Here is a 56,694-nt window from a genome sequence, read left to right on the forward strand (position 1 = left end):
GCCAGCCGGCGAACGCGATCGTGAAGGCCTGCGCGAAGGAAGGCATCGCGCCGGCCGACCTCGACCTGATCGAGATCAACGAGGCGTTCGCGGCGTCGAGCCCGCCGGCGCTCCGCTGGGCGGTGGCGGCGGCCAGCACGCGGTCGGCCCGGCGGCCCGGGTCGATGGTCAGCGCCGCCGCCCGCTCCAGGAATGTGCCGGCCGCGAAGAACCCGCCACGGGCCCGGGCGCGCTGCGCGGACCGTTCGAGCTCGGCGGCGACGTCCTCGTCGGGCGCCATGGTCGCCTGCGCCCGGTGCCACGCCCGGCGATCGGGGTCGGTCCCGGGATCGGTGACGTCGGCGAGGGCCCGATGAACGGCCAGCCGCTGCTGCGGTGTCGCCATCCGGTACGCCGCGGAGCGCACGAGCGGATGCCGGAACCGGATCTGCCGGCCGAAGGTGATCAGCCCGGACTCGATCGCGCCGGCCGCCGGGTCGGCGCCGAGCCCGAGCCGCTCGGCCGCCTGCCACAGCAGGGTCGGGTCGCCCAGCGGTTCCGCGGCTGCGGTGAGCAGGAGCAGCCGGGTGCCGGGCTCGAGGACTTCGAGGCGCCGGACGAAACTGTCCTCGATCCGGCCGGCCAGGCTGCCCCTGGTCAGACCGCCGGCCAGCTCCGCGGCGGTCCAGGCACGCGGGAGTTCGAGCAGGGCGAGCGGGTTGCCGTGGGTCTCGGCGACGATCCGGTCGCGGACCCGCGGGTCGATCGGCCCCGGCAGCACGGATTCGAGCAGTGCTCGCGCCTCGGTCTCGTCGAGGCCGCGGACCGCCAGCTCGGTCAGGCCGGTGAACGCGTGGTCGTTGCCGTCGCGGACCGCGAAGACCATCACCACGGATTCGGCCGCGAGCCTGCGGGCGACGAAGGCGAGGATGCGCGCGGACATCAGGTCCAGCCACTGCGCATCGTCGACCACGCACAGCACGGGCCGGTCGCCGGCGGCGTCGCAGAGCAGGTTCAGGACCGCGAGACCGATCAGGAACTTGTCCGGCGTCGGGCCGCTCACCAGGCCGAACGCCGTACCGAGCGCCTCGCGCTGCGGTGCCGGCAGTCGCTCGAGATGTTCCAGGAACGGCTGGAGGAGCTGGTGCAGGCCCGCGTACGCGAGCTCCATCTCGGACTCGACCCCGGCGGTTCGGGTGATCCGGCAGCCGTCGGCACCGGCGATCAGGGTGTCCAGCAAGGCCGACTTGCCGACACCGGCCTCGCCTGTCAGCAGCAGCACCTGGCTGCGGCCGGCCCTCGCCTCGCTGACGAGCCCTCTCAGTACTTCGGTCTCCCGCTGCCGGCCCCTCAGCTCTCGATGCTCGCGATCTGCCATCCCCACGCCGGTCAGCCTAGCCGGGCCGGCCCGGGTCCACTGGTCAGACCAGTATTACTGGACCGCGCGCGAGCCGGGCGACTGTCGCGTTGCCGGTCTGCTGAAGCCAGGTCCGGTCGGCTGTCAGGACGGTCAGGGCCGCGGCAGCGGACTCGGCCAGCACGGCGCTCGCGACGGTGCCGGTGACCGCGCTCCGCCGTATGTCGACCTCCGGGTACGCCGTCTGCCACGCGGTGACGTCGGCCGGACCGGTGTGCAGGATGGTCAGACCAGTGCCCCGCCGCCGCGCCGCGCCGAACGCGAACCCCAGCGCATCCGACCGGTCGTGACCGTCGACGGCGACGACCACACGCCCCGTGGACGGTCCGGCCGCGTGGTCCGCGGTCAGCCCGACGACTGCCAGCGACCCCGTCGTACGGCGGGCCAACCGCCGGGCCAGGCTCCGCTCGAAGCTGCGACCGTGCCCGATCACCACGAGTGCGCCGGTGCTCTCGCGGGCCTCGTTCAGCAGTGCGGTGGCCGGGCGGCCGGGGAAGACCGTGGTGGAGATCCGCAGGCTCGGGAAGATCTGCCGGACGTGGCCGGCCGCCTCGTCGACGACCTCCTCGGCTGCCTTCAGGTCCCGCTCGTCGACGGTCAGCTCACCGAGCGGGTCGAGCAGGTGGGGCCAGCGGAACGCGTGCACGATGCGCAGCTCGGCGCTCCGGGCCGCGGCTTCGGCCGCAGCCCACTCCAGCGTGTCCTGGCTGTCGAGTAGGACGACCACTGGGCCGTAGTACTGCTTCATCGGGGTGCCTCCCTGGACGCTCTTCGGTGTGAAACCACCGTCTCGTCGCAGGCAGGTGCATCACACCAGGGAGAACCACGGGCCTGTACCCCTGGGGATCATGGCGGCTGTCGTCTCAGGCGTCGAGCAGTTGGAGCGCCTCCGTGATCGAAGCGGCGACCGGGGCGCCCGTCGAGTGCAGGGCTTGCGGGGTCATCGCGCCAGTGGTGACGAGCACGCAGCGGGCGCCGGCCGCCTGGGCCGCCTCGGCGTCGTCGACGACGTCCCCGATCAGGACGACATCGGCCGGATCGAGCTGCTGCGCCTCCAGATGCCGGACCAGGCTGTCGGCCTTCGAGCCGCCGCCGACCTCGCCGGGCAGCCCGTCGATCCGGGTGAAGTAGGTCGTCAGCCCGTAGTGCTCGACCGTGGGCGTGAGCCGCGAGTGGAACCACATCGACAGCAACGACTGCGTCCGCCCGCTCGCCGTGCAGGACCGCAGCACCTCGTGCGTCCCGGCGGCCAGCTCACAGGTGTGCAGCAGCGCGTCGTACCGATCGTGGTAGAGCTTGTCGACCTGCTCCCACTCCGCCTCGTCCAGAGTGCGCCGCAGGATCTGCTCGTACGACAGCCGCATCGGCCGCGCGTAGGCCGCCTGCCACTCGCCCCAGCTCAGCTCCGCCCGCCCGAACCCGGCACAAACTTCGTTGACGGCAGCCAGGACGGCGTGATTGTCATTGAGCAGCGTTCCGTTCCAGTCCCACACCACATGTCGCACCGGGCAACTGTAAACGGGCAGATCGAACCGAAAGGCGGCCCAGTGGGTTCCAAGGCTGAGTTCAGGCCGGCGGCTGAGGTCGCGGAAAGGTTTCACTCCGAGGTGGTCGCGCCGCTGGTGGGGGACATCGGCTACGCGGCCGGGCTGCTCGGGTGGGGGTCGGACGTGCTCGGATACGACACCGCGCGGTCGATGGACCACGGCTGGGGGCCGCGGCTCGCCGTACTGGTGGACGCGGCCGAGGTCGAGCGGGTGCGGAAGGCGGTCGACGACGGGCTGCCCGACGAGTACGACGGGTATCCGGTGCGCTTCGGTTGGGACAGCTTGGCGCCGCGGCACCACGTGACCGTCGCGACGCTGGGGGACTGGTTGCGGGGGCAGCTCGGGTTCGACGCGTCACAGGGCATCGGGATCGACGACTGGCTGGTGACTCCGCAGCAGCAGCTCCTCGGTGTGGTGGCCGGCCGGGTGTACGCGGACGACGGACGGCTGGCCCGGGTTCGTGAGGCGCTGGCCTGGTACCCGGACCAGATCTGGCGGTGGACCCTGGCCTGCCAGTGGTCCCGTGTTGCCCAGGAGGAGGCGTTCGTCCAGCGCACGCACGAGGTAGGTGACGAGCTCGGGTCGCGGGTCGTGGCTGCCCGGCTGGTGCGGGATCTCATGCGCCTGGCCCTGTTGCAGGCCAAGGCCTACGCGCCGTACAGCAAGTGGCTCGGTACGGCGTTCGCGCGGCTCGATCACCCGGACGGGCTCGACGTCGCGCTGGCCGACGCGGTCGCGGCCACGTCGTACGCCGAGCGCGAGCGGGCGCTCGTCACGGCGTACGAGCTGGTCGCCCGGCGGCACAAGGCGCTCGGGATCACCGACGAGCTCGACCCGGCCCCGCGGCCGTACTTCGACCGGCCCGCGATGGTGCTCGGTGCGGACCGGTTCGTGCAGGCGTGCCTGGCGACCGTGACCGACGAAGCGGTGGCGCGGCACGGGCTGATCGGGTCGATCGACCAGTTCGCGGACAACACCGACGTGCTCAGCAATCCGGCGGCGTTCCGACGGCTGGTCTCTGTCTATCGTTGACCGATGACCCTCGCCAGGCACGTCATCAGCTCGGTCACGACCACCGAGATCCGCTACGACTACCTCCGCACGATCGGCCGCAACTCGTTCCTCGGGAGCCACGGGAGCGGCGGCAGCACCACGGCGTACGTGGTGGAGACCGACCGCGGCGCGACGGGCTGGGGGCTGCCGCTGCACGACGCGGACCCCGGCTCGCTCGTCGGACGGAACCTCGCAGAACTGATCGACCCGGACCGCGGGGTGATCGACCCGGCGGCCGAGTTCCTCGACTACCCGCTGCACGATCTCGCGGCGCGGGTCCTCGACGTGCCGGTGTACGCGATGCTCGGCGGCGCCGGGTCGCCCCGGGTGCGCTGCTACAGCGGCGGGATCTACCTCGACGACCTCGACGGCGGGCTGGACGCGATCCGGGCGAACCTCGCCCAGGATCACGAGTTCGGGTTCCGCGACTTCAAGCTGAAGATCGGCCGCGGGCATCGCTGGATGGACTCCCACGGCGGTCTGCAGCGGGACATCGAGGTGACCCGGCTGACCCGCGAGCTGTACCCCGACGCCGGGATCCTTGTCGACGGCAACGACGGCTTCAGCGTGAACACCCTGTTCGAGTACCTGGACGGTGTCGCGGACTGCGACCTGTACTGGATCGAGGAGCCGTTCGCAGAACGCCGCCCCGATCTGGAGGCGCTCCACGCGTACCTGCAGAAGCTGCCGGTCCGCCCCAAGGTCGCCGACGGCGAGTACGACCCGAACGTGGAGCACGTCCTCCAGCTGGCCCGCGACGGTCTCGTGGACGTGGCCCTGATGGACGTCACCGGCCACGGCCTCACCGCCTGGCGCCGCACCATGCCCGAGCTGTCCGCCGAAGCCTCACCGCACGCTTGGGGCCAGCCACTCAAGACCCTGTACGCCGCTCACCTGGCCGCCGGCCTCGGCAACATCCCGATCGTCGAAGGCGTCCCCGGCCCCGGCTTCTACACGCTGGAGGACGGCCACATCACCCTCACCGACCAGCCCGGCTTCGGCCTGAAGCTGCCGTAGCGCGGCGTCCGCTACATATCCAAGATGAGGTCGGTCGCCGGGCGGGAGCAGCAGAGGAGCGCCTGCCCGCTCGGCGGCGGTTCCAGTGGGGTGGGGGAGTACGTGAGGTCGCCGGACAGCACCGGGGTGATGCAGTTGTGGCAGACGCCGGTGCGGCAGCTCCACCGCGCCGGCACGTCACAGGCTTCGGCCAGCTCGAGCAGGGTGCCGTCGCGCATGGCTGTCGAGATGCCGCTGCGGGCAAACGTCACCAGCGGCCCATTGCCGGCGGCACCGTCCGGCTGATGCGGCGGCCTGAGGGTCTGGCCGACGACACCGGGATTCAGCGATGCCAGCGCGCCGAACAGCTCCGTACGGACCCGAGTGACCCCTACTGCGGTCAGTGCTGCCTGCATGTCCGCCATGAAGCTCTCAGGACCGCAGACGTACGCCGTGGCATCTGGCGGTAGGCCCAGCTCGAGCAGCCTGTCCTCGGTCAGCCGCCCCTCGACGGAGCTGTAGTAGATGTGCTCGTGAGCGTTCGGGAGCTGGGCGAGCAGGTCGTGTGCCTCCGCGGCGAACGCGTGCTCCGTCTGTCCGCGCGCCGCATGGATCCACCACACCTCGCGACTACTGCCTGCCAGGCTGTGAAGCATCGCGAGGACAGGCGTCACTCCGATTCCCGCGGAGATCAGCAGCACCGGTCCGGTGCCGTCCTCGAGCAAGAACTCACCGCGTGCTGCCGCGACTTCCAGCAGACTGCCGGACGACAGCTGAGCCATGTAGGCGCTGCCGATCCCGTGCGGCTCCTGCTTGACGCTCACACGGTAGCCGGGCGAGGTGGACAGCGAATAGCTGCGCACAGCCTCCGGCAGCCGGAACGTCAGGTACTGACCCGCCTGAGCCGCCGGCAGCTCACCGCCGTCGGGTGCAGCGAGCTTGATGGAGAACACGTCCTTGGCCTCAGCGACGACATCGGTGACGCGCAGCTGCCGGAAGCCGTCCCACGCCGGCCCTGGTGCGTTCTCCTTGTCCAGAAGCTCGTGGAACGATCCTTGCCACCCCGGGCTCATCGCCGGGATGCGTACGGCGATCCGCAGCTTCTCGATGTCGCGGTCGGGTAGGTACAGCAGAGCATCCGTGTCGGAGACGCTCAGGGCGCCCGGGCCGGTAGCCGTCTTGACGATCGGATCACCGGCCGCGATCTCGCCTTCGGTGATCACCCGGCAGTAGAACCCCGGCCGGTGGTGGCTGACGAGCAGCGCCGGCAGCTCCGGCTCACCCATCCGCAGTCCGACCCGGTAGCAGGTCACGCGCGGCTGCGTGACCTCCAGCTCGGCGCCGCCGATCCGGTAGCGGTCACCGATGCAGACCTCGTCGTCCGGCAGCCCGTCGACCGTCAGGTTCTCGCCGAACTGTCCGTAGCCGAAGTCGTCCCGCCCGAAGTGCTGCGCCCAGTAGCGGTAGGAATCCAGCTGGTACACCAGCACCGCACGCTGCTCGCCACCGTGGCCGGCCAAGTCGCCCTGGCCGTCGCCGTCCAGGTTCAGCCGACGGACCATCACCGGCCCGTCGACCGGCCCCTTCCACACGCCGGTGTAGACGGTCTTCCCGTTCCACTCGACGTCCTTCGGCAGACCGACGTTCACCGACACCACAGTCGCTTCACTCATCCGGACAGCTCCTCCACCGAGAGGTCACCGCCGACATCATCTCGCGCCCCCGTAGCCCGGGCACTCCCCGGGCTGACTCTCATTCGCCGAAGAGACGGTCGATCGGGAGGAACCAGCGGAAGTCGACCGGGTCGCCGAAGGTGGCCGGGACCTTGCCGCGCGGCAGGATGATCGTGGCCGGTCCATTGGCGTGCCCAACGGCGTACAGGTAGCCCGTGCCGGCCGCCTTGTCGATTCCGAGCAGCAGTGTGCCGTAGCTGCCGCAGCTGGTCGCGACCAGTGACTCGAAGCCCTGCCAGGTCGCGCGCCGGACGAGCTTCACGACTGGTTTCATCGGTGTGCCGGTCGGGATGTGGATCGTGTACAGCGCACCGCCGTGAGTGGTGGCCAGGAAGGTGTCGTAGGTCCGCGTCTTGCTGATCAGCGCCATCGCCTTGACCGCCGCGAACCCCGGGTACGACGTCTTGCCGCGCCAGACGCCGTTCGGGTCGACGGTCCACCGGAACAGGACGCCGTCGGAACGCAGCCCGTAGGTGTTCATCCGCCAGGGAGCGTCCTCGGAGGACACGGACTGCTCGACGGCGACAAAGTCCCGCCAGCCGCCGCCGATCCGGGTCAGCTGCGCGTGGTGGACCTCGGCGGTCAAGCCGGCCTGGTAGCGGGTGAGGTACAGCCCTGAGCCGATCACGACATAGCCGGACACGTGAGAACCGCCTGGGTCCGGTTCGGCACGCAGGGAGGTGCTGAGCCCGACCAGACCCGGCGCGAACACCTCCAGCGCGACCTTAGAGTCTCTCGTCAGCGTGGGCGGCACAGTGCTTGTGACGACCTGGGCGCGGTGGTCACCGTTGCTCGTCACCGAGCCAGCCGTGACCGAACAGGTCACCGTCGCGCGGTTCGGCGCCGCATCGGCCGGCCAGCCGAGCAGGCTGCCGGCCAGTCCGATCGCCGCCATCAGCGCAGTGGTGCGGCTTCTCATCTCGGCCCCCTATTCACCGAAGGGCGGCGGTTCGGGTTGCGTGATCCATCGGAAGTACACGGCGGAGCCGAACGATCCGGGGACCTTGCCACGCGGCTCGATGACGGTCGAGGTTCCGACGGCGTGCCCGACGGCGTACAGGTATCCGGCGTGGGTGTCGGTGTCGATCCCGATCACGAGCGTTCCGTAGATGCCGCACTTCTGCGCGAGCATCGCCTCGAAACCTTGCCAGCCTGACCGGCGGACGAGTTTGACGACCGGCTTCATGGGCGACGTCACTGGAATGTGGATCGTGTACAGCGCACCGCCCCGGGTGTTGGCCAGGAAGGTGTCGTACGTCGCGGTCGCACTGATCAGTGCCATCGACTTGACCGCGGAGAATCCCGGGTACGACGTCTTCTGGCCCCAGTTGGCGGCGTTCCACCGGAACAGCACGCCGTCGCGACGCAGCCCGTAGACCGTGTTGCGCGGCAACGTGCCCGGCGCCGAGTAGGACGAACGGTGGAGAGCGACGTAGCTGCTCCAGCCGCCACCGATCCGCACGAGCGCTCGGGCCATGATCTCCCCGTCCTCGTGGACGAGGGAGTAGGTGTTGTACAACGTGTCGCCCAGTACGACGTAACCGCTGACGTCGTAGTCGCCCTCCCCGTTCTTCGAGGAAGCAATCGCGCTGCTCAGCCGAACTGGGGCGGGATACGGCTTGTTCACGAAGAGTCCGGACGACCAAGTCGGCGGCATGGTCGCCAAGACGGCACTGCCGGACTCGCCGCTACCAGTGACTGCACCGACTCCCACCGAGCACACGGCCGATGCCGTGGCCGACGCCGGCTGGGTTGTCACGGCTCCGCATGCCAGACTCGCCGCGGCGAGCGCTCCGAGAAATTGCACTGTTCTCGACATGTTCCCCCACCACCCCCTGGTTGCCCCTGGGTCAACCGTCCTGGACCAGAACGGGGGTGTAGAGGGCCGAAGGTCCCGAGTCAGTGGGACCTGTTGGTCTCCGGGTCCTGTTCCACGCGTTGCCTGTGCTCGGCTGCATGCTCCAGTGACCTCTCGTCCGCCCACGACCACTTCGGTGCCGGGGTCGACGGGCCGTCGTACGGCAGGTCGGCATAGTGCCTTTGGAGTTCTGCCAGTTCGGCGGTCAGCGCAGCGCGGGTCTCGGCGAACGCCGGGTCCTCGGCGACGTTGATCAGCTCCTCCGGATCCTTCTGCAGGTCGTACAGCTCCCACTCGGATTCGAACAGTCGCTCCGACGAGCCCGGCACCCCTAGGCCGGCGCCGTAGTAGTGGATGAGCTTGAAGTCCTTCGTGCGGATCCCGTAGTGCGCGGGGGCGTGGTGGTACGGGTCGTCGTGCTCCCAGTACCGGTAGTAGATCGCCGTCGGCCAATCCGGGACCTGCTCACCACGCAGTAGCGGCAGGAAGCTGCGGCCTTGGGACGTGGGCAGCTCCAGCCCCGCCATGTCGAGGAAGGTCGCTGCGAAGTCCACGTTGGTGACCATCGCGTCGCAGGTGCCGCCGGCCGGGATCACCGACGGCCAGCGGATCATCATCGGCATCTGCAGCGACTCGTCGAACATCAGCCGCTTGTCGAACCAGCCGTGGTCGCCGAGGAAGAACCCCTGGTCGGACGTGTAGACGACGGCCGTGTTGTCGCTGACGCCCTCCTCGTCGAGGACGTCGAGCAGCCGCCCGACGTTGTCGTCGATGGACTGGACGCACTGCAAGTAGTCGCGCAGGTAGCGCTGGTACTTCCAGCGCATCCGCGCCTCCCGGTTCTCCGGGCCGCGCAGCTCGTCCGGCAGCTCTTCGCCGAGCTCGTCCGCGCCCAGGTCGTCCGCGACGGACATGCGCACGCCGCGAACCGCCTGGCTGCGCGTGCTGTGGTCGTCGAACAGCGTGCTCGGCTCCGGGATTGAACCGACCGGGTAGAGGTGCTTGTGCTTCTCGTCCGGCACCCATGGCCGATGCGGCGCCTTGTGGTGCACGAGCAGCAGGAACGGGCGGTCCGGGTCCCGCCAGCGGATCCAGTCGATGCTCTGGTCCGTGACGATGTCCGTCGCGTACCCGGGCACGGTCGCCGCGCCGTCCGGCCCGATCATCAGTGGGTCGACGTAGTCGCCCTGGCCGGGGAACACCCGCCAGTCGTCGAAGTGCCGCGGCGCGGACTCCGGCCGCTCACCGAGATGCCATTTGCCGAACAGAGCGGTCTGGTAGCCGGCGTCCTGCAGCACCTCGGCGAACGTCGGCACCCGGTAGTCGATCTCGGTGAAGATCGAGGCGACGCCGTTCACGTGGCTGTACGTCCCGGTCAGGATCGAGGCCCGCGAGGGGGAGCAGATCGAGTTCGTGCAGTACGTCGCGTCCATCCGGACTCCGTCGCGGGCCAGCCGGTCCAGGTGCGGCGTGCTGTTGACCTTGCTACGTGTGTTGTTGCTGTACGCCGAGATCGCGTGCGCGGCGTGATCGTCGGACATCACGAAGACGATGTTCGGGGTCGGCATCACCTCACCCTAGGTCACCTGCGGCCGGATTTGGACATCGCTTACCGCCGGACCGCCGGTGGGCGTAGGTTTGCCGGTTATGGCCATGTTCGACCTTTCCCTCGACAAGCTCCGCGAGTACCGGCCCGAGGTGGCCGCGCCCGCCGACCTGGTCGATTTCTGGCGCCGCTCGATCGAGAAGGCGCGCACCGACGACCTGTCCGCCACGTTCACCCTGATCGACAACAAGCTCGCGGTGATCGACACCTACGACGTCACTTACGCCGGTTTCGACGGCTCCCCGGTGAAGGGCTGGCTGCACGTTCCGGCCGGCGCGACCGGTCCGTTGCCGACCGTCGTGCAGTACCACGGGTACTCCGGGGGCCGGGGCTTCCCGCACGCGACCACGCTGTGGGCGCAGGCCGGTTACGCGCACTTCGTGATGGACACCCGCGGCCAGGGGTACAGTGCCGGCGGCGTCGACGGGACGCCGGACGCCACGCCGTACGCCGGTCTCAACCACACGCCCGGTTTCATGACGCTGGGAATCACCGACCCGGAGACGTACTACTACCGCCGGGTCTTCATCGACGCGGTGCGGGCGCTCGACGCGGCCCGGACGTCGCCGCTGGTCGACCCGGACCGGATGGTCGTCACCGGCGGCAGCCAGGGCGGCGGCATCGCGATCGCGGCGGCCGGCCTGGCGCCGATCGCCGGGATCGAGCTGCTCGGCTGTGCGCCCGACGTACCGTTCCTGTGCCACTTCCAGCGGGCGCTGCAGATCACCGACAAGGACCCGTACGGCGAGATCACGCGGTACCTGAAGGGGTTCCGCCAGGACGTCGACGCGGCGCTCACCACGCTCGGCTACTTCGACGGCGTCAACCTCGGCCGGCTCGCCACGGCGCCGGCGCTGTTCTCGGTCGCGCTGATGGACCCGATCTGCCCGCCCTCGACGGTGTTCGCCGCCTTCAACCACTACGGCGCCACCGGCAGCGAGCAGAAGGACATCGAGGTGTACCACTACAACGAGCACGAGGGCGGCCAGACGTACCAGCAGCTCGCGCAGCTGGACTGGTTCGCGAAGGTCTTCGAGGCGGCCGGAAAGTAGTCATCGATCGACCGATGAGTTTTCGGCCCGGGCGTCGTTACACGGTCATCTAACGTCGGTCAGACTGGGACCGACCTGACCGTGGAGGCCCCGAGATGACGCAGATGGACTGGAAACTCGAGCTCGTGATCGTGCCGGTGACGGACGTGGACCGGGCGAAGAAGTTCTACACCGAGCAGTTGGGGTTCGCCGAGGACGTCGACCATCGGGCGGGCGACTCGTTCCGGGTCGTGCAGCTGACACCGCCCGGGTCGGCGTGCTCGATCACGATCGGGACCGGCCTGACCGCCGCACCGCCGGGCAGCTACCAGGGCACCCACCTGGTGGTGAACGACATCGAGGCCGCGCATGCCGAGCTGGCCGGCCGCGGGGTCGAGGTGAGCGAGCCGTTCCACTTCACCCCCGAGGGGAAGCGTCCCGGTCTCGCGCCGGCGCGCGGTGACTACGAGAGCTTCCTGTCTTTCGAGGACCCGGACGGCAACGGCTGGACGGTCCAGGAGGTGGGAAGGACCGCCTCGTGACGACTCTCGAGGAGGCGGCGTTCGCGGGTGACGAGACCGCGTTCGCCGACCTCGCGGGCCGGCATCGCCGCGAGCTCCACGTGCACTGCTACCGGATGCTGGCCTCGTTCGACGACGCCGAGGACGCGGTCCAGGAGACGCTGCTGCGGGCCTGGCGCGGTCGCGATCAGTACGACGGGCGCACCTTCTTCCGCGCCTGGCTGTACCGGATCGCCACCAACGTCTGTCTCGACCTCACCCGTCAGCGCAGCCGGCGCCCGGTGTCCGCCGCCACGGACTCGCCGGGGGAGTTGGTCTGGTTGCAGCCGTATCCCGATCGGCTGCTGGACGAGATCGCGCCGCCGGCCGATCAGCCGGACGCCGTCGTGGTGGACCGGGAGACGATCGAGCTCACCTTCCTGATCGCGCTGCAGGCGCTGCCGGCCCGGCAACGCGCCGCGCTGATCGCCCGCGATGTGCTCGGCTGGTCGGCCGCCGACACGGCGAAGCTGCTGGAGACGAGCGTGGCGGCGGCCAACAGCGCGTTGCAGCGGGCGCGGGTGACGATGCAGCAGCGGCTGCCGGAGCACCGCGCCGACTGGTCCGCGCCGCGGCCGACCGCGGAGGAGCGGGAGGTGCTGGCGCGCTTCATCGACGCCCACGAGCGCTGTGACGCCGAGGCGGCGATCGCGATCGCCGGCGAGGACCTGCGGGTCTCGATGCCGCCCGACCGGCTGTCGTTCACCGGGCTGCGCGCCTGCCTGCCGCTGTTCCAGCGGGCCTTCGGGCCGGACCGCGACGGCGACTGGCGGCTCGTGCCGACGTCGGCGAACCGGCTGCCCGCCGCGGCGACGTACCTGAAGCGACCGGGCGATTCGATCTGGCGGGCCTTCAAGCTCGACGTGCTGTGGGTCGACGACGGCAAGATCGTGGAGATCACCACGTTCGGTGCGTCCCGGTTCCCGGGCTTCGGCCTCCCCGACCAGTGGTCCCCGGACCGCTAATGTGGTGATCATGCTGGGACTACCTACGGGGATCCGGGCCTGCCTGTTCGACCTGGATGGTGTGCTCACCGACACCGCCGCCGTTCATGCTGCCGCGTGGAAAGAGATGTTCGACGAGTTCCTCCGCGACTATGCGGCGCAGCACGGGATCGCCTTCGTGCCGTTCGACGCCCGCGCGGAGTACGACGCGTATGTGGACGGCAAGCCGCGGCCCGACGGCGTCCGGGACTTCCTGACCTCGCGCGGCATCACCTTGCCGGAGGGCACGGCCGGGGATCCGCCGTCCGCGATGACGGTCAACGGTCTCGGCAACCGGAAGAACGAGGCGGTGCAGCGGCGGATCCGCACCGACGGCGTGCACGTGTTCGAGGGCTCCCGGAAGTATCTGGAGGCCGCCGAGCAGGCCGGGCTCCGCCGGGCCGTCGTGTCGTCGAGTGCGAACACCCGCCAGGTGCTGGAGGTCACCGGCCTGGCGCGGTTCGTCGAGCAGATCGTCGACGGTGTGACGATCCGGACCGAGGGCCTGAAGGGCAAGCCGGCGCCGGACACGTTCCTCGCCGCGGCCAAGGGCTTCGGCGTCGACCCGTCCGCGGCGGCGGTCTTCGAGGACGCGCTGGCGGGTGTGTCCGCCGGTCGTTCGGGCCACTTCGGGCGGGTGATCGGAGTGGACCGCGTCGGCCAGGCGGCCGAGCTGAAGTCGCACGGCGCCGACGTCGTGGTCCGCGACCTGGCCGACCTGCTGCGGCCGGAGGTGGAGGGCGAATGATCGACCGGGGCCACCATCCGATCGAGCCGTGGCGGCTGCGCGAGACGCGGCTCGCGCTCGACAAGCTGGCGCAGGCGGAGTCCCTGTTCGCCCTGTCGAACGGGCACATCGGCCTGCGCGGCAACCTCGACGAGGGCGAGCCGTATGCGATCCCCGGCACGTACCTGAACTCGTTCTACGAGCAGCGCCCGCTGCCGTACGCGGAGGCCGGCTATGGCTACCCGGAGTCCGGGCAGACCCTCGTGGACGTCACCAACGGCAAGCTGATCCGGCTGCTCGTCGACGACTCGCCGTTCGACATCCGCTACGGCTACCTGTCCAAGCACGAGCGGTCGCTGGACTTCCGCACCGGCATCCTCGAGCGGGACGTGGACTGGACGTCACCGGGCGGCAAGCGGATCAAGGTCCGCAGCCGCCGGCTCGTGTCGCTCACCCAGCGCGCGGTGGCCGCGATCGAGTACGTCGTCGAGCCCGTCGACCAGCCGGCCCGATTCGTGATCCAGTCCGAGCTCGTGGCGAACGAGGCGCAGCCGAAGCTGTCCGACGATCCGCGGGTGGCCGCGGTCCTGGACAACCCGCTGAAGCCGGTCAGCCACGACGGCGGCGAGCACGGGACCGTCCTGATCCACCGCACGACCCGCAGCCAGCAGCTGATGGCCGCGGCGATGGCGCACGAGGTGGACACCTCGGTCCGCTACGCGATGGACCAGGACGTCCGCGAGGACTGGGCGCGGACCACGGTGATCTGCCAGCTGCAGCCGGGCGAGAGCCTGCGCGTCGTGAAGTACCTGGCGTACGGCTGGTCCAGCCTGCGGTCCGAGACCGCCATCCGGGACCAGGTCGCGGCCGCGCTCGCGAGCGCCCGGTTCTCCGGCTGGGACGGCCTGACCGGGCAGCAGGCCGAGTTCCTGGACGACTTCTGGGACGGCGCCGACGTCGAGGTGCAAGGGCATCCGGAGTTGCAGCAGGCGGTCCGGTTCGCGCTGTTCCACCTCCTGCAGGCCGGTGCGCGCGCCGAGCGGCGGGCGATCCCGTCGAAGGGACTGACCGGCGCCGGGTACGACGGGCACACGTTCTGGGACACCGAGGGCTTCGTGCTGCCGGTGCTGACCTACACGATGCCGGACGCCGCCGCGGACGCGCTGCGCTGGCGCCATTCGACGCTGGAGATGGCGAAGCAACGCGCCGCGGAGCTCGGCTTCCGCGGGGCCGCGTTCCCGTGGCGGACGATCCGCGGCCAGGAATGCTCCGGCTACTGGCCGGCGGGGACGGCGGCGTTCCACATCAACGCCGACATCGCCGAGGCCGTCATGCGGTACTACCGGGCCACCGGCGACGACGACTTCCTCGACGAGGTCGGGCTCGAGCTGCTGGTCGAGACCGCCCGGTTGTGGATGTCGCTCGGCCACCACGACCGCGAAGGGCGCTGGCACCTGCCCGGAGTGACCGGCCCGGACGAGTACAGCGCTGTTGCCGACGACAACGTTTTCACCAACCTGATGGCGGCCCGCAACCTGCGCTCGGCGGCCGAGATCGCCGCGAAGGTGCCGGCGAAGGCGCGTGAGCTCGGGGTCGACAGCGAGGAGGAGGCGATCTGGCGGGACGCCGCGGCCGCCGTCTACATCCCGTACGACGAGGACCTCGGCGTGCATCCCCAGTCCGAAGGCTTCACCGGATATGCCGTCTGGGATTTCGAGGCCTACAAGGACAGGTATCCGCTCCTGCTGCACGCGCCGTATTTCCAGCTGTACCGCACCCAGGTCGTCAAACAGGCCGATCTGATGCTGGCGACGTACTGGTGCGGCGACGCGTTCACCACCGAGGAGAAGGCGCGGAACTTCGACTACTACGAGCGGCTCACCGTGCGGGACTCGTCGTTGTCGGCGTGCGTGCAGGCCGTGATGGCCGCCGAGGTCGGGCACCTGGACCTGGCCTACGACTATGCGTACGAAGCGGCCCTGATCGACATGCGCAACCTGCACCACAACACCGGCGACGGTCTGCACATGGCCTCGCTCGGCGGTGCCTGGAGTGCGCTGGTGGCCGGGTTCGGTGGATTGCGCGAGTGGGACGGCTGCCTGTGCTTCGATCCGGCGTTGCCGGTCGGCCTGGCCGGATTGAGTTTCGCCGTCCGCTGGCGCGGGGTGCGGCTGCGGGTGGAGATCGACCCGCTCTCGGTGAAGTACTCGGTGCACGACGGGCCGGACGCGTCGCTGACGTTGCGGCACGCCGGTGAGCTGATCACGGTCACCGCGAAGCAGCCGGTGATCCGGACCCTGGAGAAGCGCCGGCCGTTGCTGCCCCGCCCGCCACAGCCGCCGGGCCGCGCGCCGCGGCCGGCGATGGCGATCAACGAGGAGAGCTGAGGCCGGCGCTCCGGGTCGGTCAGTGCTTGATGGCGCGGTTCTGGTGGCGGGCCGACAGCGACTCGGCGGTGCCGACGAGCAGTACCGAGGAGATCACCGCGACGATGAAGCCGAGCGCGTTCAGCTCGAAGATGCCGCCGGTGCCGAGAATGCTCGCGATGGTCCCGCCGATCACCGAACCGGCCAGCCCGAGCAGCAGCGTGGCGAGCAGGCCGAGCTTCTGCTTGCCGGGCGTGAAGAGCCGGGCCAGCGCTCCGATGATGAGTCCGGCGATGATGAAGCCGATCATGGCTGATGTCCTCCGAGAGTCGAACGGTAGGACTCCAGTCTGCCGCCGCGGGTCGCTCCGCGGCAGGGGAGTTGTCCCTGACCGGACCCGGACCCGACCCTGGCCGGGTTCGGCGGTTCAGGGACGCGTCGTGACGCTGTACAGCCTGCTGTTCGCGAGCAGCCGGGGAGCGCCGCCGAGCCGTCCGATGACCGTGGCCTCGAGTTGCTCGGTCGCGTTCGCGTCACCGCGCAGCAGTGCCTTGTAGCCGGTCCGGCAGGCCGAGCGGGGGCTCAGGATCTCGACGTACAGCTCGATATCGGACATCTCCGGATGGGTCTTGAGCACGCCCAGGGTGCTCTTCGCGCACCGCACCAGGGTCGGCTGGGTCCGGGCCGAACTGTTGGCGGTGAGCAGTTGGTCGGCGAGTGCTTTCGTGACGAAGTACTCGGCGCTGGACTGCCGGTCCTGGAGGTAGCGGACGGACGCGGACTCCTTGACGTTGTCGGTGAGCGCGCAGAGCGCCCACTTGGGTGGCAGTGTGACGACCTGCGTCTGCGGCACGTACGGCGGGATGTCCGGCACCTTCGCGCCACTGTTGTTGACCGCGATCAGGGCGGCCCGCGAGGCCGGGTCCTTCGGGTTCGCGTGCGGCGCCGCGACCAGGCGGGTGGTGAAGTTCGGGTCGGGGATGACGACGACCGACAGGCTGCCGGTGTTCTTCATCAGCAACGAGGTGCGGCTCGGATCGGTGCGGACCGTCAGTTGCACGCCGTCGGTCTCGGACTCGGTCGGAAGCCTCTCGGTGGACCGGGTGCAGTCGGTCGCCGGCTTGAGCGCCGCCTGCGTGCGCGGCACGGCGACCGACGGGCTCGGCGACACCTCGGGCGGCACATTCGTCCCTCCGTCGGACGAACAGCCGGCGACGAGCAGCAACGACATGATCGACACAAACGACACCGCACAGGGCAGGAATGCCCGCTCACGTAACGCCACGATGACCCCCTGAAAACTCCGAGCACCAGGTCCCCACCCGCTCGGCTACTCCCGCAGAATCTCCCTCCACCATACTGTCCGTGCGGTGCCTTAGCCTCGGTTCGTGGCTGTTCACCAGTTGTCGAAGCGCGATGCACGGCGGCTGGCCGTGCGTGCCCAGCTGCTCACCAGGGAGCGGCCGGCAGACCTGTTCGAGGTCGTGCGCGGGCTGACCGTGGTGCAGCTCGACCAGACCGCCTATGTCGCGCCGAACGCCGACCTCGTGGCCTGGAGCCGCCTCGGTTCGTCGTACGATCCGACCGAGCTGGCCGACGCGCTGGCGGCACTGGAGCTCGTGCAGTTCCGCGGGTTCGCGCGGCTGCCGGAGACGATGGCGCTGTTCCGGGCCGAGATGGCGGCCTGGCCGAATGACGGGGAGCCACTCGACTGGCAGCAGTACCGGCAGGACTGGGTCCGGGCGAACGAAGGCTGCCGGGTCGACATCCTCGAGCGGCTCCGGCAGGACGGTCCCCTGACCATGCGCGAGCTGCCGGACACCTGTGTGCGGCCGTGGCGATCGAGTGGGTGGACCAACAATCGCAACGTGTCGCAGATGCTGGAGTTCATGGTGCAGCGCGGCGAGGTGGCGATCGCGGGCCGGGATGGCCGGGACCGGCTGTGGGACCTCGCCGCCCGCATCTACCCGGACGATCCGGTCGTGCCGCTCGCCGACGCGGTCACGATCCGGCACGAGCAGCGGCTGCGCTCAATGGGACTGCTGCGCTCGAAAGGACCGGCGTGCCCGGGAGAGCCGCTCGACGCCGGCCAGGTGGGGGAGCCGGCCGTGGTGGACGGTGTCCGCGGCGAGTGGCGGATCGACCCGGAGTTGCTCGACCGGCCGTTCAGCGGGCGGACGGCGCTCCTGTCACCGCTGGATCGCCTGGTGTACGACCGGAAGCGGCTGCTGGAGATCTTCGACTTCGACTACCAGCTGGAGATGTACAAGCCGGCCGCGAAGCGCCGGTGGGGGTACTTCGCGCTGCCGATCCTGCACAACGACCGCCTGGTCGGGAAGCTCGACGCGGCGTCCGACCAGAAGGCCGGGGTCTTCCGCGTGGACGCGATCCACGAGGACGAGCCGTTCTCGAAGACGCTGACCGCCGCGGTGCACCGGGAGATCCGCGACCTGGCCGCCTGGCTGCGCCTCGAACTCGTGACGAGCTCTTGACGACCCGCTTTGTTTACGTAAACATCGCGGCGTGAGATCAACCGTCCGCAGTCTCCTCGCCGTCCTGCTGTGCTGTTTCGCGCTCGCCGCCGCGGTTCCCGGAACCGTCGCCGCGAGCCCGCCGGGAACGAACGACTTCCGCGGCGTCAACTGGGCCGATCCGCGCGACAACTACGCCGACGACGAGGTCGTACCGTCCGGCCTGAGCACGGCCGACGACTACCCGGCGACGTACCGCAAGGCGCTCGGGATCGTCGGGGAGTTCCGCAAGGAACTGAAGGCCAACACCATCCGGCTGCCGATCAACCCCTCGAGTGTGGGCACCGACTGGTGGCGTGCCTACCGCGGGGCGATCGACGCGTCGGTGGCCAGTGGGTTCAAGGTGATCCTGAGCTACTGGGAGGCCGACAACGCCAAGGACGGACGGGTCGACGACCCGGCGACCTACGCGGCGATGTGGGACACGGTGGTGAAGGCGTACGGGAAGAACCCGCGCGTCTACTTCGAGCCGATGAACGAGCCGTTCGGGTACTCGCTGCCCGAGTGGGTGTCGCTGACCTCGGCGTGGATCGCCCGGCACAGCGACGTTCCGCGCGGACGGATCGTGATCTCCGGGACCGGCTACAACGACAACGTGACCGGCGTCGGCGCGGCGCCGGAGCTGAACGGGACGCTGCTGTCGCTGCACTTCTACGGCTTCTGGGCCTCCGACACGACCGAGGCCGCCTGGCTGGCGAACCTCCGGCCGCGGATCGGCTCGTACGGCTGGCGGACGATCATCGACGAGGCCGGCTCGCCGATGACGATCGGCCTGAACTACGGCAACCACGAGGGGAACGTGTACACGTCGTATCTCGCTGCGCTGACCCAGGTCGCGCGTGAGAACGACATGGGCATCGTGTACTGGCCCGGTCTGCGCACCGGCGACTCGTACTCGATGACGACGCAGGTCGGGCCGGCCGATCTCCAGGTCAACAGCATCAGCGGACGCGACCAGCTGTGGTGGGGCTGGGGTCTGCTCAAGAGCGAGCCGACGAACAGCGAGCCGCCGGCCCCGCCTGGTGAGCCCCTGCGCGGTGTCGCCAGCAACCGCTGCGTCGACGTGCCGGGCTTCTCGACCAGTCCCGGTACGGCGCTCGACCTGTGGGACTGCAACAACGGCGGCAACCAGTCGTGGAACCTCACCGCGTCGAACCAGCTGACGGTGTATGCCGACAAGTGCATGACCGCGGGCACCTCCTCCGTGACCATCGAGAACTGCACCGGCGGCGACAACCAGGTCTGGCATCTGAACGCCGACCAGACCGTGACGTCGACAGCCGGCTGCCTGACGGCCAACGGCACCGGCAACGGAGCAGCTGTTGCCGTTGCCCCCTGCAACGGCTCGACCGACCAGAAATGGACGCGCAGCTGATTCGGGCTAGGTGACCGGCACCGGCTGGGGCCGCGACTCGCGGTGGGTGCGTTCGATGGACTGGCCCCAGGTGGTGCCGGTGAGCATCAGGGCGGCGCCGAGAACGGCCGGGGCGGCGAGGTGTTCGTCGCCCAGGCCGATGCCGATGGCAACTGCCCAGATGGGTTCGGTGCCGAGCAGGAGACTGGCGCGGCTGGCCGACGTGCGCTGGATCGCCCAGGTCTGGGCCAGGAAGGCGAACACGCTGCAGAACAAGGCGAGATAGATCATCTGCAGCCACGTGCCTGCACCGGCGTGCGTGGGCAGGTGCGGTACGGCGGGGACGGCGAACAACGCCGTACCGACGAGGGTTTGGACCGTCGTCAGCTGCAACGGCCGCAGCCCGGTGGACAGACGGCCGACGAGCGCGACGTGGCCTGCGCGGACGACGGCGGCGGCGAGCATGAGCAGATCGCCGACGCCGGGTGCGTGCAGGCCGTGGGCGGACATCAGCAGGCCGACGGCGACGACGCAGAGGCCGGCCGCGAGGTAGAAGCGCGGCGGCAGACCGCGACGATCGAACAGTGGCGTGAGCACCAGCGTGAGGCTGATGATCAGCCCGGCGTTCGCCGCGCTGGTGTGCGTGACGCCGTACGTCTCCAGCACGAGGACCGCTGCCTGCGTGAGGCCGAGGACGAGCCCGGCCTTCAGTTCCCGCCGGTTGATGCCGCGGGCCAGCGGTACGAGGGCGAGAGCAGAGATGCCGTACCGCAGGAAGAGCACGGCCAGCACCGGCGCGCTGCCGGTCGCGGTCTTGGCCGCGAGGTAGCTCGATCCCCAGACCACGGCGACGAGTAGCAGGACGAGATCGGTACGGCGGGTTCCGGGCACGGAATCAACCGTGCGTGCTCAGAATGTTGAAGCCAAGTACCAATGTCTTCAGCGACGATGTAGTGCAGCTACATTATGAGAATGGATGAACGGCAGCTCCGGGTGCTTCGGGAAGTCGGCGAGCTGGGGAGCGTGACCGCGGCGGCAGAGGCGTTGCTGGTGACACCGTCGGCGATCTCCCAGCAGCTGCGCCTGTTGCAGCGGTCGATGCCGGTGCCGTTGACCGAGCGCGACGGCCGCCGGGTCGTGCTGACCCCGGCCGGCCGTGCGTTGGCGGGAGCTGCGGCCGATGTGGAGTCGGCGCTCGCACGGGCCCGCCACGTCGTGGACGACTTCGTGGAGCAGCCTGACGGCGAGGTCTCGGTGGCGGCGTTCCACAGCGCCGCCGCGACCTTCTTCCCGCGGTTGCTGCGCATCGCCCCGAAGGTCAGCCTGCACGACGAGGACGTGCCGCAGGACGAGTTCCCGGCGCTGACCCGGGAGTACGACGTGGTCCTGGCGCACCGTCTCGACCACGCGGCGCCGTGGCCGCGGACGGTCGCGGTCACGCCGCTGCTGCACGAGCCGCTCGACGTCGCCGTACCGGTCGATCATCCGCTCGCGGCGAAGCGGTCGCTGACCCCGCGCGACGTCGCACACGAACCGTGGATCACCGTCCACGACGGCTTCCCGCTGATGGCGACGATCGAGGCGATCGGAGCGGCCGCGAACCACCGCCTCGAGCTGGTCCATCGCGTCAACGAGTTCACCGTCGTCGCCGAACTGGTGGCGGCCGGCGCCGGCCTCGCCCTGATGCCGCGCTGGACCGCGCAGCGTCATCCGGCGGTGGCGCTCCGCCCGCTCCGCGACGTCCACACCCGTCGCCACATCGACGCCCTGTACCGTCCCGAACGTGCCGCGAGGCAAGCGGTCCGCACAGTCCTCGACGAACTCCGGCACGCCACCGCGGCCGTCCGGAACTGACCCGGATCAGCTACCGCTCGACGTGCACGATGTGCGCGTCCGGACCCGGGAAGAACAGTGACTCGGAGTCGGTGTCGCTCCAGTGCACGAGGTACGGCGGTGCGCCGTCCGGATCGTGCACCTCGACGATCTGACCTTCCCGCCGATGTGCCATCAGGTGGCTGCTCTCCACCACGACCTGATCGCCTGCTGCAGCTTTCACCACACCCACCTCCTTCACCTTCCAGCTTGGTCCACCCCTCAGCGGATGTCGATGGCGAGCCGGGCGGCAAGCCCCGCGAAGATCGCCGCCGTCACCCGCTCGAGCCTCCGGCGGATCCTGCTGCCGGTGCGGAAGAAACGCTCGGTGAGCGTGCCGGCCAGCAGGGCCGCGCCGGCGTCGACCGGGAAGCCGACCAGGATGAACACCGCGCCGAGCACCAGGAACTGCACGGTCGCCGGCCAGCTGCCGTGGCCGGTCGTGATGAACTGCGGGACGAAGGCCAAGTAGAACAGGATCACCTTCGGATTCGCCAAGTTGGTCAGGGTCGCCATCAGGTAGGTCCGGCGCAGCGTCCGCCGGGGGAGCTGCGGCGCGTCCTCAGGAGTCCCGAACTCCTGCCGGCTCGCGCGCCACGTCAGATACGCGAGGTAGAGCAGGAACGCCGCCCCCGCTACCCGTAAGCCGTTCAGAACCTGCGGCGCTGCCTGGATCAACGCCCCGAGGCCGAGCGCGGCCGCCACGCTGTGCACCGCCAGGCCGGTCGACATCCCGGCCGCGGCCACGACGCCGGTACGGCGTCCGCCGGCCGCCGCGTTCGCCACGATGAACAGCATGTCCGGTCCTGGTACGACGCTGACCAGGAAGACCGCTACCAGGAACCCGAGCACCACCGACACGTCCATGCGGTCCATCCTGACCCACGGGTGCCGCCCGGTCCCGGCGATTTCCGGTCCGTGGTCAGTTCGGGAGCGTGACCGTCGCCGTCGTACCGCCGGTGCTCGAGGACGTCAGCGTGATGGAGCCGTGGTGCGCATGGGTGATCTCGCGGGCGATCGACAGCCCGAGCCCGGAGCCCCCGCTCGAGCGGGACCGGCTGGTGTCCAGGCGGACGAACCGTTCGAAGACCCGCTGCCGGTCCTGCTCGGGAATCCCGTCCCCGTCGTCCGACACCGTGATGACCGCCGACCCGTTCACGTCCGCCGTGGTCAGGTGGACCGTGCTGTGCGCCGCGCGGGCCGCGTTGTCGACGAGGTTCCGCAGTACCTGACTCAGCTGCGCCGGATCGCCGACGACCCGGACCGGATGCACGTCACCGGTGACGTGCAGTTCGGGCGCCGAGCTCCGCAGCCGCTGGATCTCCGCCGTCACGAGATCGTCGAGGTCGACGTCGACCTGGCGCATCCGCAGCCCGGTGTCGTCGGCCTTCGCCAGCAGCAACAGGTCCTCGACCAGTTGCCGCATCCGGTCGGTCTCGGTCTCCATCACCTGCCGCAGGTCGTGCCAGGCCTGACCCGTCGTGTCCGCCCCGATGACCTCCAGCGCCGCGGTCAGCGTGGCCAGTGGCGACCTGAGCTCGTGGCTCGCGTCCGCCACGAACGCCCGCTGGGTCGCGTGCCCGGTCTCCAGCCGGTCGAGCATCTCGTTCATCGTCACCGCGAGCCGCGCGATCTCGTCCCGGGTCTGCGGCACCGGGACCCGCTCGGTCAGGTCCCGCGTCCCGATCCGCTGCACCCGCGCCCGGATCCGTTCCACCGGCCGCAGCGCCTGGCCGACCATCAGCCAGCCGGCCACACCGACCACGATCAGCAGCGCCGGGAACCCGATCGCGAGGTACTTCGCCACGGTCGTGACCGTCTGCCGCTGGGTCTCCACCGAGGACGCGACGACGACCGTGTACGTCGTCCCGCCGTACGCCGCTCCCTGCGCGACGATCAGGAACGAGTGGTCGTCGTCGATGAGCGGCATCTCGCCGACCTCGGCCCGCAGCAGCGCGCCCGCCGGCGGCCGGAGGTCGGTGAGCGGGGTGGTCCCGACGCGGGTCGACGACGCAGCGACGACCCGGCCGGCCGGGTCGAGCACCTGGATCAGCTGACCGCTGCGGGTGGACTCGGCGAGGGCAGGCGTGAGCTCCGCCGTGCCGTCCTCGCTCACCTGTTGGGCCACCTCCGCGACCCGGGCCTCGGCCGCGTCGGAGACCTCGGTGATCAGCGCCCGCTGCAGGAGCAGCAGCAGGGCGGCCGCGCCGAGCATCATCGCGACCGCCACCACGATCACCGCCGCCGCCGTCGAGCGGCTCCGGACACTCGCCTGCCGCAGGCCGCCGGCGGTCCGGTACCACCCGTCGACGCGCCGTCGCACCACCGTGCTCACGCCCCCAGTCTGGCCCAGGTCCTTTCTAGCCGCCTTCGGGGTTCAGCCGGTAGCCCATCCCGCGGATGGTCTCGATCGCGTGCCGGGCGAACGGGGTGTCGATCTTCTTGCGCAGGTAGCGGACGTAGACCTCGACGACGTTCGGGTCGCCGTCGAAGGCGGGGTCCCAGACCCCGGCCAGGATCTCGCTCTTGCTGACCGTGTCGCCGCGATGCCGCATCAGGAACTCGAGCAGCCCGTACTCGCGGGGCGTCAGGGTGATCTCCCGCCCGTTGCGCTCGACCCGCCGCCGGGTCACGTCGAGCGTCAGGTCGCCGGCCGTCAGCACGACCGGGCGCTCCGGTCCGCCGCGCCGGATCAGCGCCCGCAGCCGGGCGACCAGAACCAGGAAGCTGAACGGCTTGGTCAGGTAGTCGTCCGCGCCGAGGTCGAACGCGTCGGTCTGGTCGTACTCGCCGTCCTTGGCGGTCAGCATCAGCACCGGCGTCCAGACGCCGCGGGCCCGGAGCAGCTCGAGCACGCGGTACCCGTTCAGCTTCGGCAGCATGATGTCCAGCACGATCACGTCGTAGTTGTGCTCGGTCGCGGCCCACACCGCGTTCTCGCCGTCGTGCACCAGCTCCACGACGAACCCGGCGTCGGTCAGCCCCCGGTGCACGGTGTCGGCCAGCCGCAGTTCGTCCTCGACCATCAGCACTCGCATTCCCCAAGTCTCACCGCTCGGCGCTGAGAATCCGCTGAGAGGTCCGCAACTTGACGTCGTGAAGTTGCGATCTCTACGGTTGTCGAAACGCTGTCGAAGCGCTTCGACAATCCGATCCGGAAGGCTGGCCGGCATGAAGTTCACCGACGGGTACTGGCAGCTGCGGGCGGGGCTGACGCGGTTGCGGCCGGCCGAGGTCGAGAGCGTGCAGGCGGGGGAGCGGGAACTGACCGTGTTCGCGCCCGCGAAGCGGATCGAGCGGCGCGGCGACACGCTCAACCAGCCGATGTTCACCGTGACGTTCTCGTCGCCGGCCCGCGGGGTGATCGGCGTCCGGATCGCGCACCACCTCGGCGGACTGCCCGCGCACCCGTCGTACCGGCTGACCACCGACGACGGGCATCCGGTGAAGGTCGAGGTCGGTGCCGCCGAGGCGCGGCTGACCTCCGGCGAGCTGAGTGTGGTGATCGCGCTCGACGGCCCGTGGGACGTGCGCTTCGAGCAGGACGGGAAGCCGCTGACCAACTCGGGCGCGCGCAGCGTCGGCCTGGTCACCGATGCCGACGGCAGGCACTTCCTGCACGAGCAGCTGGCGCTCGGCGTCGGCGAGACCGTCTACGGACTCGGCGAGCGGTTCGGTGCGTTCGTGAAGAACGGCCAGGTTGTCGACAGCTGGAACGCCGACGGCGGCACGTCGAGCGAGCAGGCGTACAAGAACGTCCCGTTCTACCTGAGCAGCAAGGGGTACGGCGTCCTCGTCGACAGCCCGGCCCACGTGTCGTTCGAGGTCGGCTCGGAGGTGACGTCCCGCAACCAGTTCAGCGTCGAAGGCCAGGAGCTGGCGTACTACGTGTTCGCCGGCCCGACGCCGAAGGACGTGCTGCGCCGCTATACCGCTCTCACCGGACGGCCCGCGCGCGTGCCCGCGTGGTCGATGGGACTGTGGTTGTCGACCTCGTTCACCACGGACTACACCGAGGAGACGACGAGCGCGTTCATCGACGGGATGGCGGCGCGCGACCTGCCGCTGAGCGTCCTGCACTTCGACTGTTTCTGGATGCGGCAGTTCCACTGGTGCGACTTCGTCTGGGACCCGGTCGCGTTCCCGGACCCGGCCGGGATGGTGCGCCGGTTGAAGGACCGCGGGCTGCGGGTCAGCCTGTGGATCAACCCGTACATCGCGCAGCGCTCGGTGCTGTTCGAGGAGGGCCGCCGGCTCGGGTACCTGCTGAAGCGGCCGGACGGCTCGGTCTGGCAGTGGGACCTGTGGCAGGCCGGGATGGCGATCGTCGACTTCACCAACCCGGACGCGACCGCCTGGTTCCGCTCGAAGCTGCAGGCGCTGGTCGACCTGGGCGTGGACTGCTTCAAGACCGACTTCGGCGAGCGCATCCCGACCGACGTCGTCTGGTTCGACGGCTCCGACCCGAAGCGGATGCACAACTACTATCCGCAGCTCTACAACGCGGCCGTGTTCGGGCTGCTGGAGGAGAATCGCGGGGCAGGCGAGGCCGTGCTGTTCGCCCGGTCGGCGACGGCCGGTGGCCAGCAGTTCCCGGTGCACTGGGGCGGTGACTGCGAGTCGACCTTCGAGGCGATGGCCGAATCGCTGCGCGGCGGGTTGTCACTGGCGGCGTCGGGCTTCGGCTACTGGAGTCACGACATCGGCGGGTTCGAGGGCACGCCCGACCCCGCGATCTTCAAGCGGTGGGTGGCGTTCGGGCTGCTCTCGTCGCATTCGCGGCTGCACGGCTCGTCGTCGTACCGGGTGCCGTGGGCCTTCGACGAGGAGGCGGTCGACGTCCTGCGGAAGTTCACCAAGCTGAAGCTGTCGCTGATGCCGTACCTCGTCGCGGCGGCCGAGGAGGCGCATCGGGACGGGGTGCCGGTGATGCGGCCGATGGCGCTCGAGTTCCCCGGCGATCCGGCGGTCTCGTACCTGGATCGGCAGTACATGCTCGGCCCGGATCTGCTGGTCGCGCCGGTGATGAGCTTCGACGGCGCGGTCTCCTTCTACCTGCCCCGCGGGCGCTGGACGTCGCTGCTGACCGGCGAGGTCGTCACCGGCCCGGCGTGGGTGGAACAGACGCACGGCTTCGACACGGTGCCGTTGTTCGTGCGCGAGGGGGCGGTCATCCCGATCGGCGCGGTGGACGACCGGCCGGAGTACGACTGGGCGGACGGCGTCGAGCTGCGCTGGTTCGAGCCGTCGGACGGTCAGGTCAGCACGATCACACTGCCGTCCCCGAACGGCGACGCCGTGATCGAGCTGACGTTCAAGGCCGGTGATGTCGAGTCCCGCGTGCTGTCAGGCACCTGCGAGCACTACACGGTCAAGCTCTCCAGCACGACCCCGGCGGCGGAGAACACCGTATAGAGCGTATGGACACCGCTCACGGGGGCGAGCTCACCGACGACTGTGATGAGCTCGTCCGTCGGTGACACCTGCACGGTGCTCAACAACTCGCCGTGCAGCGGATCGTCCAGGCGGAAGTCGATGGTGGCGGGCTCGCTGCCGCGGTTGGCGACGCGGGCCACATAGCTCGTCGGATCGAGCTGCAGGTCGTCGAACGCCAACCAGGCTTGGGCTTCCAGCGCGATCACGGCGTCGCCGCGGTCGCGGGCCGCGGTCGTCAGGGTGGTGGCGCTGTAGTCGTCGAAGCTGGTGGCGGCGAGGCGGGTGAGGGTGCGGGGCGGGATCCGCTCGCCGTGAATGTCGAGCGTCGCGGTGAGGCGCAGGTCGGTGCTGGAGCGGCCGACCATGATGCTGTGCCGCGCAGTCTCGACGCAGCGCCGGCCCCGGGTCACGTCCCAGAAGCCCAGGTCGGCCGCGGCGACGGTCAGCTCGATCTCGGCGGTCTCGCCCGGCTCCAGCGACACCCGCCGGAATCCGCGCAGCTGCCGCAGCGGCTGCTTGACCCGCGAGCGTTGCTGGCGTGTGTACAGCTGGGCGATCTCGGTTCCGGCCCGATCGCCGGTGTTGGTGACGGTGAACGTGACCTGCACGTGGCCGTCAGCCGGCGTCGACGGTGCGCTCAGCCGCAGGTCGCCGTACGTGAAGGTCGTGTAGCTCAGGCCGTGGCCGAACGGGTAGAGCGGTGCGCCGCGGAAGTACAGGTACGTCGCGTCCGTCGCGATGATGTCGTAGTCGAGCAGATCGGGCAGATCCGCCGCGGAGTGGTACCACGTCTGCGTCAGCCGGCCGGCCGGGTCGTGGTCACCGAACAGGACGTCGGCCAGCGCGCGGCCGTACTCCTGGCCGCCGTGGGCGGACCACAGGATCGCCGGGAGATGCTGCTGCGCCCAGCCGATGGCGTACGGGTAGCTGCTGCTCAGGACCAGCACCGTCCGCGGGTTCGCGGCGTGCACCCGCCGGATCAGGCGGTCCTGCGCCGGTGGGAGCTCCAGGGTTGTCCGGTCCTCGGTCTCGCGGCCGTTCACCAACGGGTGGTTGCCAGCGACAACGAGCGTGACGTCGGCCCGGGCCGCCAGCTCGGCGGCGGCGGCCGCGCCGTCGATCACCACGTCGAGCTCGAACGCCGTACCGGCGTCTGCCAGGCCGACTGCACCGTGTGCGTCGACCTGGACGTAGCGGCCGCTGTGCAGGTGCTGGATCAGGACCGCGTTCGACGACGGCACTAGGCGGAAGGTCTGCTTGACCTCCCAGCCGTTCGGCCCGGGCTGGTCCGCGACCAGTTCGCCCTCGTCGGTGGCGGTGAGGTGCCGGCCGTTCCGCACCGAGCGCAGCGCCCAGGCGTCTCCGCCCCAGTCGAACAGATCGAACTCGCCCGGATCCGTGCCGGCCCGCAGAACCGCGTCACCGCCGACCGCGAGGTACGACGACGAGCCGGCGATCCGCAGCGTGATCCGGTCGACGCCCTCGCAGTACTCGACGCGCTCGGAGCCCGATCGCTCGATCAGGCCGTCCAGCGCGGTGACCTGGTAGGGCAGCGTCCCGGCGTACCAGTCCTCGGAGAGCGTGCCGGCCAGCGGCCCGACGACGGCGACACGCGTCGTCGGCGCGAGCGGGAGGACCTGGCACTCGTGCTTGAGCAGCACGATCGCCTGACGGGCCGCGTCCTGGGCGAGCCGGCGGTGGGTCGGGCAGTTGACCAGTTCTGGTTCGAGCGCGCGGTACGGGTCGAGCTCGGGCGGGTCGAACTCGCCCAGCCGGAAGCGGATCGCGAGCACCCGACGTACCGCGGTGTCGAGGTCGGCGGACGTGATGAGCCCGCGGTCGAGGGCCGTCGTCAGCCGGTCGATCGTCGGGGCGGTGTCGGCGCCGTCCTGGGTGAAGCTGTCCACGCCGGCCGTCAGCGCGGCGGCGTACGCGGTCGTGGCGTCGGGCAGGTACTGCTGCAGGCCGGACAGGTTCCCCGGCGCATAGGCGTCGCTCACGACGAGCAGGTCGTCGGTCGTCCATGTCCGGAGGACGTCGTTGATCAGCGGGCTGAGGTGGGCGGGCCGTCCGTTCACCAGGTTGTACGACGGCATCACCGCGACGGCAGCGCCCGCTTCGATCGGCGCCCGGAAGGCCGGCAGCTCGTAGTCGTGCAGGACCCGCGGCGGCAGGTTGCTCGAGGTCGTGCAGCGATCCGTCTCGTTGTTGTAGGCAAGGAAATGCTTCAGCGTCGGAGCGGTCTTCAGGTACGTCGGGTCGTCGCCGGCCAGACCAAGTCCGTACGCGGTCGCGATCACGCCGGTCAGCCAGGGATCCTCGGCGTACCCCTCCTCGTTGCGGCCCCAGCGCGGGTCGCGCAGCGGATTGACCACCGGCGCCCACACGTTCAGGCCGACATCGGCCGGGTCCTTCCGGTGGAACACGCGGACCTCGTCGCCGACAGCCGCGCCGACCTCGCGCACGAGCTCGGGGCTCCAGCTGCTGGCCAGGCCGATCGCTTGGGGGAACACGGTCGCCGGACCGTGCCAGGCGACACCGTGCAGGGCCTCGGTACCGGTTCGGAACGCCTGCAGCCCGAGCCGGGCGACGGGCGGCTGATACTGGTGCAGGAAGGCGATCTTCTCGGCCAGGGTGAGCTGGGCGAGCAGGTCGTCGATCCGCTCACCGGCCGGCCGGGCGGGGTCGCGGAACGGGGGAGGAGTACTCATCGGCGATCGACTCCACGGTCTGGTGTCGAAGCGCTTCGATCAACGGGCGGCGGAAGCTGATCGAAGCGCTTCGACAGATCGGGCGTGAACAGAGGGTTGCATCCCGCACGCCCAGGGTCAAGACCTCGGCGGGCGGAACGGGTAGGCGCTTTCCTGGGGAGGTCAGCGGCTCGGGAGGCGGCCGCGGGTCAGTGGGGTCAGGGCCTGGGCGGTGGCGCCCAGGGGAGTGGCGGTGTGCGGGAACGTGGAGGCGGCGACGGTGCAGCCTCCGGCATCGGGGGCGATGGTGGCCTCGCGGAGTGCCTTGTCGACGGCCGGCGCGAGGTGGTCGGCGAGCAGCGCGTAGGCACCGCCGAGCAGCACGACCTCGGGGTTGAGGATGTTGACCAGGGCCGCGATGCCGTCGCCGAGATGGGTCCCGGCCTCGGCGAGCACCTTCGTCACCGCGACCTCCTGGGCGTCGGCGCGGCGGATCAGCGACTCGAGCTGCTGCTGGGGATCGTCGTCGACGGCGCCGTCGACCCGTTCGAGGATCGCCGGCAGGCTCGCCAGCGCTTCGAGGCAACCGCGGCGGCCGCAGCCGCACACCGGTCCGTCCGGGACGAGGCGCAGGTGCCCGATCTCCCCGACGTACCCGAGATGCCCCGCGAGCGGACGGCCGTCGGTGATGATGCCCGCCCCGACGCCGGTGTCCCCGGTGACCTGGATGAGGTTCGGCGTGCCGGCGTACGCGCCGTAGAGGTGCTCGGCGAGCACGCTCAGCGACGCGTCGTTGTCGACCGTCACGGGGATGTCGGGTCGTCCGAGTGCCCCGGTGAGCTCGGCGCGCAGCGGGACGCCGGTCCACCCGAGGCCGGCGGCGAGGACGACGGCGCCGTCGCGATTCACCAGCCCGGGGACGCCGACCGTGATGCCGAGCACCTGGCGCCCGGACGCCTGGACGGTCGTGATCGCCCGGCGGGCCAGCGCCGCGAGCGCGGTGACGGTCTTCGCCGGCCCCGCGTCGACGCCCGGGCCGGCCCGGTGCCACCGCAGGACCTGTTCGCCGGCGGTGTCGCAGGCCAGGGCAGTCAGGCCGCGCGCGCTCACCTCGAGTCCGATCGTCGCGTACGCCGAGCCGTCGAGCACGAGCAGGGTCGCCGGGCGGCCGACGTGGTTCTGCGTCTGCTGCGTCTCGCGGACCAGCCGGCGCTCCAGCAGCTCGCCGACGATGCTCGTCACGGTGGCCTTGTTCAGCCCGGTGCCGGCCGCGATCGCGGCCCGCGAGCAGGGAGCCTCGCGGCGCAGGTGGCCGAGCACCGCCGCCAGGTTGGTGGCGCGGATGTCGGTGTGGTCCGCGGTCTGTGTGGTCAAGGTCCGTCCCGTCCAAAAGAAGTTCTGGGTCAGTTCTACACCTTGTCGCGCTGAGGGCTCTGCGTTAATTTGTTTGGCTACTAGCCCAACTAAGTCTAGGGGATGCGACGTGACCGGACCAGAGATCGGCGGAACCAGCCGCCGCACCTTCATCTCCCTGCTCGGAGCCGGCGCGGCGGCGGCCGCGGGCGGGGCCACGCTGACCGGGTGTTCGGACGGCGGCTCGGGGTCCAGTACGACGGGCCGCGCCGAGACCGAGGACAAGCTGTCCGGCCTGCTGCCGACGTACATCGCGTACGAGTCCGTGAAGCCGGATCTGCCGGGGGAGAACGGCGCCTCGCCCGGCTTCTCGCACTATCCGAGCGAGCTGAAGCGGGCCGTGCCCGACAAGATGGTGCCGAGCGGCAAGGAAGTCTCGGCGATGACACCGCTGTGGAGCCCGATCCCGCCGCTGGCCGGCAATTCGTACTTCGCGGCGAACGACGAGCGGATCGGCGCCCCGCTCAAGTTCAACATCCTGAACGGCAACGACTACGGCGACAAGCTCGGACCGATCCTCGCGGCCGGCAACATTCCCGAGCTGCTCTGCATCCCGGGCTGGAACATCTCGGGCCTGACCCGGTTCGGCCAGGCCGCGGACAAGCTGTTCGAGGACCTGACGCCGTACCTGGCCGGCGACAAGGCGGCCGCGTACCCGATGCTGGCCAACCTGCCGACCAGAGCCTGGGCGTACGGCGTCTGGAACTCGCAGCTCAAAGCGGTGCCGTTCCCCGGTGAGGGGTTCCCCTGGATGATGATGTACCGCAAGGACCTGTTCGACCAGGCCGGCGCGGAGCCGCCGAAGAACGCCGACGACTTGCTTGCGCTGGGCAAGCAACTGACCGACGCGAAGGCCGGCCGCTGGGCGTTCGGCAGTGTCGCCGACGAGGTGATCCGGTCGTTCGGGGCGCCGGGGGGCTGGCGCAAGGACTCCAGCGGCAAGCTGGTGAACAAGATCGAGACGCCGGAGTACGCCGAAGCCGTGGCGTTCGTGCGCAGGCTGTTCCAGTCGGGCTACGTACATCCGGAGGTCGTCGCCAACGCCGGCGCGGACGAGAACGCGCTGTTCGAGGGCGGCAAGTTGCTGATCCGGCAGAACGGCCTCGGCGGCTGGCAGGAGTCGTTGCAGCGGCAGTTGCCGATCAACCCGAAGTACGACCCGCAAGCGGTGCTGCCGTTCGCGCACGACGGCGGCACGCCGATCGTGTGGAGCGGTGATCCGGCCGGGATCTTCACCTTCGTCAAGAAGGGCGTCGGCGAGGAGCGGGTGAAGGAACTGCTCGGCGTGCTGAACTACACCTCCGCGCCGTTCGGGACCGAGGAGTACCAGCTGTACACCTACGGGGTCGAGGGCAAGCACTACACCAAGCAGCCGTCCGGCGCGCCGAAGCTGACCCCGCTCGGACAGAAGGAGGTCTCGCAGACGTACGTCTTCCTCGGCGGGCGGCCGACGGCCATCACCCAGAGCGAGTATCCGGGCTACGTCCAGTCGATGAGCGCCTGGCAGAACGCGGCGGCCAAGGTCCGGGAGAAGAACCTGTTCGACGGGATCCGGGTCGAGCAGCCGGCCAAGATGGCGGCCCTCGCGCAGCCGTTCGACGACGCGCTGCAGGACATCTTCCGCGGCCGCCGGCCGGTCAGCGAGCTGAAGACCGCCGTCAAGCAGTGGCAGGACAACGGCGGCAACGAAGGCCGCGACTTCTACGCCAAGGTCCTCAGTGACAACGGTCGGTAGGGTCCGCGTCCGGGGAGCCAGGGTGCGGGCGGTTCCGGCGCGGGGGATGGGGTTCCGGCATCGGCTGCGGCGGGACTGGCCGTTGCTGGTGATGGTGCTGCCGGTTGTCGTGCTGCTGGGGGTGTTCCACTACTTCCCGACGCTCGGGAACGTGATCGCCTTCCAGGACTACTCGCCGTACGCCGGGATCCGCGGCAGCGACTTCGTCGGGTTCGCGAACTTCGGGCGGATGTTCTCCGAGCCCGCGTTCTGGAAGGCGGTCGCGAACACGCTGTCGATCACCGCGGTCCAGCTCGCGTTCTTCTTCCCGATCCCGATCGCCCTGGCCCTGCTGCTCAACAGCGTCCTGTCGGCGAAGCTCCGCAACGTCATCCAGGGCATCGTCTACCTGCCGCACTTCTTCTCCTGGGTGCTGGTCGTCTCGCTGTTCCAGCAGATGATCGGCGGCGCCGGCCTGCTCGCCCAGACGCTGCGCGACAACGGCCACCAGGCGATCGACCTGATGACGAAACCGGACACGTTCATCCTCCTCGTCACCGCGCAGGCGGTCTGGAAGGACGCCGGCTGGGGCATGATCGTGTTCCTCGCCGCGCTGTCGACCATCAACCCCGCGCTCTACGAGGCGGCCGCGGCCGACGGCGCGAACCGCTGGCGCCGGCTCTGGCACATCACGCTGCCGGGGCTGCGTCCGGTGATCGTCCTGCTGCTGATCCTGCGCCTAGGCGACGCGCTGACGGTCGGGTTCGAGCAGTTCATCCTGCAGCGCAGCGCCGTCGGCGGCGGCGCCGCCGAGGTGCTCGACACCTACGTCTACTACCAGGGCCTGCTCGTCGGCGACTTCGGCTACGGTGCCGCCGCCGGGCTGTTCAAGGGCCTGGTCGGCCTCGTCCTCGTCCTGGTGGCCAACCGCTTCGCGCACATGGTGGGCGAACAGGGGGTGTACTCCCGATCATGAGTGAAAGAGCTGTCTGGGAAGAAGAACCGACACTCCTCGACCGACTGGGCAAGCCGCTCGTACTGGTCCTGATCGCGCTGGCGGTCGCGTTCCCGCTGTACGTCGTGGTGGTGACCAGTCTTTCCTCGACCGAGGCCGTGACGCGGGCCGGTGGACTGGTCGTCGTACCACGGGAGCTGACCGTGGCGGCGTACGTGCAACTGCTGTCGGGTGGCGTCGTCACGCGGGCGCTGCTGATCAGTGTGGTGATCACCGCGGTCGGTACGGCGTTCAGCCTCGGGATCACCGTGCTCGCGGCGTACGGGCTGTCGCGTCCGGGGTCGTTGTTCCATCGGCCGCTGCTGTTCGTCGTGCTGCTGACGTTCCTGTTCGGCCCCGGGATCATCCCGAGCTACCTCGTGGTGAACGCGCTCGGGCTGATCGACCACTACGCGTCGCTGATCCTCCCGGCCGCGATCTCCGCGTTCAACCTGATCGTGATGCGGTCGTTCTTCATGGGGATCCCGAGCGAGCTGATCGACAGCGCCCGGATCGACGGCGCGGGCGAGTTCGCGATCCTCCGCCGGATCGTGCTGCCACTGTCGAAGGCCGTGGTCGCGGTCGTCGGCCTGTTCTACGCCGTGGGCTACTGGAACGCGTTCTTCAACGCCCTGCTCTACATCAACGACAACACGAAGTGGCCGCTGCAGATGGTGCTGCGGACGTACATCGTCCAGCAGCAGCCGCTCCCGACCGGTGCCGGCGGAGTGGCGACCGGGGTCGGCCTGGGACTGCAGCCCGCGCCGGGGCTGGCGATCAAGATGGCGATCGTGGTGATCGCGATCGTGCCGGTCCTGCTGGTCTACCCGTTCATCCAGCGGCACTTCCAGAAGGGCGTCATCATCGGCGCGGTGAAAGGCTAGGCCCATGAGTCTTTGGTACGGCGGCGACTACAACCCCGAGCAGTGGGATCCCGCGGTCTGGAAAGAGGACGTCGACCTGATGCGTCAGGCCGGCGTGAACCTGGTGACCGTGGGCGTCTTCTCGTGGTCGAGCCTGGAGCCCGCGCCCGGCGAGTACGACTTCGCGTGGCTCGATCAGGTGCTGGACCTTCTCCACGACGGCGGGGTGAAGGTCGACCTGGCCACGCCGACCGCCTCACCGCCGCCGTGGTTCAGCCGGCTGCACCCCGAGGCGTTGCCGGTGACCGCTGACGGCGTACGGCTGACGCACGGCAGCCGCGACACGTACTGCGTCTGCGCGCCCGCGTACCGTGACGCGGCCCGCGGGATCGCTCGGGCGCTGGCCGAGAGGTACCACGATCATCCGGCGCTCGCGATGTGGCATGTGCACAACGAGTACGGGACCACCTGCTACTGCACGTTCGCGGCGGAGCGGTTCCGCGGGTGGCTGCGGGAGCGGTACGGATCGCTCGATCGGCTGAACGAGGCGTGGACAACCGCGTTCTGGAGCCAGCGGTACGCCGAGTGGGCGGACATCGAGCCGCCGCGCGCGACGCAGTACCTCGTGAATCCGACGCAGTACCTGGACTACCGCCGGTTCTGGTCCGACGAGTTGCTGGCCGCGTACCTGGACCAGAAGGCGGTGCTTCGCGAACACTCGGCGGCGCCGATCACGACCAACTTCGTCTTCGGCGGCTGGGTTCCGGTGAACCATGCGCGGTGGGCGGCCGAGGTCGATGTCGTTGCCATCGACCACTATCCGGACCAGGCCGGCATCGGCGCGGAGGAGCAGACCGCGTTCGGCGCGGACCTGGCCAGGGCCTGGGCCGGCGGGAAACCGTGGCTGTTGATGGAGCAGGCGGCAGGCGGCCTGAACACCGGTGAGCGGTGGCATACGAAGGAGCCCGGCCGGATGGCGCGGCACAGTCTGTCGCATGTCGCCCGCGGGTCGCGCGGTGCGCTGTTCTTCCAGTGGCGGGCGTCCCGGGGCGGTGCGGAGATGTACCACTCGGCGATGGTTCCGCATGCGGGTGCGGACAGCGCGAGGTTCCGGGAGATCGCGCAGCTCGGATCCGTGCTGCCGCGGCTGGCCGAGGTGACCGGGAGCACCGTGGTCGCGGAGGTCGCGATCCTGTGGGACGCCGAGTGCTGGTGGGCGATGCAGGGCACGCATCTGCCGTCGTCGTCGCTGGACTACCTCGCCGCCGTACGATCCGCGCATCGGCACTTCTGGCATGCGGACGTGACGGTGGACTTCGCGGCCCCGGACGCCGACCTGTCGTCGTACCGGGTCGTGGTGGTGCCGTCGTTGTATCTCGTCTCCGACGAGGCGGCCGCGAACCTCGCCACGTATGTCGAGAGCGGCGGGCAACTGGTGGTCGGGTACTTCAGCGGCATCGTGGATCCGGATGTCCGGGTGCGGTTGGGTGGGTATCCCGGCGCGTTCGCGGAGCTGCTCGGGGTGCGGGTCGAGGAGTTCCATCCCTTGTCGGGCGAGGTTGCGTTGGCCTCTGGTGGTCGCGGGCGGGTGTGGAGCGAGGACGTCGAGGCGGTCGCGGCCGAGGTCGTCGACCGGTACGCCGGGGGAGTGCTGGCCGGGAAGCCCGCGGTCACCCGCCGCCAGGTCGGCGCCGGGACAGCGTGGTACGCCTCGACAGAACTCGACGACGACACCGCCGCCGATCTCGTCACCCGCTTGGTGGGCGCGGGGCGGTCTGCGGGCGGGTTGGTGGAGACGGTGCGGCGGCGAGATGGTGGGGTGACCTGGGTGTTCTTCATCAACCACGGCGACACCGACGCCGTCGTACCGGCCGTGGGCACCGAGTTGGTCGCCGGGACGGCCGTGAACGGTGAGCTGCTGGTGCCCGCCGGCGGCTACGCGGTGGTGCGCGAGGCGTGAGGTCCGCTGCTGCCGCGCGCCGTGAGGGTGGGCGGCAGCAGCGTCAGCTCCGGAACGCTGCCGCCTTCGAGCTTGGCGATCAGGGCTTCGACGGCCTGTTCGCCGATCTGTTCGGCCGGGATGGTGACCGAGGACAGCTGCGGGACCTGCCGTTCGGCGACGTCGTCCGCGCAGATCGCGACCAGGGACATGTCCTCGGGCACCCGGCGGCCGAGCCGGCGCAGGACGTCGAGGAGCGGGCCGATGATCGGCTCGTTCTGCACGACCAGTCCGGTGATGTCCGGGTGCTCGGCCAGCAGCTGCTCGACCGTGTGCAGGATCGCGTCGAACGTGTGCTCACAGGGCGTTTCGACGCCGAGCACCCCACGGCGCCCGGCAGCCTCGGCGAACCCGGTCAGCGTGTGTTGCGCGAACCCGGTCTGCCGCTCGTACACGGCCGACGGCGTACCGAGCAGGGCGAGCGAGCGGTGGCCGAGGTCAGCCAGGTGATCCACACATCGAGCGCCCGCGGCAACGAAGTCGAGGTCGATACAGGTCAGTCCGGCGGCGTCGTCCGGGTACCCGATCAGGACCGACGGCATCGGCAGCTCACGCAGCATCGGGACCCGCTCGTCGTGCAGCTCGACGTCCATCACCACCAGCGCGTCGACCAGCGAGCTCTGCGCGACCCGCTCGAGTCCCTCCGGACCTTCGTCCGCGGTCAGCAGCAGGACGTCGTGGTCGAACCGGCGGGCCGTGGTCACGACCGCGGTCGCGAACTGCATCATCACCGGGACGTGCATGCCGGTGCGCAGCGGGATCACCAGCGCCAGCACGTTGGACCGCTGGCTGGCCAGCGCCCGGGCGCTCGCGTTCGGCCGGTAGCCGAGGGCGCGGACGCTGCGCTGCACCCGCTCGCGGGTGTCAAGCGAGATCGTCCGCTTGCCGCTGAGCACATAGGACACCGTGCTGGTCGCCACCCCGGCATGCCGGGCGACGTCCGCGATCGTGACCATGGTGCTTCCCCTCTTCCGTCGGCACCCCAGTTCTACCCCAGTCGAAGCGCTTCGACACGCCAATTGATCGTCCTTGGCTCAGCGTGATGCCGGCGAACACCAGCGCCAGGCCGAGGAGCTGCCGCGCGGTCAGGACGTCGCCGGACCACAGCACGCCGAGGAGTACGCCGGTGACCGGGTTCAGCAGCCCGATGAGGCCGACGGTCGCGGCGGGCAGCCGGCGCAGCCCGGCGAACCAGGCCGTGAACGCGAGCGCGGTCGCGACGAGTCCGATGTACACGAAGCCGGCGACCGCGGGTCCGTCGAGGTGTGGCGGACTGCCTTCGACGACGACCGCGAACGGCGCCAGGACGATGCCGCCCGCGACCAGTTGCCATGCGGTCGTGGCGAGCGGACCCTCGTCGGCGCGGCCCCACTTCTTGGCCAGGACGTAGCCGCACGACGACATCGTCAGCGCGGCGGCCGACGCCGCGACGCCACGGAGATCGACGGCGGCCGATCCCGCGCCGAGGAGCAGGACGACGCCCGCGAGCCCGGCGGTCGCGCCGGTCAGGACCGGGACGGTCGGCCGTTCCGCGAGCAGGCCCCAGGCGAAGAGCGCCATGGTGAACGGCGCAGCGGACATGATCGTCGAGGCCAGGCTGACGGGGAGCAGCTGGGACGCGAGGTAGATCAGCGCGAAGAAGGCGCCCATGTTGCAGATCCCCAGCACGACCGATCGCCACCACCAGGCGCCGCGGGGGAGGCGACGGGCCAGCGCGAGCAGGAGCAGCCCCGCGGGCAGTGCGCGCAGAACCGCGCCGTACAAGGGGTGCCCGGCCGGCAGGTACTCGTGGGTGACGAAGTAGTTCGTGCCCCACGCGATCGGCGCGACCGCGGTCACCAGGGTCCAGCGGAAAGTGTCTTCCATGGAAAATATTATATCTTCCCGGGAAGATATAATGGAAGCCGTGGACCACGTGGCAAGGATCCAGGCGGAGTGGCGGACCGAACGGCCGGACGTCGACACCGCTCCGCAAGGGGTGATCGGACGGCTGCACCGGATCGCGAACCAGCTGACCGGTGAGTTGACGCTGCTCTACGCGCAGTACGGGCTGACCGAGGGGGAGTTCGACGTCCTCGCGGCCCTGCGGCGCGCGGGAGCGCCGTACGAGCGTGCGCCGGGGGAGATCGCGCTGCACACGATGGTCACCACGGGCGCGGTCACCAAGCGGGTCGACCGCCTGGAGGAGGCCGGGCTGGTCGATCGCCGCCGCAGCGACGAGGACGGGCGCGGCCGGGTGGTCCGCCTGACGCCGGCCGGGCAGCGGCTGATCGACAAGGCCTTCACCGCCCACATGGCGAATGAGAAACGTCTCCTCGAGGCCCTCACGCCGGTCGAGGCCAAGCAGCTCGAGAAGCTCCTCACCACCTGGCTCACGCGCCTCGAGCACCCGACCGGATAGCGGCGCGCGGGAACCACCTGCGCCCCGCGTAAGGCACAGGTGGGTAACCTCTCCTGGTCGCCGGGTGGCCGATAGGAGATGATGCCGACCGTGACCGGACCACAGCGCGAGCTAGCGCAGACGCCGTCGGAGGCTGATCCGGCGGTCGCCGGCCTGACTGTCGGGCTCGGTGGGCCGTCGGGGCGGTTCGCCCGGCTCAGCTCGTCGTGGTGGACGCCGCTGCGGATCGCGCTCGCGGTCTGCACGATCACCTTCGGGCTCGGCGTCCTGCAGAAGGCGCCCTGTATGGAGGCCGGCTGGGACCGGCAGAGCTGGCGGCCGTTCAAGGCGCTCTGCTACTCCGACATCGGGTTCCTGTATCAGGAGCGCGGTTTCGCGGAGGGCAACCGGCCGTTCCTCGATACCGGCAACTACCCGGTGCTCGAGTACCCGGTGCTGACCGGCGGTTTCATGGAGGTCGCGGCGCAGATCACCTGGCTGATCACCGGCGACCCGAAGAAGGACCTGACCGTCGAGCAGAAGCGCGACACCGCCGGTGTGTTCTTCCTGGTGAACACCGTGCTGCTGTTCCTCTGCGCGCTGCTGATCGTCGGCCTGACCGTGGCGACCGCTCGGGGCGTCGAGTCCAGACCCGGCGCGGCCCGCGGGCAGCCGCTGGACGCGCTGTACGTCGCCGCGGCGCCGGTGCTCGCGCTGACATCCACGATCAACTGGGACCTGTTCGCGGTGGCGCTGACGGCTGGGGCGATGTTCGCGTGGTCACGCGGGAAACCCATCTGGTTCGGCGTACTGCTCGGGCTCGGGACGGCGGCGAAGTTCTACCCGTTCCTGCTGCTCGGTCCGTTGCTGATCGTCTGCATCCGCGGGCGGAAGCTGTGGCCGTGGGTCCAGGCGACGCTGGCCGCCGCGATCGCGTGGGGACTCGTGAACGCGCCGATCTACCTGCTCGCGAAGAACGAGTGGTTGTCGTTCTGGCAGTTCAACGACGAGCGGGAGAGCGACTACGGCTCGATCTGGTACGTCCTGAAGCTCGCCAAGCACGAGGTCGCGGACGTCAACCAGCTGAACATCGTGATCTTCGCCGGGCTGTGCCTGTCGATCGCGATCCTCGGGCTGATGGCGCCACGACCGCCGCGGTTCGCACAGCTCGCGTTCCTGGTGGTGGCCGCGTTCCTGCTGATCAACAAGGTCTACTCACCGCAGTACGTGCTGTGGCTGCTGCCGTTGGTGGCGCTGGCCCGTCCGCGGCTGCGCGACTGGCTGATCTGGCAGGCCTGTGAATGCTTCTACTGGATGCTGGTCTGGATGCATCTGGCGCAGTTCCTGGCACCTGGTGATCCGCAGATCCCGGACCGGATCTACTGGTTGTCGGTGATCCTGCGGATGGCGGGCACGCTGTGGCTGATGCTGGTGGTCGCGCGCGACATCCTGCTCCCGGAGAACGATCCCGTCCGCCGGGGCGACGCGGTGGACGACCCGTCCGACGGCGTCCGCTCCCGCGCGCAGGGGCGGCTCGCGACCGCCTAGAGCGCCAGTTTCGACACGTCGAGGTTGCCGCCGCTCACCACGGCGGCGGTGACACCGGTCAGTTGCACGCTGCCTTCGAGCAGCGCGGCGAACGGAGCGGCCGCCGCGGGCTCGAGGGCGAGCTTCGTGCGCGACATGACCAGACGCGTCGCCTCCAGGAGGGCTTCCTCGCCGACCCGCACGACCTCGTCGACGTACTGCTGGATGAGCGGGAGGTTGCGGGTGCCGCAGACGGGCGCGGCGAGACCGTCCGCGATCGAGCGTGCGGTGAGGAGCCGCTGCGGCTCGCCCGCTGCCAGGCTGCGGCTGACCACATCGGCCTGCTCCGGCTCGATCCCGATCACGCGGATGTCCGGCTTCAGGAGCTTGACCGCGGTGGCGACCCCCGAGATCAGCCCGCCGCCGCCCACCGGAACCAGCACCGCGGCGAGATCGGGGCGATCCGCCAGCAGTTCGAGGCCGAGGCTGCCGTGGCCGGTGATCACGTCGTCGTCGTCGAACGGGTGCACCCCGGTCAGTCCGCGCTCGTCCCGGATCCGCTCGTAGGCGGCCATCAGGTCACCCTCGACGAGCTCGACGGTGGCGCCGTACCCGCGGGCCGCAGCGATCTTCGCCGGGACGGCGGTCGTCGTCATCACCACGGTCGCCGGGACGCCGGCGTCCCGCGCGGCCCAGGCGAGCGCTCCGGCGGCGTTCCCGGCCGAGACCGTGACCACCCCGCGCTCCCGTTCGGCGGCGCTCAGGCGGAGCAGCTTGGTCAGCAGGCCGCGGACCTTGAAGCTGCCGGTCTTCTGGAACAGCTCGGCCTTGAGCACCAGATCGGCGGCGAAGTGGTCGTTCAGTGCGGACGAGGTCAGCATCGGTGTGCGGTGGATGCGTCCGTCGAGGTCGCGGGCGGCCTGGCGGATGGCGTCGAGCGTCGGCATACCCCAGACACTAAAAGTCGAGTAAGCCGATCATATTGCGAGACAAAGCCTCGATGGATTCGCGCGAGACTTACCGTCGGAGTCATGAGGCCGACGCTGACCGTGATCGTGGATCCCGCCGACCGCTGGATGAGCCGGGCCGCGTGTATCGGTCAGGCGCCGGCGTACGACGAGAGCGCGTCGCGCTGGGAGCAGCGCAAAGCGCGCGAGCTGTGCCTCACGTCCTGCCCAGTGCTGGCCGACTGCCGGGAGTGGGCGCGGCGGACGAAGTACACCGGGACGGCCGCCGGCGAGACCCTGCTGTACGGGCGTCGCCGGGGCCACCCGGAGTCGGCTGCGAGTTAGATCCGGCCCGCGACGGCGGCGGCGAGTTTGCCGGCCGCGTCCGGGGACTGCGGGAGGAACAGGTACGGCTCGATGAGCTCGATCTCCATCAGCAGGAAGCGGTCGTTGACCACGACGCCGTCGACCCGGGCGTACGTCGGCGTCGGGCCGGAGGCGGCCAGCGCGGCGCGGGCGGCCTCGAGGACCGCCGCGGGCGGGTCGGCCGGAGTCGTCCGGCCGCCGTGCGACTCCTGGACCCGGTAGTCGCCGGCCGCGGGCTGCTTGATCACCGCGTGGCTGAACTCGCCGTCGAAGAACAGCAGCGACCACTCGCCGTCGGACTGGATCTCCGGCACGAACGGCTGCACGAGGTACACCACGTCGGGCAGCTCGTCGAGCGCCTGCTCGAGCTCGGGGGACCCCGCAACGCCGCGGACGGTGTGCAGGGCGTTGCCGCTCACGGTCGGCTTGATCACGATCTGCTCACCGGCCAGCCCGGCGACGACCTCGCGCAGGCACGGGCCCGCCGCGACCTGGGACGGGACGATCGCCACGCCGCGTTCGCGCAGTTCGAGCAGGTACTGCTTGTCGCTGTTCCAGCGGACCTGGTCCGTGGAGTTCAGCACCGGTACGCCGGCCTTGTCGAGCTGGGCGAGCCACTCGGTGAACACGTCGTACAGCCGGAAGTAGTCCCAGACCGTGCGCAGCAGGACCGCGTCGTAGGCGGACCAGTCGACCGACGGGTCGGTCCAGACCTCGACCACCGGGTCGAGGCCCGCGGCGCGGAGCGCGTCGAGGAGCGGGCGTTCGTGCGGGTGCAACTCAGCGTAGTCGGCCGAGGTCGCGAGGGCGATGCGTTTCGTCACGCCCGCCAGTGTTGGCGGCGAGGGACGCTGCGGTCAAACCTGATTCCGCAGCGACCCGGCCACGGAGCGTGAGTGCGATGACAACGATGACGGCGGCGGCCAGCTGGATCAGGCCCTGCCGGGTGTCGTGCCCGAAGCTCCCGTAGGCGAGGTACGACGCGACCGGTACGGCGATCCACTCGGGGCGGCCGGCCAGCGCGGCGAGGGCGATCAGCGGGAGGCCGTACCACGGGTACGTCGGCGTGGCGACCAGCAGCGCCGCGCCGTACAGCCAGCAGCACGTGAGCGCTATCGGGTCGCGGCGGGCACGGTGGAAGGCGAGGATCGCGAGGCCGAGCGCGAGGGCGGCGGCGACGGCCTGCCGGGCCTCAGGAGGCAGCAGGAGCGCGAGAATCGCCGACCGCGAGCTGCCGTCCTCGAAGCCTTCCTGGTTGAGGTAGCCGGGCAGGAAACCCAGCACCAGGATGCCGACGGCAAGGACGTGCGGGACATAGGACGCGACGAAGGTGCCCAGGGCAACGAGTGGCTTCCGGCGGCGGAATGCGGGGAGCAGCAGCAGCGGCAGGAGCTTCACGCTGCCGGCCGCGCCGAGGAGGATCGCGGCCAGTCGTGGCCGTCGGGCCGCCGTGACCACGGCGGCTGTGACGAGGAGCGCGGCGAGGACGTCGACGTGGGCGGCGTTGCTTGCTTCGAGGGCGACGATCGGTGACCAACCCCACAAGGCCGCCCACCGCGGGTTCTGTACGGCGAGTAGCCAGGTGAGTGCGATCGCGAGCAAAGCGGCTGCCAACTGCAGGCCGAGCGTGCCGACGGACCATGGCGTGACGAGCGCGACCACGGTGAAGTACGCCTCGGCGACGGGCGGGTAGATGGTCGGCACGCCCGGTCGGTTGATCCGCGTCCGGGCGTCGTCCACCGGCAGACTCGCCGGGTCCTTCGGGATGCTCGTTACGCCTGACCGCTGATCCGGCGACAACCCCGGGAACAGCACCGGGTCCCGCAGGTGCGCCAACCGATCGTCCAGCGGCACGTAGCCGTACGGCGAATGCCCCGACAACTGCACACGCCCGTCCCACACGTACCGGTAGGCGTCCGTGCTCGTGATCGGTGCGTGCAGCACCCCCGGCACCTGGCACAGCCCCGCCACAACCACCACGGCGCCGACAGTCAACCCCCGCCCGAACCGCCAAACCAACACCCCCACCACCACAGTCCCCACAGCCAGCACGACGTTGGGCCACCACTGCCGCTCGGCCGCCGCAACCACCGCCGCCGCGCCGACCGCCGCGCCCCCACCGGCGACCCAAGCCCTTCTTTGAGCACCGTTCGACCATTTCGACGCCGTTTTTTTGGTTGGCCCGGGCCCAAGGTCGCCGTTCATGCGGTCCTGCGGAGGGTCAGGAAGGCTCGGTGGGGGGTCCGCCAGTCCTCGGTGGGGTGGAGGTGGGTGGTACGGGCGTGCCGGATCAGGGCGCGGGTGCCGATCCTTGCCCAGGGCAACGGGGTGGAACGGCGTCCGGTGGAGCTGCGCAGCACGATCGGCGTGGTGTCGTCGAGTTCGTCGTCCGGGTCGACCTCGACGAGCACGAGACCGTCGGGCCGGACGAGCTCGGCGCAGCGCCGCAGCAGGTCCGCCGGATCACCGCCGATCCCGATGTTGCCGTCCATCAGCACCACGCTGCCCCAGCGTCCTTCGCCAGGCAGCCGGTCCTGTACCGGGCGATGCAGCGCGGCCGCACCGCGCGACGTGGTGAGCGACACCGCACGCGGCGACACGTCGACCCCGAGTGCGGGGATGCCGCGTTCCGCCAGCGCGGTGACGATCCGCCCCGGCCCGCACCCGATGTCCAGCACCGGCCCTTCGCATCGGCTCAGCGCCAGTCGATCCACCTCGTCCGCGGGTGCCGTCCAGCGGTCCAGCTCGGACAATGACGGCACGGTCCGCCCGTCGGGGCCCGTGGCAACGACCTGCGTCGTACCGCCGAGCGCCTGGTCGAACAGCAGCCCTGGATGCGCTGCGTGCTGCAGCCGCCGATACAGGCGCGACACGCGCAACGACGGAAACTCGGCCGCGAGGTAGGCCGCGTCCCGTGGCGTGTCCATGTCCCGCAACGTCGGCAGCATTCGCACCCGCAATCCCAGCGAGAGCAGCCGCCGGAGCTGGTCCCGTCCGGTGTGGTCGGTCGACATCGGTACGCCGACCAGCGCGCGCCGATCCGGCTGCCGGAGCCCGAGGCACCAGTACCCGCCGTCCTCGGTCAACCCGAGCACCGCGTCGTACCCGGACCAGTGGAATCCGAGGAGGTCGGGTCGTAGCTGCGGCGTGTCCATCCCGACGAGCAGCATCGGCGTACCGTCGTACGCGTCCTCGAACGCCGCCGCGAGCCGTTCGTCGAGTCCGCCGCCGCGCTGCTCCACGACCCCGAACCCGGGCGGCAGCCACGGCCCCGGATCGCCCTCGAGTACGACCACTCGGCGCGTCGCGGGCGCGGCCTGGACCGCGCTGAGGGTGTCGACGAGCGACGCCCGCGCGAGCGCCGCGGCCTCCCGCGGGGTGAACTCGGTCTGCAGCCGCGTCTTCACCCGCCCGGGCACGGGTTCCTTCGCGATCACGATCAGGGTGTTCACCGGGCGAGCACCTTGGACATGTCGCGGACCGCGCGGGCGGCGCCCAGCGGCGTACCGGTGACTTTCGAGCGGCCCGAGCGCGGGAGGTAGTCGACGTCGACCTCCGCGATCCGCCAGCCCGCGTCGGCGGCGCGGACGACCGTCTCGAGCGGGTATCCGGAGCGCCGGTCGGTCAGCCCGAGACCCAGCAGTGCGGTACGCCGGGCCGCGCGCATCGGGCCGAGATCGTGCAAGGCCACGCCCGTACGCCGCCGGATCCGCCGGGAGAGCTCCGCGTTGGCCAGCCGGAGGTGCCACGGCCAGACCTGCCGCGACACCGGGCGCCGGCGGCCGACGATCAGGTCCGCGCGGCCGGCGACGACCGGCGCGACGACCCGGACCAGCTGCCGGGGATCGAGTGAGGCGTCCGCGTCCATCACCGCGACGACGTCCGCGTCGGCCGCCTCCAGACCGGCGTGACACGCGGCGCCGTACCCCTTCGGTTCGCACCGTACGACGGTCGCGCCGAACCCGGCGGCGACCGCGGCCGAGTCGTCCGTGGAGCCGTTGTCGACGACGATGGCGCGGACACCGGGTGGGATCCGTTCGAGGACCCAGGGCAGCGCGGCCGCCTCGTTCAGGCACGGCAGGACGAGATCGACCGACATGCTTCGACGGTAAGGACGGATCCGCGCCCGCGGCGGCCGAACACGACTACGGGTCGCTTACGGCGCACTGCGTAGCGGTGCTGGTGCGGCGGCTGGACGAGTGGAGGATCTACGCTCGGAGCGTGGCTACTCGTGTGCTTGTGGTGGACGACGACCCGACCGTGTCGAACGTCGTCTCGGCCTATCTGACGAAGGCCGGGTACGACGCCCGCGTGGTCGCGGACGGCGCGTCCGCGGTCGAGGTCTGGCAGCAGTGGAAGCCGTCCGTCGTCGTCCTGGACGTGATGCTTCCCGGGCTGTCCGGGCTCGAGGTGCTGCGCCGGATGCGCGCGGCCGACGACGGCGCCGCGGTGATCATGCTGTCCGCACGCGGCGAGGAGGAGGACCGGCTGGTTGGGCTCGAGGTCGGCGCCGACGACTACGTGGTCAAGCCGTTCAGCCCGCGGGAGCTCACGTTGCGGGTGCAGGCGATGGTGCGGCGCGAGGAGCGGCTGGCCGGGCTCGATCTGACACCGACGAAGCTGAGCGCGGGGCCGGTGATGGTCGACACCGCGGCCCGGCGGGCGTATCTCGACGGGACCGAGCTGTCGCTGACGCATCGCGAGTTCGACCTGCTGGCGTATCTGGTGTCGCACGCCGGCAAGGCGTACACGAAGGCCGAGTTGCTGCGCCGCGTCTGGGGCTGGGACTTCGGCGACTCGTCCACCGTCACCGTGCACGTCCGGCGGCTGCGGGAGAAGATCGAGACGGACCCGTCCGACCCGAAGCTCGTGCTCACCGTGCCGCGCACCGGCTACCTGTTCGCGGGTGACGCCGAGTGAACAGGGACATGGCGACCATCCTGGCGCTGACCACCTTGTGGACGCTCGTGGTGGCAGCGGTCGGGGCGGCCGTGTTGTGGCGTTTCCGGCGGCGGTCGTTGCGGATCACGATGATCGTGGCGGCGCTGGCCCCGATGGCCGGCGCACTGGCCGCGGTGCTGCAGAGCGTCCGGGCGATGTTCATCTCCGAGCACGACTCGTGGGTGGTGTTGTGGACGCTCGCCTTCGCGGCGCTGCTCGGGCTGGCGATGTCGGTGCTGCTCGGGCACTGGATCAGCGTCGGGTCGCGGGACGTCGGGCGGCGGTTGCGGCATCTCGGCACGTCCTACGAGCCGACCGAGGCCGTCGGCGGGGCGGTGCCGGCCGAGCTGGCCGCGTTAACCGACGAGCTGGAGATGACCCGGAAGAAGCTGGCGGCATCGCATCAGCGGGAGCGGGCGCTGGAGACGAGCCGGCGGGAACTGGTCGCGTTCATGTCACATGATCTGCGGACGCCGCTGGCCGGGTTGCGCGCGGTGTCCGAAGGTCTCGAGGACGGCGTCATCGACGACGTACCGGGGGCGCTGCGGCAGATGCGGGCGACGGTCGACCGGATGACCGGGCTCGTGGACGACCTGTTCGAGCTGTCCCGGTTGTCGGCCGCTCCGCCGCCGCGCCGACGGTCCGCGGTCAGCCTTCGGGAGCTGGCCGAGGACGTCGCGGGCGAGAACAACGAGCACGCCCGGGCCGAAGGCGTCCAGCTGGCGGTGTCCACGCCGGACGACGACGATCGGCTCGCCGTCCAAGGGGATCCGGACGAGTTGACGCGCGCGGTCACCAACCTGGTCGGCAACGCGATCCGGCACACCGCGCCGGGCGGGACCGTGACGCTGGCGGTGGACCGGGAGACCGACGGGCGGGTGCGGCTCGCGGTGACCGACGGCTGCGGCGGGATCCCGGACGACGACCTGGACCGGGTCTTCGACGTCGGCTGGCGCGGCGACGAGCAGCGCACGCCCGAGTCCGTCGACGGCCGGTCGGGCGGCGGCGGTCTGGGACTGGCGATCGCGCGCGGCGTGGTCGAGTCCCACGACGGAAAGATTGCCGTCAGCAACGTCGACGGCGGCTGCGCGTTCCGGATCGACCTGCCGCCGGTGCCCGTGCTAACCGGCCGAGCGGAGTAGGTCCTCCAGACCGGTCTGCAGGTCGTACGCCGGCTTCCAGCCCAGCTCGTCCTTCAGGCGGTCCGACGAGGCGGTGATGTGCCGGACGTCGCCGAGGCGGTACTCGCCGGTGACGATCGGCGCCGGCCCGCCGTACGCGCGGGCCAGCTCGGCGGCGACCTCACCGATGGTGGTGACGGTCCCGGTGCCGACGTTGTACGCCCGGAACGCCGGCTGTTGGGGGAGTGCCGCAGCCGACAGCGTCACCGCGGCCGCGACGTCGCGGACGTCGACGAAGTCGCGGCGCTGACCGCCGTCCTCGAAGACCCGCGGCGTCTCGCCGCGTTCGAGCATCGACCGGAAGATCGCGGCGACCCCGGCGTACGGCGTGTTCCGCGGCATGCCGGGTCCGTACACGTTGTGGAAGCGCAGCGCGGTGACCCGGCCACCGGTCTCGCGCGCCCAGGTGGCGGCGAGATGCTCGCCGTTGAGCTTGCTGGCCGCGTAGGCGTTGCGCGGATCCGGTACGGCGTCCTCGCTGACGAGCCCCGGGCGGAGCGGCGCTCCGCACAGCGGGCAGGGCGGTTCGAAGCGGCCGGCGTCCAGGTCCTCGGTACGCCGGGGGCCCGGGGCGACCTGTCCGTGCTCGTCGCAGTCGTACCGCCCCTCGCCGTACACGACCATCGAGCTCGCGTAGACGAGGTTGCGGACGGTGCCGAGGGACTTCAGCAGTACCGCCGTACCGAGGCTGTTGGAGGAGACGTAGTCGTCGATGTCGTCGAGGTGTACGCCGAGCCCGACCTTCGCGGCCAGGTGGATGACGGTGTCGATGCCCTCGAAGGTGCGCGGGTCGCGGACGTCGCCGACGATCAGGCCGGGCCGTGGCTCCGGGCGGTGGGCGTGGACGTCCGGGCGGAACGAGTCGAGGACGGTGACCTCGTGGCCCTCGGCAAGAAGCTGGTCGTGGACGTGGCGGCCGATGAAACCGGCTCCGCCGGTCAGCAGGACTCTCATCAGGCGTCCAGCGAGTGACGGCAGCTGCAGTCCGCGTCCGGTTTCGGGAGCTGGCCGATGACGTCCTTCAGCAGCTGTTGCAGCCGCTCGATGCTGAGCTTGAAGGCCTCGAAGACCTCTGCCTGGGTGACGCCCGTGCCGGTCTGCACGCCTGCGTCGTGGTCGGTGACGACGGCGATCGACGTGTAGCAGAGTGCGAGTTCGCGGGCGATCGCTGCCTCCGGGGCACCCGTCATGCCGACGACGGACCAGCCCTGTGCGGCGTGCCACCGCGACTCGGCGCGGGTCGAGAACCGCGGTCCGTTGACGACGACCATCGTGCCGTCCGGTACGACGTTGCCTGCGGCAATCACCGTGGCGCGGCCGACCGGGCAGTACGGGTCGGCGGCCGACGTGTGGACCACCGGCGCCTCGTCGTACACGGTGTGCTCCCGGCCCCACGTCCGGTCGACGTACTGGTCGGGGACCACGAACGTGCCGGGCGTCAGCTCGGGTCTGAGCGAGCCGACCGCGCACGGGCCGAGGACCTGGCGGACGCCGAGCTCACGCAGCGCCCACAGGTTCGCGCGGTAGTTGACTCGGTGCGGCGGGAACCGGTGATCGGCGCCGTGCCGCGGGATGAACACGACCTCCCGCCCGTCGAGGTCACCGACCACCGGCGGCTCGCTCGGAGCGCCGTACGGGGTGTCGATCTCGATGGTCTCCGCAGCGGTCAGGAACGAGTAGAACCCGGACCCGCCGATCACGCCGATATCAGCCATGCTGCCGACGCTAGTGCCGCGAACCGTCGTGACTACCGAGTCCGGACGGACCGTCAGCACTCCGTAATCGGCGGGGTCGTGTGGGGACGGGCGGAGCGGTGAGGTTGGCTTGGGGTGTGGAGATCTCGTGGGTGCTGCTCGCGGTGGGGGTGGTGCTGCTGGTGATCGGCGCCTACGCGAGCTGGACCGCGGGGCGGCTCGACCGGCTGCACCGGCGGGTGGAGCTGGCCCGTGCCGCGCTGGAGACCGAGCTGGCGCGACGGTCCGCCCTGGTCGCGGAGTTGGCCGGCAGCGACATTCTCGACCCGGCCTCCGCGCTGCTCCTCCTCGACGCCGCGCACCGCGCCCGCGCTGCCTCGCTGGAGTCACTCGAGGTCCGCGAACAGGCCGAGTCCGCCCTCACCCGCGCGATCCACGCCACCGGCACCGAGGTCGAACCCTGGGCGGGCGAGCTGGCCCTGGCCGTGCGCCGCGTCCAACTGGCCCGCCGCTTCCACAACGACGTCGTCGGCTCGGCCCGCGACCTGCGCCGCCGCCGGCTCGTCACCTGGTTCCGCCTCGCCGGCCGCGCCCCGATGCCGACCACGATCGAACTCGAGGACGGACGATGAGCAGCTTCGAAGCGGACATCGAGCGGTACCGGCACGAGTTGCGGGTGCACTGTTACCGGATGCTCGGGTCGTACGACGAGGCCGAAGATCTGGTCCAGGAGACGTTCTTGCGGGCGTGGCGGGCGCGCGGGGAGTTCGAGGGGCGGTCGTCGGTCCGGGCGTGGCTGTACCGGATCGCGACGAACGCGTGTATCGACGTACGGCGGCCGCGGCGGGTGTTGCCGTACCAGTTGGAGCCGGCCTCGTTCCCCGCGACGGCGTTGCCGGCGCGGGACGACGAGGCGTGGCTGCAGCCGTTTCCCGACGTACTGCTCGATCGGGCCGAGGAACCGGACGCGGTCGCGATCCGGCGGGAGACGATCGAGCTGGCGTTCCTGATCGCGATCCAGCACCTGCCCGCGCGGCAACGCGCCGTACTGATCTTCCGCGACGTCCTCGGCTGGTCCGCGCGGGAGACCGCGGCCGCGGTGTCGCTGTCCGTCGCTGCGGTCAACTCGGCGCTCCAACGCGCCCGCCCGGTGCTTCGCGAACACCTGCCGTCGCATCGCTCGGAGTGGTCGGCGCACGACTCGTCCGACGACGAACGCAAACTGCTGCAGCGCTACCTGACCGCCTGGGACAACGCCGACCCCGCCGCACTCGCCGCGCTCATGCACGAGGACATCCGCATCACCATGCCGCCGTACCCGTTCTGGTTCTCAGGCATCGAAGACGCGATCCGCTCCCTGACCCCCAACCTCACCCCGGCCCGCTGGCGCTTCCTCCCCACCACCGTCAACCACCAGCCAACCCTCGCCGCCTACCTCGAACACCACCTCTTCGCCCTCGACATCTTCCGCGTCGAAGAAGGCCGCATCGCCGAAATCACCGCGTTCGAAACGACCGACCACCAGCTGTACGACTTGCCGGAAAGGGTCGGATGAGCGATCGAGGTCGTGCGCCTGCCAACACATCCGCTGGCGGCCATGGTCCGCAGCGGCCGTGGTTGAGATTCGCCCGTGCCGCGATACCTACTTGGCGTCGGCGTAGGTTTCCACGGTGGCTGTGGTGAAGGCGAAGTTGGTGGGGGTGGGGCCGAAGGTGAGGGTGCCGGCGAGGTTGCCGGCGGTCTGGATGGCGGCGGTGACCTGGTCGGCTTCTTCGGCGGGGCAGTGCACGATGACCTCGTCGTGCTGGAAGAAGACGAGCTCGGCCTTCAGCGGCGCCAAGGACTGACGGAGGGCGGCGAGGAGCAGCAGGGCCCAGTCGGCCGCGCTGCCTTGGACGACGAAGTTCCTGGTGAAGCGACCGCGGGCGCGGGCATGGCGAGGATCCGTGGCGGGGATGTCGGCGGGCGGTCCTTCCAGCATGGCCTCGTCCAGTGGATGACCGCTCGGCGGGCAGGTGCGCCCCAGGTACGTCCGCACGAGCCGCCCCTCCTCACCCGCGCGCGCCGCGTCGTCGACGTACGCCACCGCCTGCGGGAACCGTTTGCGCAGCATGGCGAGATTCTTGAGCCCGTCGCCCGACGTCTGCCCGTAGATCGCGCCCAGCACGGCGATCTTCGCCTGCGCGCGGTCGCCGGAGAACGCCTGGTCCGACACGGCCTTGTAGAGGTCCCCGGGGTCCGCGGCGACCTCCATCAGGGCTCGGTCGCGGGAGATGGCGGCGAGCACCCGCGGCTCGAGCTGGGACGCGTCGGCGACGACGAGCCGCCAGCCGGGGTCGGCGACCACCGCGCGGCGGATCACCTTCGGGATCTGCAGCCCGCCGCCGCCGTTGGTCACCCAGCGACCCGAAACCGTGCCGCCGGGCAGGAACCCGGGCCGGAACCGCCCGTCGTGCACCCAGTCGTTCAGCCAGGTCCATCCGTTCGCCGTGTAGATCCGGTAGAGCTTCTTGTACTCCAGCAGCGGCGCGACCGCCGGATGGTCCAGATGCTCGAGCTCCCACTTCCGCGTCGACTTCACCTGGTACCCGGCCTGCTTGAACGCCTTCAGTACGTCAGCCGGCAACTCGGGCCGCACCCGGTGCCCGAACGCCGCGGAGATCTCGTCGGCGAGCTCGGTCAGCCGTCGCGGCTCGCCCGAACCGGCGAACCGCTCGCCGAGCAGCTCGCCCAGCACCTCCCGATGCGCGTCCGCGCTCCACGGCAACCCGGCCAGATCCATCTCGGCGGCGACCAGCATCGCGGACGACTCCGATGCCGTGAGCAACCGCATCCGGTCGGGGTGCTCGGCCAGGGCGTGCCGCCGGAGCTGGTCGGCGTACACCCGCAGGAGCGCCTCGAACGGCACCGGCTCGACGGCGATCTCGAACAGCGACGACTGCTCACCCGGTACGACGGCGCGCAGCGGCGGATCTGGCGGGACCGGGCCACCGCTGAGCCGGGCCCAGGCCGCGGCCGCGGACCGTGGCTCGCCGAGCCGCCCCTCGTGCCCGAGCAGCAGGCCCTCCGAGTTCTCGATGTCGTAGCACCGCTCCACCCGCACACCGGCGGCCAGCAACCGCGGGTAGACCTCCGCCGATGAACGCCACACCCACCGCGTGACCTGCGGCCGTGAGGCGACGGCGGCGACCAGATCCGGCTCACACAGGATCTCCCCAGCCGGCTGCCCGTCCGGATGCAGCGCAACGAGCATCGCCCCGCCGCCCTCCTCCGGAGCGATCAACCACCGTTCATCCACACCCGAATCCTCACACCCACGACCGACAGTTCCACACCCAGCACCTTGAGCCTCCACCGACCATTCCCGGCGTGCGAGATTGGTTGGCGGGTGCTCAAAGTCGGGCTATGAGGCCAGTTGTGGGAGACTGGACTTATGTGGCGGGCGGGGGATCTGGACGCGGCGGACGGGACCAAGACCGAGCAGGTCGAGGGACTGGTGCTGCGGCGGATCGAGCGCGGCGACCTGTCGATCGGGTCGCGGCTGCCGTCGGAGCGGGTCCTCGCGGAGCGGCTCGAGGTGAGCCGGGTGACCGTCGTCCGCGCGCTGGAGAACCTGCGCCGCGACGGCGTACTGGAGACCAAGCGCGGCTCCGGGACAGTGGTGCGGCCGCTGGACCGGCTGCTGGACCCGGTTGCGCCGGCGTCGACGGTGACGGCGGGGGACAGACCGGTGCTGGACCTGCGGTTCGCCACCACGGCCGCGCCGCATGACGTGGCCGAGGCGGCGGCGCAGATCGTGCAGGACGGGCTGCCGCAGGCCATGGGAGGCGACGGTCCACCGCCGGGTGGCTCACAGGAGCTCCGCACCGCACTGGCCGAGCGCCTGACTGCTGAGGGTGTCCCGACCGAGCCGGAACAGCTGACGCTCACAGTCGGCGCAGCAGCCGGTTTGAATGCCGCCCTGGCCGGACTGGACCTCGGACCGGGCGTAGCGATCACGGAGACCCCGACGTACCCGGCTGCCTTTGACCTGCTGCGAAAACACCGCCTGGACGTGGCCGGCTGGCCTGCCGGGGTCTGGGACACCGATCAGCTCGCGCACCTGTGCCGACGGCATCGGCCGAAAGTCATCTACCTACAGGCCGACAACCACAACCCCACAGGTCTCAGCTTGCCTGCGGACCGGCGGCAGGCGGTTGTAGAGATCGCACGCCGGTACGGCGCGGCGCTGATCAGTGACGAGACCATGCGCCCGTTGTGGCTGGCGGCCGGGGACCAGGCCGAGCCTCTGAGCCGATACCCCAGGACCGTGAGTGTGGGGTCGCTGTCGAAGACGGTCTGGGGTGGGCTGCGGGTCGGGTGGGTGCGGACGGGCAAGCAGTTGCGCCGGCGGATCAACACAGCGGCTCAGCTCAGCGTGGCTTCACCCAGCGCTCTGGACGATCTGCTGGCCCGGGCCATCGTGCCGAAGCTCGACAAGGTGATCGGCCGGCGGCGGACCAGGCTGCGGGCCAACCTGAACGCGCTGGAGACCGGACTCCGGACACTCGACGGTGTGGCTTGGCCCACCCCGACAGGCGGTATGACGCTGTGGCTGGAGCTGACCGAGACGCGGGCGCGCCGCGTCCTGGAGGCGGCCCGGGAGCAGGGGCTGCTGCTCGGCGCGGGCGACCTGTTCACGCCGGACGGCACCGACCGGCGGCACATCCGGATCCCGTTCACAGCCCCGCCGGCCACGCTGCGGCTCGTGGTGGCCCGGCTGGGGGAGGCGCTTCAGTCCACTTGATCCACGGTGGACTGAAGTTCGGTGCCCGATACCTCCTAACCTGGACAGTGAGCCCCACGATCAGGAGGAAGAAGTGACCGAGAACCAGACCGGTACCGCCAAGGTGAAGCGCGGCATGGCCGAGATGCTCAAGGGCGGCGTGATCATGGACGTCGTGACCGCCGAGCAGGCCAAGATCGCCGAGGACGCCGGTGCGGTCGCGGTGATGGCGCTGGAGCGGGTCCCGGCCGACATCCGCGCCCAGGGCGGCGTCTCCCGGATGAGCGACCCGGACATGATCGACAGCATCATCAACGCCGTCTCGATCCCGGTGATGGCCAAGGCCCGGATCGGCCACTTCGTCGAGGCGCAGGTGCTGCAGAGCCTCGGTGTCGACTACATCGACGAGTCCGAGGTGCTCACCCCGGCCGACTACGCCAACCACATTGACAAGTGGCAGTTCACGGTGCCGTTCGTCTGCGGCGCGACCAACCTGGGCGAGGCGCTGCGCCGGATCACCGAGGGCGCGGCGATGATCCGTTCCAAGGGCGAGGCCGGCACCGGCGACGTCTCCAACGCGACCACCCACATGCGCCAGATCCGCCAGGAGATCCGCAAGCTGCAGAGCCTTCCCGAGGACGAGCTGTACGTCGCGGCGAAGGAGCTGCAGGCGCCGTACGAGCTGGTCAAGGAGGTCGCCGCGCTGGGCAAGCTGCCGGTCGTGCTGTTCACCGCCGGCGGGATCGCCACCCCGGCCGACGCCGCGATGATGATGCAGCTCGGCGCCGAGGGCGTGTTCGTCGGCTCCGGCATCTTCAAGTCCGGCAACCCGGCGCAGCGTGCCGAGGCGATCGTCAAGGCCACCACCTTCCACGACGACCCCGACGTGATCGCCAAGGTCTCGCGCGGGCTGGGCGAGGCGATGGTCGGCATCAACGTCGACGAGATCCCGCAGCCGCACCGTCTCGCCGAGCGCGGCTGGTGACGTCGGCCAAGAGCCCGGGCGGCCTGCCGTCGGTGGACGAGCGGACCGCCCGGGAGCTGCGCGGCCTGGCCCGCGTCCTGGTCCGGTCCGGGTACGCCGACCACGCCGCGATCACCGCTGCGCTGACCGAGGCGGTGTCGGAGGACGCGCCGTCGATGGACGCGGCCGCGCTGGTGCCGCTGCTGATCGGTGAGGCGGTGATGGACCTCAACGAGGACGCCTCCGCCTGGCCGGCGACGACCGACACGGACCGGCTGGACGCCGTGCTGGCCGAGCTGGAGTCGCTCGGCCTGGTCGTGGTCCGGTACACGTCGGACCACCACGCGGCCCGGCAGGCGCTGGAGTCCGCCGAGCAACCGCAGGGCCTGGTGTTCTTCACCGACACCGACGTCTGGCACGCGGTCGACTTCGGGATGCTGGAGCTGAAGCTCTGGCACCCGGACACCGCCAACGTCGCGCCCGGCGAGCCGCTGCTCGAGGACGTGCTCGCGCTGCTCCGGCACAACGACCTACCGGCGACCTTCGACGAAGGCCGCATCGAGGTCACCCTGAACTGGCAACGGAGAGTGAACCTATGACCGTGATCGGTGTGTTCGCCTTGCAGGGGAATGTGCGGGAGCACGTCGCGATGCTGCGTGAGGTCGGCGTCGAGGCGGTTCCGGTCCGGCGGCCCGCGGAGCTCGCCGCTGTCGACGCGCTGGTGCTGCCGGGCGGCGAGTCGACCACGATGGACAAGCTGGCCCGGGCGTTCGAGCTGTTCGAGCCGCTGCAGAAGCGGATCGCGGACGGGATGCCGGTGTTCGGCACCTGCGCCGGGATGATCATGCTCGCGAACGAGATCACCGGCGGGATCGAGGGCCAGGAGACGCTCGGCGGGCTCGACGTCACGGTCCGGCGGAACGCCTTCGGGCGGCAGGTGGACTCGTTCGAGGCCGACCTGGAGTTCGCCGTGCTCGACACGCCGTACCACGCGGTATTCATCCGGGCACCGTGGGTGGAGCGCGTCGGCCGGGACGTGGAGGTACTCTCGACAGTGAGGACGGGCCCCGCCGCGGGTAGGATCGTCGCGGTTCGCCACGACCGGCTGCTGGCCACGTCGTTCCATCCGGAGATGACCGGGGACGCCAGGCTGCACGGCTACTTCGCCGAGTTGGTCCGCGGCCTCTGAGTCATCTGCAGTCGGTAG

The 56,694-nt window shown here is 70.4% G+C and carries 51 protein-coding genes and 1 pseudogene; 26 read left to right on the plus strand and 26 right to left on the minus strand.

Annotated elements, in window-relative coordinates; genetic code table 11:
- Positions 1 to 922: 922 nt before the first annotated feature.
- From ACWEOO_RS28340 to ACWEOO_RS28350, 3 genes and pseudogenes are all read right to left on the minus strand, one after another.
- A pseudogene (locus ACWEOO_RS28340) lies at positions 923 to 1,357 on the minus strand (AAA family ATPase); the annotation flags it as partial.
- 43 nt (positions 1,358 to 1,400) lie between these two features.
- The gene (locus tag ACWEOO_RS28345) at positions 1,401 to 2,144 is read right to left on the minus strand and encodes a universal stress protein (protein ID WP_452145613.1); all 744 of its coding nucleotides are present in this window, start codon (positions 2,142 to 2,144) and stop codon (positions 1,401 to 1,403) included.
- 115 nt (positions 2,145 to 2,259) lie between these two features.
- Positions 2,260 to 2,901, minus strand: coding sequence for an HAD family hydrolase (locus ACWEOO_RS28350; RefSeq protein ID WP_452145614.1), 642 nt, complete (start codon positions 2,899 to 2,901; stop codon positions 2,260 to 2,262).
- Positions 2,902 to 2,943: 42 nt separating this feature from the next.
- On the opposite strand from ACWEOO_RS28350, the gene ACWEOO_RS28355 reads away from it, so the two are divergent.
- Together ACWEOO_RS28355 and ACWEOO_RS28360 are read left to right on the plus strand one after the other, a co-directional pair.
- On the plus strand, positions 2,944 to 3,975 hold the full coding sequence (locus tag ACWEOO_RS28355) for a DUF4037 domain-containing protein (RefSeq protein ID WP_452145615.1): 1,032 nt from the start codon (positions 2,944 to 2,946) through the stop codon (positions 3,973 to 3,975).
- Positions 3,976 to 3,978: 3 nt separating this feature from the next.
- Positions 3,979 to 5,013 (plus strand): enolase C-terminal domain-like protein, encoded by a 1,035-nt coding sequence (locus tag ACWEOO_RS28360; protein ID WP_452145616.1) that lies wholly within the window; start codon positions 3,979 to 3,981, stop codon positions 5,011 to 5,013.
- 11 nt (positions 5,014 to 5,024) lie between these two features.
- On the opposite strand, the gene ACWEOO_RS28365 is transcribed toward ACWEOO_RS28360, so the two are convergent.
- The 4 genes from ACWEOO_RS28365 to ACWEOO_RS28380 all read right to left on the minus strand — a co-directional run bounded on the left by ACWEOO_RS28365 (position 5,025) and on the right by ACWEOO_RS28380 (position 10,151).
- A complete protein-coding gene (locus tag ACWEOO_RS28365) occupies positions 5,025 to 6,665 on the minus strand; it encodes an MOSC domain-containing protein (protein WP_452145617.1) in 1,641 nt (546 codons plus the stop codon).
- 79 nt (positions 6,666 to 6,744) lie between these two features.
- A complete protein-coding gene (locus tag ACWEOO_RS28370; protein ID WP_452145618.1) occupies positions 6,745 to 7,644 on the minus strand; it encodes a hypothetical protein in 900 nt (299 codons plus the stop codon).
- Between the two features lie 9 nt (positions 7,645 to 7,653).
- Positions 7,654 to 8,352 (minus strand): hypothetical protein, encoded by a 699-nt coding sequence (locus tag ACWEOO_RS28375; RefSeq protein ID WP_452145619.1) that lies wholly within the window; start codon positions 8,350 to 8,352, stop codon positions 7,654 to 7,656.
- Between the two features lie 272 nt (positions 8,353 to 8,624).
- Positions 8,625 to 10,151, minus strand: coding sequence for a sulfatase family protein (locus ACWEOO_RS28380; protein WP_452145620.1), 1,527 nt, complete (start codon positions 10,149 to 10,151; stop codon positions 8,625 to 8,627).
- Between the two features lie 85 nt (positions 10,152 to 10,236).
- Between ACWEOO_RS28380 and ACWEOO_RS28385 the strand changes: the two genes are divergently transcribed.
- The 5 genes from ACWEOO_RS28385 to ACWEOO_RS28405 all read left to right on the plus strand — a co-directional run bounded on the left by ACWEOO_RS28385 (position 10,237) and on the right by ACWEOO_RS28405 (position 15,877).
- Positions 10,237 to 11,241, plus strand: coding sequence for an acetylxylan esterase (locus ACWEOO_RS28385; protein ID WP_452145621.1), 1,005 nt, complete (start codon positions 10,237 to 10,239; stop codon positions 11,239 to 11,241).
- 95 nt (positions 11,242 to 11,336) lie between these two features.
- On the plus strand, positions 11,337 to 11,762 hold the full coding sequence (locus ACWEOO_RS28390) for a glyoxalase superfamily protein (protein WP_452145622.1): 426 nt from the start codon (positions 11,337 to 11,339) through the stop codon (positions 11,760 to 11,762).
- Positions 11,759 to 12,745 carry an RNA polymerase subunit sigma-70 gene (locus ACWEOO_RS28395; RefSeq protein ID WP_452145623.1) on the plus strand — a complete coding sequence of 329 codons (987 nt, stop codon included), beginning with the start codon at positions 11,759 to 11,761 and terminating at the stop codon, positions 12,743 to 12,745. Before ACWEOO_RS28390 ends, ACWEOO_RS28395 begins: the two co-directional genes overlap by 4 nt.
- 10 nt (positions 12,746 to 12,755) lie before the next feature.
- Positions 12,756 to 13,511: a beta-phosphoglucomutase family hydrolase gene (locus ACWEOO_RS28400; RefSeq protein ID WP_363709198.1), complete on the plus strand. Its 756-nt coding sequence runs from the start codon at positions 12,756 to 12,758 to the stop codon at positions 13,509 to 13,511.
- Positions 13,508 to 15,877: a glycoside hydrolase family 65 protein gene (locus tag ACWEOO_RS28405; RefSeq protein ID WP_452145624.1), complete on the plus strand. Its 2,370-nt coding sequence runs from the start codon at positions 13,508 to 13,510 to the stop codon at positions 15,875 to 15,877. The genes ACWEOO_RS28400 and ACWEOO_RS28405 overlap by 4 nt, the downstream gene beginning before the upstream one ends.
- A 19-nt stretch (positions 15,878 to 15,896) precedes the next feature.
- Here the strand turns inward: ACWEOO_RS28405 and ACWEOO_RS28410 are convergent, their stop codons facing one another.
- Together ACWEOO_RS28410 and ACWEOO_RS28415 are read right to left on the minus strand one after the other, a co-directional pair.
- Entirely contained in the window at positions 15,897 to 16,166 is a 270-nt protein-coding gene (locus ACWEOO_RS28410) for a GlsB/YeaQ/YmgE family stress response membrane protein (protein ID WP_359923296.1), read from the minus strand.
- A gap of 117 nt (positions 16,167 to 16,283) precedes the next feature.
- Entirely contained in the window at positions 16,284 to 17,096 is an 813-nt protein-coding gene (locus ACWEOO_RS28415) for a hypothetical protein (protein WP_452145625.1), read from the minus strand.
- A gap of 148 nt (positions 17,097 to 17,244) precedes the next feature.
- Here ACWEOO_RS28415 and ACWEOO_RS28420 point away from each other — a divergent pair, with 148 nt between their 5' ends.
- The gene (locus tag ACWEOO_RS28420; RefSeq protein ID WP_452145626.1) at positions 17,245 to 18,348 is read left to right on the plus strand and encodes a DNA glycosylase AlkZ-like family protein; all 1,104 of its coding nucleotides are present in this window, start codon (positions 17,245 to 17,247) and stop codon (positions 18,346 to 18,348) included.
- 31 nt (positions 18,349 to 18,379) lie between these two features.
- Positions 18,380 to 19,762 (plus strand): ricin-type beta-trefoil lectin domain protein, encoded by a 1,383-nt coding sequence (locus ACWEOO_RS28425; RefSeq protein ID WP_452145627.1) that lies wholly within the window; start codon positions 18,380 to 18,382, stop codon positions 19,760 to 19,762.
- 6 nt (positions 19,763 to 19,768) lie between these two features.
- Here the strand turns inward: ACWEOO_RS28425 and ACWEOO_RS28430 are convergent, their stop codons facing one another.
- Complete coding sequence (locus ACWEOO_RS28430) at positions 19,769 to 20,632, minus strand: DMT family transporter (RefSeq protein ID WP_452145628.1); 864 nt, start codon at positions 20,630 to 20,632, stop codon at positions 19,769 to 19,771.
- Between the two features lie 81 nt (positions 20,633 to 20,713).
- Here ACWEOO_RS28430 and ACWEOO_RS28435 point away from each other — a divergent pair, with 81 nt between their 5' ends.
- Positions 20,714 to 21,595: a LysR family transcriptional regulator gene (locus ACWEOO_RS28435; RefSeq protein WP_452145629.1), complete on the plus strand. Its 882-nt coding sequence runs from the start codon at positions 20,714 to 20,716 to the stop codon at positions 21,593 to 21,595.
- 10 nt (positions 21,596 to 21,605) lie between these two features.
- On the opposite strand, the gene ACWEOO_RS28440 is transcribed toward ACWEOO_RS28435, so the two are convergent.
- From ACWEOO_RS28440 to ACWEOO_RS28455, 4 genes are all read right to left on the minus strand, one after another.
- Positions 21,606 to 21,797: a DUF1918 domain-containing protein gene (locus ACWEOO_RS28440; protein WP_359923310.1), complete on the minus strand. Its 192-nt coding sequence runs from the start codon at positions 21,795 to 21,797 to the stop codon at positions 21,606 to 21,608.
- Positions 21,798 to 21,835: 38 nt separating this feature from the next.
- A complete protein-coding gene (locus tag ACWEOO_RS28445) occupies positions 21,836 to 22,480 on the minus strand; it encodes a LysE family translocator (protein ID WP_452145630.1) in 645 nt (214 codons plus the stop codon).
- Positions 22,481 to 22,535: 55 nt separating this feature from the next.
- Complete coding sequence (locus ACWEOO_RS28450; protein ID WP_452145740.1) at positions 22,536 to 23,831, minus strand: sensor histidine kinase; 1,296 nt, start codon at positions 23,829 to 23,831, stop codon at positions 22,536 to 22,538.
- Between the two features lie 142 nt (positions 23,832 to 23,973).
- A complete protein-coding gene (locus ACWEOO_RS28455) occupies positions 23,974 to 24,651 on the minus strand; it encodes a response regulator transcription factor (RefSeq protein ID WP_355691469.1) in 678 nt (225 codons plus the stop codon).
- A gap of 133 nt (positions 24,652 to 24,784) precedes the next feature.
- On the opposite strand from ACWEOO_RS28455, the gene yicI reads away from it, so the two are divergent.
- The gene (yicI, locus tag ACWEOO_RS28460) at positions 24,785 to 27,028 is read left to right on the plus strand and encodes an alpha-xylosidase (protein WP_452145631.1); all 2,244 of its coding nucleotides are present in this window, start codon (positions 24,785 to 24,787) and stop codon (positions 27,026 to 27,028) included.
- Here the strand turns inward: yicI and ACWEOO_RS28465 are convergent.
- Both ACWEOO_RS28465 and ACWEOO_RS28470 read right to left on the minus strand, forming a co-directional pair.
- Positions 26,977 to 29,760 carry a glycoside hydrolase family 3 C-terminal domain-containing protein gene (locus tag ACWEOO_RS28465; protein ID WP_452145632.1) on the minus strand — a complete coding sequence of 928 codons (2,784 nt, stop codon included), beginning with the start codon at positions 29,758 to 29,760 and terminating at the stop codon, positions 26,977 to 26,979. The two genes, yicI and ACWEOO_RS28465, sit on opposite strands and share 52 nt — an antisense overlap.
- A 162-nt stretch (positions 29,761 to 29,922) precedes the next feature.
- The gene (locus tag ACWEOO_RS28470) at positions 29,923 to 31,113 is read right to left on the minus strand and encodes an ROK family protein (RefSeq protein WP_452145633.1); all 1,191 of its coding nucleotides are present in this window, start codon (positions 31,111 to 31,113) and stop codon (positions 29,923 to 29,925) included.
- A gap of 109 nt (positions 31,114 to 31,222) precedes the next feature.
- On the opposite strand from ACWEOO_RS28470, the gene ACWEOO_RS28475 reads away from it, so the two are divergent.
- From ACWEOO_RS28475 to ACWEOO_RS28490, 4 genes are read left to right on the plus strand one after another with little or no spacing between them, the layout of a single operon-like run.
- Positions 31,223 to 32,887: an extracellular solute-binding protein gene (locus ACWEOO_RS28475; RefSeq protein ID WP_452145634.1), complete on the plus strand. Its 1,665-nt coding sequence runs from the start codon at positions 31,223 to 31,225 to the stop codon at positions 32,885 to 32,887.
- 22 nt (positions 32,888 to 32,909) lie between these two features.
- Positions 32,910 to 33,842, plus strand: a complete 933-nt coding sequence (locus ACWEOO_RS28480; protein ID WP_452145635.1) for an ABC transporter permease — start codon at positions 32,910 to 32,912, stop codon at positions 33,840 to 33,842.
- Entirely contained in the window at positions 33,839 to 34,744 is a 906-nt protein-coding gene (locus ACWEOO_RS28485; protein ID WP_452145636.1) for a carbohydrate ABC transporter permease, read from the plus strand. Before ACWEOO_RS28480 ends, ACWEOO_RS28485 begins: the two co-directional genes overlap by 4 nt.
- A gap of 4 nt (positions 34,745 to 34,748) precedes the next feature.
- A complete protein-coding gene (locus tag ACWEOO_RS28490; RefSeq protein ID WP_452145637.1) occupies positions 34,749 to 36,683 on the plus strand; it encodes a beta-galactosidase in 1,935 nt (644 codons plus the stop codon).
- Here the strand turns inward: ACWEOO_RS28490 and ACWEOO_RS28495 are convergent.
- A complete protein-coding gene (locus ACWEOO_RS28495) occupies positions 36,659 to 37,678 on the minus strand; it encodes a LacI family DNA-binding transcriptional regulator (RefSeq protein WP_359923335.1) in 1,020 nt (339 codons plus the stop codon). The two genes, ACWEOO_RS28490 and ACWEOO_RS28495, sit on opposite strands and share 25 nt — an antisense overlap.
- Entirely contained in the window at positions 37,587 to 38,588 is a 1,002-nt protein-coding gene (locus ACWEOO_RS28500) for a DMT family transporter (protein WP_452145638.1), read from the minus strand. Before ACWEOO_RS28500 ends, ACWEOO_RS28495 begins: the two co-directional genes overlap by 92 nt.
- A gap of 31 nt (positions 38,589 to 38,619) precedes the next feature.
- Between ACWEOO_RS28500 and ACWEOO_RS28505 the strand changes: the two genes are divergently transcribed.
- Complete coding sequence (locus tag ACWEOO_RS28505; RefSeq protein WP_452145639.1) at positions 38,620 to 39,123, plus strand: MarR family winged helix-turn-helix transcriptional regulator; 504 nt, start codon at positions 38,620 to 38,622, stop codon at positions 39,121 to 39,123.
- A gap of 81 nt (positions 39,124 to 39,204) precedes the next feature.
- Positions 39,205 to 40,650, plus strand: coding sequence for a glycosyltransferase family 87 protein (locus ACWEOO_RS28510; RefSeq protein WP_359925108.1), 1,446 nt, complete (start codon positions 39,205 to 39,207; stop codon positions 40,648 to 40,650).
- Here the strand turns inward: ACWEOO_RS28510 and ACWEOO_RS28515 are convergent.
- A complete protein-coding gene (locus tag ACWEOO_RS28515; RefSeq protein WP_452145640.1) occupies positions 40,647 to 41,576 on the minus strand; it encodes a threonine/serine dehydratase in 930 nt (309 codons plus the stop codon). The two genes, ACWEOO_RS28510 and ACWEOO_RS28515, sit on opposite strands and share 4 nt — an antisense overlap.
- A gap of 84 nt (positions 41,577 to 41,660) precedes the next feature.
- Between ACWEOO_RS28515 and ACWEOO_RS28520 the strand changes: the two genes are divergently transcribed.
- Positions 41,661 to 41,921 (plus strand): WhiB family transcriptional regulator, encoded by a 261-nt coding sequence (locus tag ACWEOO_RS28520; RefSeq protein WP_452145641.1) that lies wholly within the window; start codon positions 41,661 to 41,663, stop codon positions 41,919 to 41,921.
- On the opposite strand, the gene ACWEOO_RS28525 is transcribed toward ACWEOO_RS28520, so the two are convergent.
- From ACWEOO_RS28525 to ACWEOO_RS28540, 4 genes are all read right to left on the minus strand, one after another.
- Positions 41,918 to 42,766, minus strand: coding sequence for an ATP-grasp domain-containing protein (locus ACWEOO_RS28525; protein WP_452145642.1), 849 nt, complete (start codon positions 42,764 to 42,766; stop codon positions 41,918 to 41,920). The two genes, ACWEOO_RS28520 and ACWEOO_RS28525, sit on opposite strands and share 4 nt — an antisense overlap.
- Complete coding sequence (locus ACWEOO_RS28530) at positions 42,723 to 43,922, minus strand: glycosyltransferase 87 family protein (RefSeq protein ID WP_452145643.1); 1,200 nt, start codon at positions 43,920 to 43,922, stop codon at positions 42,723 to 42,725. The genes ACWEOO_RS28525 and ACWEOO_RS28530 overlap by 44 nt, the downstream gene beginning before the upstream one ends.
- A 221-nt stretch (positions 43,923 to 44,143) precedes the next feature.
- Complete coding sequence (locus tag ACWEOO_RS28535) at positions 44,144 to 45,394, minus strand: DUF2064 domain-containing protein (protein ID WP_452145644.1); 1,251 nt, start codon at positions 45,392 to 45,394, stop codon at positions 44,144 to 44,146.
- Complete coding sequence (locus ACWEOO_RS28540; RefSeq protein ID WP_452145645.1) at positions 45,391 to 46,041, minus strand: glycosyltransferase family 2 protein; 651 nt, start codon at positions 46,039 to 46,041, stop codon at positions 45,391 to 45,393. Before ACWEOO_RS28540 ends, ACWEOO_RS28535 begins: the two co-directional genes overlap by 4 nt.
- 122 nt (positions 46,042 to 46,163) lie before the next feature.
- Between ACWEOO_RS28540 and ACWEOO_RS28545 the strand changes: the two genes are divergently transcribed.
- Together ACWEOO_RS28545 and ACWEOO_RS28550 are read left to right on the plus strand one after the other, a co-directional pair.
- Entirely contained in the window at positions 46,164 to 46,862 is a 699-nt protein-coding gene (locus tag ACWEOO_RS28545; RefSeq protein ID WP_359923355.1) for a response regulator transcription factor, read from the plus strand.
- 8 nt (positions 46,863 to 46,870) lie between these two features.
- Positions 46,871 to 48,025: a sensor histidine kinase gene (locus tag ACWEOO_RS28550; RefSeq protein WP_359923358.1), complete on the plus strand. Its 1,155-nt coding sequence runs from the start codon at positions 46,871 to 46,873 to the stop codon at positions 48,023 to 48,025.
- Here ACWEOO_RS28550 and ACWEOO_RS28555 read toward each other — a convergent pair.
- Both ACWEOO_RS28555 and ACWEOO_RS28560 read right to left on the minus strand, forming a co-directional pair.
- The gene (locus ACWEOO_RS28555; protein WP_452145646.1) at positions 48,005 to 49,018 is read right to left on the minus strand and encodes an NAD-dependent epimerase/dehydratase family protein; all 1,014 of its coding nucleotides are present in this window, start codon (positions 49,016 to 49,018) and stop codon (positions 48,005 to 48,007) included. The two genes, ACWEOO_RS28550 and ACWEOO_RS28555, sit on opposite strands and share 21 nt — an antisense overlap.
- Entirely contained in the window at positions 49,018 to 49,779 is a 762-nt protein-coding gene (locus tag ACWEOO_RS28560) for an S-methyl-5'-thioadenosine phosphorylase (RefSeq protein ID WP_452145647.1), read from the minus strand. The genes ACWEOO_RS28555 and ACWEOO_RS28560 overlap by 1 nt, the downstream gene beginning before the upstream one ends.
- A gap of 116 nt (positions 49,780 to 49,895) precedes the next feature.
- Here ACWEOO_RS28560 and ACWEOO_RS28565 point away from each other — a divergent pair, with 116 nt between their 5' ends.
- Positions 49,896 to 50,390, plus strand: coding sequence for a hypothetical protein (locus ACWEOO_RS28565; RefSeq protein ID WP_359923365.1), 495 nt, complete (start codon positions 49,896 to 49,898; stop codon positions 50,388 to 50,390).
- A complete protein-coding gene (locus tag ACWEOO_RS28570) occupies positions 50,387 to 51,313 on the plus strand; it encodes an RNA polymerase subunit sigma-70 (RefSeq protein ID WP_452145648.1) in 927 nt (308 codons plus the stop codon). Before ACWEOO_RS28565 ends, ACWEOO_RS28570 begins: the two co-directional genes overlap by 4 nt.
- An 87-nt stretch (positions 51,314 to 51,400) precedes the next feature.
- Here ACWEOO_RS28570 and ACWEOO_RS28575 read toward each other — a convergent pair whose 3' ends face one another.
- Positions 51,401 to 53,056 (minus strand): bifunctional 3'-5' exonuclease/DNA polymerase, encoded by a 1,656-nt coding sequence (locus tag ACWEOO_RS28575; RefSeq protein WP_452145649.1) that lies wholly within the window; start codon positions 53,054 to 53,056, stop codon positions 51,401 to 51,403.
- A gap of 135 nt (positions 53,057 to 53,191) precedes the next feature.
- Here ACWEOO_RS28575 and ACWEOO_RS28580 point away from each other — a divergent pair, with 135 nt between their 5' ends.
- From ACWEOO_RS28580 to pdxT, 4 genes are all read left to right on the plus strand, one after another.
- On the plus strand, positions 53,192 to 54,544 hold the full coding sequence (locus tag ACWEOO_RS28580) for an aminotransferase-like domain-containing protein (RefSeq protein ID WP_452145650.1): 1,353 nt from the start codon (positions 53,192 to 53,194) through the stop codon (positions 54,542 to 54,544).
- Positions 54,545 to 54,617: 73 nt separating this feature from the next.
- The gene (gene pdxS, locus ACWEOO_RS28585) at positions 54,618 to 55,508 is read left to right on the plus strand and encodes a pyridoxal 5'-phosphate synthase lyase subunit PdxS (protein ID WP_452145651.1); all 891 of its coding nucleotides are present in this window, start codon (positions 54,618 to 54,620) and stop codon (positions 55,506 to 55,508) included.
- On the plus strand, positions 55,505 to 56,086 hold the full coding sequence (locus ACWEOO_RS28590; RefSeq protein WP_359923383.1) for a DUF6891 domain-containing protein: 582 nt from the start codon (positions 55,505 to 55,507) through the stop codon (positions 56,084 to 56,086). The genes pdxS and ACWEOO_RS28590 overlap by 4 nt, the downstream gene beginning before the upstream one ends.
- Positions 56,083 to 56,676, plus strand: coding sequence for a pyridoxal 5'-phosphate synthase glutaminase subunit PdxT (gene pdxT / locus ACWEOO_RS28595; RefSeq protein ID WP_452145652.1), 594 nt, complete (start codon positions 56,083 to 56,085; stop codon positions 56,674 to 56,676). Before ACWEOO_RS28590 ends, pdxT begins: the two co-directional genes overlap by 4 nt.
- Positions 56,677 to 56,694 lie beyond the last annotated feature (18 nt).

The sequence above is a fragment of the Kribbella sp. NPDC004138 genome (assembly GCF_053603655.1).

Excerpts from the sequence above, each read along its gene's own strand:
- ACWEOO_RS28345 (WP_452145613.1), bottom strand. The coding sequence starts at position 2,144 with ATGAAGCAGTACTACGGCCCAGTGGTCGTCCTACTCGACAGCCAGGAC.
- ACWEOO_RS28360 (WP_452145616.1), top strand. The coding sequence starts at position 3,979 with ATGACCCTCGCCAGGCACGTCATCAGCTCGGTCACGACCACCGAGATC.
- ACWEOO_RS28365 (WP_452145617.1), bottom strand. The coding sequence starts at position 6,665 with ATGAGTGAAGCGACTGTGGTGTCGGTGAACGTCGGTCTGCCGAAGGAC.
- ACWEOO_RS28370 (WP_452145618.1), bottom strand. The coding sequence starts at position 7,644 with ATGAGAAGCCGCACCACTGCGCTGATGGCGGCGATCGGACTGGCCGGC.
- ACWEOO_RS28380 (WP_452145620.1), bottom strand. The coding sequence starts at position 10,151 with ATGCCGACCCCGAACATCGTCTTCGTGATGTCCGACGATCACGCCGCG.
- ACWEOO_RS28385 (WP_452145621.1), top strand. The coding sequence starts at position 10,237 with ATGTTCGACCTTTCCCTCGACAAGCTCCGCGAGTACCGGCCCGAGGTG.
- ACWEOO_RS28390 (WP_452145622.1), top strand. The coding sequence starts at position 11,337 with ATGACGCAGATGGACTGGAAACTCGAGCTCGTGATCGTGCCGGTGACG.
- ACWEOO_RS28400 (WP_363709198.1), top strand. The coding sequence starts at position 12,756 with ATGCTGGGACTACCTACGGGGATCCGGGCCTGCCTGTTCGACCTGGAT.
- ACWEOO_RS28405 (WP_452145624.1), top strand. The coding sequence starts at position 13,508 with ATGATCGACCGGGGCCACCATCCGATCGAGCCGTGGCGGCTGCGCGAG.
- ACWEOO_RS28410 (WP_359923296.1), bottom strand. The coding sequence starts at position 16,166 with ATGATCGGCTTCATCATCGCCGGACTCATCATCGGAGCGCTGGCCCGG.
- ACWEOO_RS28435 (WP_452145629.1), top strand. The coding sequence starts at position 20,714 with ATGGATGAACGGCAGCTCCGGGTGCTTCGGGAAGTCGGCGAGCTGGGG.
- ACWEOO_RS28445 (WP_452145630.1), bottom strand. The coding sequence starts at position 22,480 with ATGGACGTGTCGGTGGTGCTCGGGTTCCTGGTAGCGGTCTTCCTGGTC.
- ACWEOO_RS28450 (WP_452145740.1), bottom strand. The coding sequence starts at position 23,831 with ATGATGCTCGGCGCGGCCGCCCTGCTGCTGCTCCTGCAGCGGGCGCTG.
- ACWEOO_RS28455 (WP_355691469.1), bottom strand. The coding sequence starts at position 24,651 with ATGCGAGTGCTGATGGTCGAGGACGAACTGCGGCTGGCCGACACCGTG.
- yicI (WP_452145631.1), top strand. The coding sequence starts at position 24,785 with ATGAAGTTCACCGACGGGTACTGGCAGCTGCGGGCGGGGCTGACGCGG.
- ACWEOO_RS28465 (WP_452145632.1), bottom strand. The coding sequence starts at position 29,760 with ATGAGTACTCCTCCCCCGTTCCGCGACCCCGCCCGGCCGGCCGGTGAG.
- ACWEOO_RS28485 (WP_452145636.1), top strand. The coding sequence starts at position 33,839 with ATGAGTGAAAGAGCTGTCTGGGAAGAAGAACCGACACTCCTCGACCGA.
- ACWEOO_RS28490 (WP_452145637.1), top strand. The coding sequence starts at position 34,749 with ATGAGTCTTTGGTACGGCGGCGACTACAACCCCGAGCAGTGGGATCCC.
- ACWEOO_RS28495 (WP_359923335.1), bottom strand. The coding sequence starts at position 37,678 with ATGGTCACGATCGCGGACGTCGCCCGGCATGCCGGGGTGGCGACCAGC.
- ACWEOO_RS28500 (WP_452145638.1), bottom strand. The coding sequence starts at position 38,588 with ATGGAAGACACTTTCCGCTGGACCCTGGTGACCGCGGTCGCGCCGATC.
- ACWEOO_RS28505 (WP_452145639.1), top strand. The coding sequence starts at position 38,620 with ATGGAAGCCGTGGACCACGTGGCAAGGATCCAGGCGGAGTGGCGGACC.
- ACWEOO_RS28510 (WP_359925108.1), top strand. The coding sequence starts at position 39,205 with ATGCCGACCGTGACCGGACCACAGCGCGAGCTAGCGCAGACGCCGTCG.
- ACWEOO_RS28515 (WP_452145640.1), bottom strand. The coding sequence starts at position 41,576 with ATGCCGACGCTCGACGCCATCCGCCAGGCCGCCCGCGACCTCGACGGA.
- ACWEOO_RS28520 (WP_452145641.1), top strand. The coding sequence starts at position 41,661 with ATGAGGCCGACGCTGACCGTGATCGTGGATCCCGCCGACCGCTGGATG.
- ACWEOO_RS28540 (WP_452145645.1), bottom strand. The coding sequence starts at position 46,041 with ATGTCGGTCGATCTCGTCCTGCCGTGCCTGAACGAGGCGGCCGCGCTG.
- ACWEOO_RS28550 (WP_359923358.1), top strand. The coding sequence starts at position 46,871 with ATGGCGACCATCCTGGCGCTGACCACCTTGTGGACGCTCGTGGTGGCA.
- ACWEOO_RS28555 (WP_452145646.1), bottom strand. The coding sequence starts at position 49,018 with ATGAGAGTCCTGCTGACCGGCGGAGCCGGTTTCATCGGCCGCCACGTC.
- ACWEOO_RS28560 (WP_452145647.1), bottom strand. The coding sequence starts at position 49,779 with ATGGCTGATATCGGCGTGATCGGCGGGTCCGGGTTCTACTCGTTCCTG.
- ACWEOO_RS28570 (WP_452145648.1), top strand. The coding sequence starts at position 50,387 with ATGAGCAGCTTCGAAGCGGACATCGAGCGGTACCGGCACGAGTTGCGG.
- ACWEOO_RS28580 (WP_452145650.1), top strand. The coding sequence starts at position 53,192 with ATGTGGCGGGCGGGGGATCTGGACGCGGCGGACGGGACCAAGACCGAG.
- pdxT (WP_452145652.1), top strand. The coding sequence starts at position 56,083 with ATGACCGTGATCGGTGTGTTCGCCTTGCAGGGGAATGTGCGGGAGCAC.